Annotated in this window: 54 protein-coding genes (1 of these 54 running past the window's edge); 24 read left to right on the plus strand and 30 right to left on the minus strand. The window is 63.6% G+C overall.

The features are described from left to right. Window positions 1-28 precede the first annotated feature (28 nt). Window positions 29-1129 (minus strand): AbrB family transcriptional regulator, encoded by a 1101-nt coding sequence (locus DOM36_RS00775; RefSeq protein WP_232823685.1) that lies wholly within the window; start codon window positions 1127-1129, stop codon window positions 29-31. Between the two features lie 168 nt (window positions 1130-1297). Between DOM36_RS00775 and DOM36_RS00780 the strand changes: the two genes are divergently transcribed. After that, window positions 1298-2512 carry a PQQ-dependent sugar dehydrogenase gene (locus DOM36_RS00780; RefSeq protein ID WP_110640621.1) on the plus strand — a complete coding sequence of 405 codons (1215 nt, stop codon included), beginning with the start codon at window positions 1298-1300 and terminating at the stop codon, window positions 2510-2512. Between the two features lie 9 nt (window positions 2513-2521). Here the strand turns inward: DOM36_RS00780 and DOM36_RS00785 are convergent, their stop codons facing one another. From DOM36_RS00785 to ilvD, 4 genes are all read right to left on the minus strand, one after another. Then, window positions 2522-3016, minus strand: a complete 495-nt coding sequence (locus DOM36_RS00785; RefSeq protein WP_341864688.1) for a metallophosphoesterase family protein — start codon at window positions 3014-3016, stop codon at window positions 2522-2524. Between the two features lie 91 nt (window positions 3017-3107). Further along, on the minus strand, window positions 3108-3548 hold the full coding sequence (locus DOM36_RS00790; RefSeq protein ID WP_110640623.1) for a hypothetical protein: 441 nt from the start codon (window positions 3546-3548) through the stop codon (window positions 3108-3110). A gap of 82 nt (window positions 3549-3630) precedes the next feature. Further along, the gene (locus DOM36_RS00795; protein ID WP_110640625.1) at window positions 3631-4812 is read right to left on the minus strand and encodes a methionine synthase; all 1182 of its coding nucleotides are present in this window, start codon (window positions 4810-4812) and stop codon (window positions 3631-3633) included. A 253-nt stretch (window positions 4813-5065) separates the two neighbouring features. Then, a complete protein-coding gene (gene ilvD / locus DOM36_RS00800; protein ID WP_110640627.1) occupies window positions 5066-6790 on the minus strand; it encodes a dihydroxy-acid dehydratase in 1725 nt (574 codons plus the stop codon). Window positions 6791-7172: 382 nt separating this feature from the next. On the opposite strand from ilvD, the gene DOM36_RS00805 reads away from it, so the two are divergent. From DOM36_RS00805 to DOM36_RS00835, 7 genes are all read left to right on the plus strand, one after another. Then, a complete protein-coding gene (locus DOM36_RS00805; protein WP_075568363.1) occupies window positions 7173-8072 on the plus strand; it encodes a LysR family transcriptional regulator in 900 nt (299 codons plus the stop codon). Between the two features lie 173 nt (window positions 8073-8245). Continuing rightward, window positions 8246-9040 carry a putative hydro-lyase gene (locus DOM36_RS00810; RefSeq protein ID WP_110640629.1) on the plus strand — a complete coding sequence of 265 codons (795 nt, stop codon included), beginning with the start codon at window positions 8246-8248 and terminating at the stop codon, window positions 9038-9040. 74 nt (window positions 9041-9114) lie between these two features. Beyond that, window positions 9115-10161 (plus strand): TRAP transporter substrate-binding protein, encoded by a 1047-nt coding sequence (locus DOM36_RS00815; protein WP_110640631.1) that lies wholly within the window; start codon window positions 9115-9117, stop codon window positions 10159-10161. A gap of 75 nt (window positions 10162-10236) precedes the next feature. Then, a complete protein-coding gene (locus DOM36_RS00820; RefSeq protein WP_075568366.1) occupies window positions 10237-10845 on the plus strand; it encodes a TRAP transporter small permease in 609 nt (202 codons plus the stop codon). Further along, window positions 10845-12125, plus strand: a complete 1281-nt coding sequence (locus DOM36_RS00825; protein WP_110640633.1) for a TRAP transporter large permease — start codon at window positions 10845-10847, stop codon at window positions 12123-12125. Before DOM36_RS00820 ends, DOM36_RS00825 begins: the two co-directional genes overlap by 1 nt. A gap of 31 nt (window positions 12126-12156) precedes the next feature. Beyond that, window positions 12157-12840, plus strand: coding sequence for a DUF2848 domain-containing protein (locus DOM36_RS00830; RefSeq protein ID WP_110640635.1), 684 nt, complete (start codon window positions 12157-12159; stop codon window positions 12838-12840). After that, window positions 12837-14201, plus strand: coding sequence for an amidase (locus DOM36_RS00835; RefSeq protein ID WP_110640637.1), 1365 nt, complete (start codon window positions 12837-12839; stop codon window positions 14199-14201). Before DOM36_RS00830 ends, DOM36_RS00835 begins: the two co-directional genes overlap by 4 nt. A gap of 27 nt (window positions 14202-14228) precedes the next feature. On the opposite strand, the gene DOM36_RS00840 is transcribed toward DOM36_RS00835, so the two are convergent. The 5 genes from DOM36_RS00840 to DOM36_RS00860 all read right to left on the minus strand — a co-directional run bounded on the left by DOM36_RS00840 (window position 14229) and on the right by DOM36_RS00860 (window position 19694). Continuing rightward, on the minus strand, window positions 14229-15578 hold the full coding sequence (locus tag DOM36_RS00840) for an MFS transporter (RefSeq protein ID WP_110640640.1): 1350 nt from the start codon (window positions 15576-15578) through the stop codon (window positions 14229-14231). 322 nt (window positions 15579-15900) lie between these two features. Further along, on the minus strand, window positions 15901-16440 hold the full coding sequence (locus DOM36_RS00845) for a TetR/AcrR family transcriptional regulator (RefSeq protein ID WP_110640642.1): 540 nt from the start codon (window positions 16438-16440) through the stop codon (window positions 15901-15903). 233 nt (window positions 16441-16673) lie between these two features. Next, a complete protein-coding gene (galE, locus tag DOM36_RS00850) occupies window positions 16674-17657 on the minus strand; it encodes a UDP-glucose 4-epimerase GalE (RefSeq protein WP_110640644.1) in 984 nt (327 codons plus the stop codon). Window positions 17658-17709: 52 nt separating this feature from the next. Beyond that, the gene (locus DOM36_RS00855; RefSeq protein WP_198651153.1) at window positions 17710-19146 is read right to left on the minus strand and encodes a sigma-54 dependent transcriptional regulator; all 1437 of its coding nucleotides are present in this window, start codon (window positions 19144-19146) and stop codon (window positions 17710-17712) included. Beyond that, the gene (locus DOM36_RS00860) at window positions 19143-19694 is read right to left on the minus strand and encodes a heme NO-binding domain-containing protein (RefSeq protein ID WP_110640648.1); all 552 of its coding nucleotides are present in this window, start codon (window positions 19692-19694) and stop codon (window positions 19143-19145) included. Before DOM36_RS00860 ends, DOM36_RS00855 begins: the two co-directional genes overlap by 4 nt. Before the next feature lie 261 nt (window positions 19695-19955). Here DOM36_RS00860 and DOM36_RS00865 point away from each other — a divergent pair, with 261 nt between their 5' ends. Genes DOM36_RS00865 through DOM36_RS00875 form a run of 3 tightly spaced genes read left to right on the plus strand, consistent with a single transcriptional unit; the run spans window position 19956 to window position 23904 of the window. After that, a complete protein-coding gene (locus DOM36_RS00865; protein WP_110640650.1) occupies window positions 19956-21167 on the plus strand; it encodes a polysaccharide biosynthesis/export family protein in 1212 nt (403 codons plus the stop codon). Next, complete coding sequence (locus DOM36_RS00870; RefSeq protein WP_110640652.1) at window positions 21164-22576, plus strand: hypothetical protein; 1413 nt, start codon at window positions 21164-21166, stop codon at window positions 22574-22576. Before DOM36_RS00865 ends, DOM36_RS00870 begins: the two co-directional genes overlap by 4 nt. After that, window positions 22531-23904 carry an O-antigen ligase domain-containing protein gene (locus DOM36_RS00875; protein ID WP_198651154.1) on the plus strand — a complete coding sequence of 458 codons (1374 nt, stop codon included), beginning with the start codon at window positions 22531-22533 and terminating at the stop codon, window positions 23902-23904. The genes DOM36_RS00870 and DOM36_RS00875 overlap by 46 nt, the downstream gene beginning before the upstream one ends. On the opposite strand, the gene DOM36_RS00880 is transcribed toward DOM36_RS00875, so the two are convergent. From DOM36_RS00880 to DOM36_RS00895, 4 genes are all read right to left on the minus strand, one after another. Continuing rightward, window positions 23887-24876, minus strand: a complete 990-nt coding sequence (locus DOM36_RS00880) for a glycosyltransferase family 4 protein (protein ID WP_110640654.1) — start codon at window positions 24874-24876, stop codon at window positions 23887-23889. The genes DOM36_RS00875 and DOM36_RS00880 overlap by 18 nt on opposite strands. Next, complete coding sequence (locus DOM36_RS00885; protein WP_198651155.1) at window positions 24873-25865, minus strand: glycosyltransferase; 993 nt, start codon at window positions 25863-25865, stop codon at window positions 24873-24875. The genes DOM36_RS00880 and DOM36_RS00885 overlap by 4 nt, the downstream gene beginning before the upstream one ends. Window positions 25866-26233: 368 nt before the next feature. Next, window positions 26234-27163 (minus strand): glycosyltransferase family A protein, encoded by a 930-nt coding sequence (locus DOM36_RS00890; protein ID WP_110640656.1) that lies wholly within the window; start codon window positions 27161-27163, stop codon window positions 26234-26236. Beyond that, a complete protein-coding gene (locus DOM36_RS00895; protein WP_110640658.1) occupies window positions 27160-28443 on the minus strand; it encodes an oligosaccharide flippase family protein in 1284 nt (427 codons plus the stop codon). Before DOM36_RS00895 ends, DOM36_RS00890 begins: the two co-directional genes overlap by 4 nt. A gap of 316 nt (window positions 28444-28759) precedes the next feature. Between DOM36_RS00895 and DOM36_RS00900 the strand changes: the two genes are divergently transcribed. Continuing rightward, window positions 28760-30175, plus strand: coding sequence for a WecB/TagA/CpsF family glycosyltransferase (locus tag DOM36_RS00900; RefSeq protein ID WP_110640660.1), 1416 nt, complete (start codon window positions 28760-28762; stop codon window positions 30173-30175). A 24-nt stretch (window positions 30176-30199) separates the two neighbouring features. Here DOM36_RS00900 and DOM36_RS00905 read toward each other — a convergent pair whose 3' ends face one another. Then, on the minus strand, window positions 30200-32341 hold the full coding sequence (locus DOM36_RS00905) for a PAS domain-containing hybrid sensor histidine kinase/response regulator (protein ID WP_110640662.1): 2142 nt from the start codon (window positions 32339-32341) through the stop codon (window positions 30200-30202). A gap of 296 nt (window positions 32342-32637) precedes the next feature. On the opposite strand from DOM36_RS00905, the gene DOM36_RS00910 reads away from it, so the two are divergent. From DOM36_RS00910 to DOM36_RS00930, 5 genes are all read left to right on the plus strand, one after another. Next, on the plus strand, window positions 32638-33834 hold the full coding sequence (locus tag DOM36_RS00910; protein WP_110640664.1) for an MFS transporter: 1197 nt from the start codon (window positions 32638-32640) through the stop codon (window positions 33832-33834). A gap of 175 nt (window positions 33835-34009) precedes the next feature. Then, window positions 34010-34168: a YhfG family protein gene (locus tag DOM36_RS00915; RefSeq protein WP_110640666.1), complete on the plus strand. Its 159-nt coding sequence runs from the start codon at window positions 34010-34012 to the stop codon at window positions 34166-34168. A 3-nt stretch (window positions 34169-34171) separates the two neighbouring features. Then, complete coding sequence (locus tag DOM36_RS00920; RefSeq protein WP_110640668.1) at window positions 34172-34783, plus strand: putative adenosine monophosphate-protein transferase Fic; 612 nt, start codon at window positions 34172-34174, stop codon at window positions 34781-34783. A gap of 120 nt (window positions 34784-34903) precedes the next feature. Then, the gene (locus DOM36_RS00925) at window positions 34904-35359 is read left to right on the plus strand and encodes a nodulation efficiency, NfeD-like protein (protein ID WP_075568373.1); all 456 of its coding nucleotides are present in this window, start codon (window positions 34904-34906) and stop codon (window positions 35357-35359) included. A 5-nt stretch (window positions 35360-35364) separates the two neighbouring features. After that, a complete protein-coding gene (locus DOM36_RS00930; protein ID WP_110640670.1) occupies window positions 35365-36414 on the plus strand; it encodes an SPFH domain-containing protein in 1050 nt (349 codons plus the stop codon). 9 nt (window positions 36415-36423) lie between these two features. On the opposite strand, the gene astB is transcribed toward DOM36_RS00930, so the two are convergent. From astB to DOM36_RS00955, 5 genes are all read right to left on the minus strand, one after another. Further along, window positions 36424-37791, minus strand: a complete 1368-nt coding sequence (astB, locus tag DOM36_RS00935; RefSeq protein WP_110640672.1) for an N-succinylarginine dihydrolase — start codon at window positions 37789-37791, stop codon at window positions 36424-36426. A gap of 25 nt (window positions 37792-37816) precedes the next feature. Next, window positions 37817-39286, minus strand: a complete 1470-nt coding sequence (gene astD, locus DOM36_RS00940) for a succinylglutamate-semialdehyde dehydrogenase (RefSeq protein ID WP_110640674.1) — start codon at window positions 39284-39286, stop codon at window positions 37817-37819. A gap of 104 nt (window positions 39287-39390) precedes the next feature. Continuing rightward, complete coding sequence (gene astA, locus DOM36_RS00945; RefSeq protein WP_110640676.1) at window positions 39391-40410, minus strand: arginine N-succinyltransferase; 1020 nt, start codon at window positions 40408-40410, stop codon at window positions 39391-39393. Next, complete coding sequence (locus DOM36_RS00950) at window positions 40410-41534, minus strand: arginine N-succinyltransferase (RefSeq protein ID WP_083941389.1); 1125 nt, start codon at window positions 41532-41534, stop codon at window positions 40410-40412. The genes astA and DOM36_RS00950 overlap by 1 nt, the downstream gene beginning before the upstream one ends. Further along, a complete protein-coding gene (locus tag DOM36_RS00955) occupies window positions 41531-42745 on the minus strand; it encodes an aspartate aminotransferase family protein (RefSeq protein WP_075568378.1) in 1215 nt (404 codons plus the stop codon). Before DOM36_RS00955 ends, DOM36_RS00950 begins: the two co-directional genes overlap by 4 nt. Before the next feature lie 242 nt (window positions 42746-42987). On the opposite strand from DOM36_RS00955, the gene DOM36_RS00960 reads away from it, so the two are divergent. Beyond that, the gene (locus tag DOM36_RS00960; RefSeq protein ID WP_110640678.1) at window positions 42988-43782 is read left to right on the plus strand and encodes an SDR family NAD(P)-dependent oxidoreductase; all 795 of its coding nucleotides are present in this window, start codon (window positions 42988-42990) and stop codon (window positions 43780-43782) included. Window positions 43783-44022: 240 nt separating this feature from the next. On the opposite strand, the gene fabF is transcribed toward DOM36_RS00960, so the two are convergent. From fabF to DOM36_RS00980, 4 genes are all read right to left on the minus strand, one after another. Continuing rightward, on the minus strand, window positions 44023-45285 hold the full coding sequence (gene fabF, locus DOM36_RS00965) for a beta-ketoacyl-ACP synthase II (protein WP_075568380.1): 1263 nt from the start codon (window positions 45283-45285) through the stop codon (window positions 44023-44025). Window positions 45286-45297: 12 nt separating this feature from the next. Beyond that, complete coding sequence (locus DOM36_RS00970) at window positions 45298-45876, minus strand: helix-turn-helix domain-containing protein (protein ID WP_083941392.1); 579 nt, start codon at window positions 45874-45876, stop codon at window positions 45298-45300. A gap of 67 nt (window positions 45877-45943) precedes the next feature. Continuing rightward, window positions 45944-46441: a GNAT family N-acetyltransferase gene (locus DOM36_RS00975; protein WP_110640680.1), complete on the minus strand. Its 498-nt coding sequence runs from the start codon at window positions 46439-46441 to the stop codon at window positions 45944-45946. A gap of 37 nt (window positions 46442-46478) precedes the next feature. Then, complete coding sequence (locus DOM36_RS00980; protein ID WP_075568383.1) at window positions 46479-47039, minus strand: hypothetical protein; 561 nt, start codon at window positions 47037-47039, stop codon at window positions 46479-46481. Window positions 47040-47152: 113 nt separating this feature from the next. Here DOM36_RS00980 and tsaA point away from each other — a divergent pair, with 113 nt between their 5' ends. Both tsaA and DOM36_RS00990 read left to right on the plus strand, forming a co-directional pair. Continuing rightward, window positions 47153-47974 carry a tRNA (N6-threonylcarbamoyladenosine(37)-N6)-methyltransferase TrmO gene (tsaA, locus tag DOM36_RS00985; RefSeq protein ID WP_110640682.1) on the plus strand — a complete coding sequence of 274 codons (822 nt, stop codon included), beginning with the start codon at window positions 47153-47155 and terminating at the stop codon, window positions 47972-47974. Between the two features lie 86 nt (window positions 47975-48060). Further along, window positions 48061-48627, plus strand: a complete 567-nt coding sequence (locus DOM36_RS00990) for a peptidylprolyl isomerase (protein ID WP_110640684.1) — start codon at window positions 48061-48063, stop codon at window positions 48625-48627. 105 nt (window positions 48628-48732) lie between these two features. Here the strand turns inward: DOM36_RS00990 and purC are convergent, their stop codons facing one another. The 4 genes from purC to dapA all read right to left on the minus strand — a co-directional run bounded on the left by purC (window position 48733) and on the right by dapA (window position 52227). Next, window positions 48733-49446 carry a phosphoribosylaminoimidazolesuccinocarboxamide synthase gene (gene purC, locus DOM36_RS00995; protein ID WP_075568385.1) on the minus strand — a complete coding sequence of 238 codons (714 nt, stop codon included), beginning with the start codon at window positions 49444-49446 and terminating at the stop codon, window positions 48733-48735. Window positions 49447-49544: 98 nt separating this feature from the next. Beyond that, complete coding sequence (locus DOM36_RS01000; protein ID WP_075568386.1) at window positions 49545-50330, minus strand: MBL fold metallo-hydrolase; 786 nt, start codon at window positions 50328-50330, stop codon at window positions 49545-49547. Beyond that, window positions 50330-51283, minus strand: a complete 954-nt coding sequence (gene bamC, locus DOM36_RS01005) for an outer membrane protein assembly factor BamC (protein ID WP_110640686.1) — start codon at window positions 51281-51283, stop codon at window positions 50330-50332. Before bamC ends, DOM36_RS01000 begins: the two co-directional genes overlap by 1 nt. A gap of 59 nt (window positions 51284-51342) precedes the next feature. Beyond that, complete coding sequence (gene dapA, locus DOM36_RS01010; RefSeq protein ID WP_075568388.1) at window positions 51343-52227, minus strand: 4-hydroxy-tetrahydrodipicolinate synthase; 885 nt, start codon at window positions 52225-52227, stop codon at window positions 51343-51345. 410 nt (window positions 52228-52637) lie between these two features. Between dapA and DOM36_RS01015 the strand changes: the two genes are divergently transcribed. The 3 genes from DOM36_RS01015 (at window position 52638) to DOM36_RS01025 (ending at window position 54828) form a co-directional block, all read left to right on the plus strand. Continuing rightward, entirely contained in the window at window positions 52638-53108 is a 471-nt protein-coding gene (locus DOM36_RS01015; protein ID WP_075568389.1) for a peroxiredoxin, read from the plus strand. Window positions 53109-53409: 301 nt separating this feature from the next. Continuing rightward, a complete protein-coding gene (locus tag DOM36_RS01020; protein ID WP_110640687.1) occupies window positions 53410-54186 on the plus strand; it encodes an AraC family transcriptional regulator in 777 nt (258 codons plus the stop codon). A 30-nt stretch (window positions 54187-54216) separates the two neighbouring features. Beyond that, on the plus strand, window positions 54217-54828 hold the full coding sequence (locus tag DOM36_RS01025; RefSeq protein WP_110640689.1) for a LysE family translocator: 612 nt from the start codon (window positions 54217-54219) through the stop codon (window positions 54826-54828). Window positions 54829-54917: 89 nt separating this feature from the next. On the opposite strand, the gene DOM36_RS01030 is transcribed toward DOM36_RS01025, so the two are convergent. Then, window positions 54918-55991: an AI-2E family transporter gene (locus DOM36_RS01030; RefSeq protein ID WP_110640691.1), complete on the minus strand. Its 1074-nt coding sequence runs from the start codon at window positions 55989-55991 to the stop codon at window positions 54918-54920. Next, window positions 55988-56239 carry a sulfurtransferase TusA family protein gene (locus tag DOM36_RS01035; protein WP_075568391.1) on the minus strand — a complete coding sequence of 84 codons (252 nt, stop codon included), beginning with the start codon at window positions 56237-56239 and terminating at the stop codon, window positions 55988-55990. Before DOM36_RS01035 ends, DOM36_RS01030 begins: the two co-directional genes overlap by 4 nt. Window positions 56240-56487: 248 nt before the next feature. Here DOM36_RS01035 and DOM36_RS01040 point away from each other — a divergent pair, with 248 nt between their 5' ends. Further along, window positions 56488-56805, plus strand: the start of a protein-coding gene (locus tag DOM36_RS01040; RefSeq protein WP_075568392.1) for a M48 family metalloprotease. The gene runs 1146 nt beyond the window's last position; 318 of the gene's 1464 nt are visible here — the first part of the coding sequence; the start codon lies at window positions 56488-56490; the stop codon falls past the right edge of the window.

Consider the following 56805-nt stretch of genomic DNA (forward strand, 5'->3'; position numbering starts at 1 on the left):
GACAGAGCGTAGCACTGTCAGGGCAAATCTAGATCGTCGAAGGCCGTGCAAACCGCGCCACCAACCTCGCCATGGCCGGCCCTACCAGCACGACGGTGAACAGCCTCAACGTCTGCAAGGCCACCACCAGTCCAACGTCGGCATGAGTATCGATGGCGATGATCGTCATCGAATCGAGACCGCCGGGGCTGGTGCCCAGATAGGCCGTGATGAATTCGGTATGCATCAGCACGGTCATCAACCAGGCCGACAGGGCGCAAAGCGCAATCAGGATCAGCGAGGCGAGAATCATCTTGCCGAGGGCGCGGGCAATGTTATGGATGGTCTCGCGGTCGAAGCGTAGTCCTACATAGGTGCCGATGATCCCGTAGGCCAGCTCCAGCAGCGGCTGTGGCAGCACAATGGTGATCGCCCCGAAAAGATGAAGCACGCTGCCAACCACCACCGGCCCCAGCAGTGCGCCGGCGGGGAGGCGCCGATCGAACACCCACACCCCGATGACGACGACGAGCAGCGTGACGGCGAAGTTTCCCAGATCTCCCAGGCTGGCTGGCAGATTGGCGGCATGGCCCGCGCCACTGCTATCGGTCACGCCGAGATAGTGACTGACCAGCGCCCCTATCAGCACCACGCAGACCACGCGCACGTACTGCATCGCCGCCACGATCCGCGGATCGGCATCGCTCTCCTCGGCCATCGCCACCATCGCCGCGGCGGCGCCCGGGGTCGTGCCCCAGGCAGCGGTGGAGCCCGGCAGCCCACCGTAGCGCACCAGACCGATTCCCACGATCAGACTCAGCAACAGCGTGATGGCGGTCGCGATCAGCATCACCGGCCATGAGTCGAGGATCTTGAACAGCACCGACAGGGTCAAGGTCTGGGCGATCAGTACGCCGATCACGCCCTGGCTGAGCTTGAAGCCGATCCGCGGCAGTTTCAGGCCACCGATCATCACCCCGTAAGCGATCGAGACCGCCATGGGGCCGATGAATCCGCCAGCCGGCATATGCACCGCATCCAGCAGTCGATTGGCAATGACGCAGCACAGGACGAGCAGCAGCCAGCGCATCCAGGTGGGAGGGGGAGCGCGGAACAGGGGTGAGCGTGGCGCGGGCGAGTCGGCGGACAAGATCAAACTCCAGTAAAAGGCTAACTATATCAATTCTCATGGACCATAGGCAGCGTTTGTCGACAATCTTCATGTCCGGCCTGACACGGTGACGAGACTCGCCGCCGGAAGAAGGCTGCTACAGTCAACAGTGAACCGTAATGCCAGCCTCACGCCGTGGAGACCGACATGATTCGAAATCTCGTGACCTCGTCCAGTACCGCTCTACTGCTATCGCTGAGCGGCGAGACGCTAGCCCAGGAACCCGTGCAGAGCGGCCCGCCCAACGCGCCGGGGCAGACGCCGGCATTCGAAGGCCAGACCCGCGCCCCCGCGATCGAGGACCGGATCGCGCTGACCCCGACGACGATAGCGCAAGGATTGGCACATCCCTGGGGGTTGGCATTTGTCGACAACGGCATGGCGTTGGTGACCGAGCGTCCCGGCCGCCTGCGTACCGTCGATCTGGAAAGCGGCACGCTCTCCGCCCCGATCGAGGGTCTGCCGGAGATCGACGCCCGCGGCCAGGGCGGCCTGCTGGACGTGGCGCTCGATCCTGACTTCGCCGGCAACCGTCGGATCTACTTCAGCTACGCGGAGCCCAGGGGAGACGGCGAGAACGGTACGGCGGTCGCTCGCGGCGTGCTCAGCCAGGATGACAGCCGACTGACGAACGTCGAGGTGATCTTCCGCCAGACACCGGCATGGGATTCCACCAAGCATTTCGGTTCCACGCTGACGTGGGACGCCGAGGGCCGGCTCTACGTGACGCTCGGAGAGCGCTCACTGCCCGAGCCGCGTCAGCTGGCGCAGGATCTGAACGCGCATCTGGGCAAGGTGGTACGGATCAACGCGGACGGCTCGATTCCCGAGGACAACCCGTTTGCCGACGGCAACGCGGGCCTGGCCGAGATCTGGTCCTACGGCCACCGCAACGTCCAGGGTGCAGCACTGGAACCGACCAGTGGCCGGCTATGGACGATCGAGCACGGCCCGAAAGGAGGCGACGAGCTCAATCGTCCCGAGGCCGGCAACAACTATGGCTGGCCGGTAATCACCTACGGCGAGGACTACAGCGGCGCACCGATCGGCGACGGGCTGACCGCAAAGGAAGGGATGGAGCAGCCGGTCTACTACTGGGATCCGGTCATCGCGCCGGGTGACATGGCCTTCTACGAGGGGGAGCGCTTCCCCGGCTGGCAGGGCGATCTGATCATCGCCTCGCTTTCCCCCGGCGGCCTGGTGCGGCTCACGCTCGATGGCGAACGGGTGAGTGGCGAGCAGCGTCTGCTGCCGTCGCTTGGCCGAGTTCGCGACGTGACGGAAGGCCCGGACGGCGCACTGTGGGTGCTGACGGATGCCAGCAACGGCGCGCTGATCCGGATCGTGCCCGAAGACGAGTGATTTCCGAACTCACAGCGGCAGATGGATGATCGCGCTGCGGATGCCGTCGGCATCGATCCACAGCTTGCCGAGCGTGATCGGCAAGCGGAAACGGCGCCTGCCCGCCGCCCCGGGGTTGAACCACAGCTGGCGGCCGGCGGCCTCGTCTCGCCACGCGTTGCGCGGCTTGTGCGAATGGCCGTGCAGCACGGCCTCGAATGCCATCTGCGCGTCGATGTCCGCAATGTCGTGAACCAGCTGGAGATCGTGCCCATTGACCACCAGACGCCGGTGCGACGGCAGCGTCGCACACTCGCCTTCGCGATCGATATTGCCACGGACCGCGAAGACGGGCGCGAGCCCGGAGAGACGCTCGAGAATCGCCGGATCACCGACGTCGCCCAGGTGAATCAACGGATGACAGTCCGCCAGCAGTGCCAGCGCTTCGTCACGCAGCAGCCCGTGAGTATCCGAAATGACGCCGACCGGAGACGTCGTCTCGACGATGTCTGCGGGGATGCTCACCAATGACCTCCTGATGAAAAGCCGTGGCCGGTCGAGGAGTGCAAACGCAGACGGCCCCGGGGGGCCGCCTGCAACGTTGCACGAGTCCGTTTCACGATTTGACGCTGGTCGACTCGCCCATACCCTTGTAGGTCATGTTGCCGTCGGCATCGATCTCGCAGGTCAGGTTGTACTTGGCGTTACCCTCGCCAAGCAGATCGACCAGCAGCTCGAAGGTATCCCCCTTCTCGAGCTCCTCGGCTTCGTACTCCTTGGCGTTGTTCTCGTAGATGGAATTGCCTCGGAATGTCTCGCTACCCTCGTCTTCCTGCAGCGCGAGATCGAGACACTCCCTGGCGAGTTTGGGGGCTCCCTCCGCTTGCGTCTCTGTTTCGTGCGCGCCTTGCTGCTCACCGACCTGAGCCCCTGACGACTTGTCCTTGTCGCCCTGCCCATCCAGCTCCTGTGCCACCGCGCTACCGGCGATCAACATGGCGCCCAGCGCCAGCCCCAGCCCCAGCCCCAGCCCGGCATTCATCCATTTGGTCGACATTGCACCTCTCCCTGTTGTGCCGTTTGCCCCTGCAGTATAGGAGTGCCCCCGATCACTGCACGGAAATCGTCGCGGTTCTCTTTCAGCCCCACAGCCGGCGGGTGGCGATGGCCGCGCCCTCGCTCAGCGCCTTGAGCTTGGCCCAGGCCACGTCCTGGGCGACGAACTCGTAGCTGGCGAACGTGCCGAAGCCGCAGTCCGTGCCTGCCACCACCCGCTCGCGATCACCGATGGCCTCGACCGAGGCGCAGATCCGGTTGGCGACCACTTCGGGATGCTCGAGATAGTTGGTGGTGACGTCGATCACGCCCGGCATCAGCAGCATGTGGTCCGGCAACGGATGCGTCTTGAACGAGACGGTCTCGTGCTCATGACGCGGATTGCCCAGCGGAATGCTCAACGCCCCGACCTTGGCGCGGTAGAGAATCGGCAGCAGCTCGGCCACCGGCACGTCGTCCTGGTGCGGGCCCTGCCAATTGCCCCAGCAGACATGCAGACGCACCTTGTCGGCCGGAACGTTCTCCAGCGCCAGGTTGATCGCCTCGACGTGCAACTCGACCCGTTCGAGAAACGTACCAAAATCGTCATCGCCGAACATGATGACCCGCTCCATGGCCAGATCCGGCGCGTCGAGCTGCAGCACATGGCCGGCAGCGACGATGGCCTCGTACTCCTGCTTCATCTCGCGCGCGACGGCCAGCACGTAGTCGCGGTCGGTGGGATAGTCGGGATTGTTCTCCGCGCGCAGCATGGTCGTGGTGACGACGCCCGGTGACGCGGCGGTCAGGAAGGTTTCCAGCGGTCGGGCACGATGGGCGAGCGCGGCATCGAACGACGCGAGTTCCGCCTTCACGCCGGCCAGTGTCGGATCGTACTGAACGGCGCGCTGGGCCAGCGGCGTGTTCCAGACCTTGGCCAGATCCTCCGAAACCCCGATCTGGCGCGCCATGTGCTCGGCGTAGCCGGGAAAACGTTGGATATCCAGCGTCGGCTTGCGCCGTCCTTCACCACCGAAGCCGGTCATGCGCTCGGTGACATAGGTCGAAAAGCCGACGCGCGGCGCCTCGCCATTATTGATGCTGTCGAGCCCCGCCTCGAGCTGCGCGCCGATCACGCCATCCAGGCAACGTGCGACCTCGCCATCGAACGTCGCGGCGTCGACCGACTTGCCCTGCTCGCGCATGACCAGCAGCTTCGACAGCTCGAGAGTTCTGGGCAGGCTGCCGGTGTGTGTCGTGATGATTCGGTCGCGACTGGTTTTCATGATCATTCCCTGATGGGGTTGTGCGGCTCGAACAGCATGAAGATCGGCATGCGCCGAGCCGTCGAAAGCGTAGGTCGCCAAGGATACCCAAGCGCCGGCGATGATAGGCCCGCGAGCACATGAAACTTATGCAGCTCGATCATGAATTCAATTCACGATCAGATCGAACGAACGCCTGACAGCAAAACGCCCCGATGCAAAGCACCGGGGCGTCGGTTTCACTGACACGGCCAGCGAACCGCTGGCCGACGTCTCAGTCTTCCAGCGCTTCGGGCAGGTCGGTGACCGCGCCCCTGGAAGCCGAACTGACCGTCTTGGCATACTTGGCCAGGGTGCCGCGGGTGTAGCGCGGTGCCGGGCGCTTCCAGGCCGCTCGGCGACGATCCATCTCGGCATCGTCGATGTGTACGGTCATGACGTCGTTCTCGGCATCGATGGTGATCTCGTCGCCGTCTTCAACCAGGCCGATGGGGCCGCCGACGAAGGCTTCCGGGGTGATGTGACCGACCACGAAACCGTGGCTGCCACCGGAGAAGCGGCCATCGGTGATCAGCGCCACCTTGTCACCCAGGCCACGCCCCATGATCGCCGAGGTCGGCGTCAGCATCTCGCGCATGCCGGGGCCACCCTTCGGCCCTTCGTAGCGAATCACCACGACGTCGCCGGCGACCACCGTCAGATCGTTGATCCGCGCCTGCGCTTCCTCTTCGGAGTCGAATACCCGGGCACGACCGGTAAAGCGCGTGCCTTCCTTGCCGGTGATCTTGGCCACCGCCCCTTCCGGCGCCAGATTGCCGTAGAGGATGCGCAGATGGCTGGTCGCTTTGACCGGCTCGTCCAGCGACTTGATGATCTGCTGGTCGAGCGGATACGGCTTCACGCCGGACAGATTCTCGGCCAGCGTCTTGCCGGTGACGGTGATGCAATCGCCGTGCAGCAGGCCCGCGTCGAGCAGGATTTTCATCATCGGCTGGATACCACCGATCGCCACCAGCTCGCTCATCATGTATTGGCCGCTCGGGCGCACATCGGCCAGTACCGGCACGCGCTTGCCGATCTCGGTGAAATCATCGAGCGAGAGCTCGACGCCAACGGTATTGGCGATCGCCAGCAGGTGCAGCACGGCGTTGGTGGAGCCACCGAGGGCGATGACCACGGTGATGGCGTTCTCGAACGCCTCGCGAGTCATGATATCGGAGGGCTTGAGATCCAGCTCGAGCAGCTTGAGCACGGCTTCGCCGGCGGCGCGGCTGTCGTCGTTCTTGGTCTGGGAGACGGCTTCCTGGGCAGAGGAATTGGGCAGGCTCATGCCCATCGCCTCGATCGCCGACGCCATGGTGTTTGCGGTGTACATGCCGCCACAGGAACCCGGCCCGGGAATCGCGGTCTCCTCGATCTGCTTGACCTCGATCCGCGACATGTTGCCTTGGGAGTAGGCACCCATCGCTTCGAATACCGAGACGATATCGGTATGGCCCGCGCCCGGCTGAATGGTACCGCCGTAGACGAAGAGGCTGGGGCGGTTCAGACGCGCCAGGCCGATCATGCAGCCGGGCATGTTCTTGTCGCAGCCGCCGATGGCGACCACGCCGTCGAAGCCCTCGCAGCCGGAAACGGCTTCGATGGAGTCGGCGATGATCTCGCGCGAGGCCATCGAGTACTTCATGCCCTCGGTGCCGTTGGCGATACCGTCGGAGATGGTGATGGTGTTGAAGATCACGCCCTTGCCACCAGCGGCATCGGCACCGTCACTGGCGGCTTCGGCCAGCACGTTGATGTGGCTGTTGCACGGCGTCACGCGGCTCCAGGTCGAGGCGATACCGACCTGGGGCTTCTTGAAATCCTCGTCGGTGAAGCCCACCGCCCGCAGCATGGCGCGACTGGCAGCCTTGCCGGGGCCATCCACGACATTGGCGGAGTGGCGACGTCGGTGATCGGTGTTGGCGGGAAAATTGTCGTCCGGGGAATCCTGGCTCATCAAGCGCTCCTGTTTTCGTCTGTTCGCCTCGCGGGCAATCCGGCTACCACGTCGGGCAGAAGTTGAACGACCCATGCCGGCTGAAGTGATGCAGAAAAAGATGACGGTCGGCGTGCATCGAGGTGTCACGGTCAGATGACAATGCACGGACGCGATGGCTCTTGTGAAGCGGCTCTCGTGAAGCCAGTCGGACGCGTCCGATACAGAAAGGGTGACCCATTGTAGCGGCCCGAAGCGCGCGCGGACATCCGACGATGGCGGAAATCGCGCATCTCCCCGGCCAGATCATCCATGCAATACTGGCGGGCAACCGGTTTCTTTTTACCTTTACCTTTACCTTTACCTTTACCTTTACCTTTACCGCGACCCGAGCGACCCCGTCATGTTCGACTTCAAGGAAATCGAGGCCTTCGTCTGGATCGTGCGACTGGGATCGTTTCGTCTTGCCGCACAGCACCTGCACCTGACCCAGCCTTCCATCTCGGATCGTATTGCCCGGCTCGAGGACTTCGTCGGCGGGCCGTTGCTGGATCGCGCCCAGCGCCCGATCCAGCCCACGCCGAAGGGTCGACAGTTCTACCGCCACGCTCAGCACATGCTGGAGACGCGCCAGGAAGCGATGGCGATGCTCGAGGCCAACAACCCTTTCCAGGGGGTGCTGCGCCTCGGCGTGGTCGAGACCGTCGCTCACAGCTGGTTGCCGGCGTTCATTGCCGAGCTCGCCGACCGCTTTCCCGACATGACGCTTCAGCTCGAGGTGGATGGCACGCCGGGGCTCGCCAACCGGCTGCTCAATCGCCAGATCGACATGGCTTTCACGCTGGGGGCGGTCGACGCCCAGGACATACTCAGTCGTCCGCTATGCCACTACCCGACCGGCTTGATCGTCAATCCGTGCCTAGGGTTCGATCCCGACACCTTTTCACTGGCAGCGTTGGAACGCAGCGGCACGCCGCTGATCACCTTTGCCAGCGACAGCCGCCCCTATCGGGAGCTGCAGTCTCTGCTGCATCAACAGCGCCTGGAGCGGATCAAACTGCACTGTTCCGGCTCAGTCTGGACCATCGTGCGCCTGGCGCTGGATGGTATCGGCGTCGGTGCCATTCCGCCCCGCATCGTCGAACAGGAGATCGCCCGCGGCGAGCTCGTCACGCTGCCCTGTGATCTGCCACGGCTGGACTTCGCGGCCTCCTGGCCGCAGCACATCGACAAGGCACTGGCCGATGGCGTCATCGACCTGGCGATCGAACTCGGCCAGCGGGACCAGCGCGAGCACGCCTGACACTGACAGGGCGTTGCCGATGGACCCGGCCATTGAAAGGTTTTGCCGATGAAAAGGCATCATAAAAATCGATTGGATTGATGCGCCATGAACTCATAGCGTTGGATTGCATAAGGTGGCGTCCGGCTCTGTCGGCCAAAGCTGCCACGACAATGACAATCAGGATCGACAAGATGCTCTCTCTCGACGCTATCGTCTCTCCAGCCGATGCACGCGCCGCTATCCGCCGCGGCGACTGGCCCAACACGACCACCGGTATCGCCAAGGGCTATGCCCAGGCCAATCTGGTCATCATCCCCGAGGCCTACGCCAGCGACTTCCTGCGTTTCTGCATGGCCAATCGAGCTGCCTGTCCGGTACTCGATGTCAGTGAACCGGGCAGCTTTCATCCGCAGGCACTGGGAGACGCGATCGACCTGCGCACCGACGTACCCCGCTACCGCGTCTATGAACATGGCGAACTGGTCGACGAGCCAGCCGATCTGGTCTCTCGCTGGCGCGACGATCTGGTGACCTTCTCGATCGGCTGCTCGTTCTCGTTCGAGGAGCCGCTGCTCGCCGAGGGCGTGCCGGTTCGCCACATGGCCGCGCGCACCATCGTACCGATGTACCGAACCCGTATTCCGCTGATACCCGCCGGCCCGTTCCACGGCAGCTACGTCGTCTCGATGCGCGCCATGCCGCCGGCCGATGCCATCCGCGCGGTGCAGATCACCACCGACATGCCCAGCGTTCATGGCGCCCCACTGCATCTGGCGCGACCGGAGCTGATCGGCATCGACGATATCCACCGGCCGGACTTTGGCGATGCGCCAGTGATGGAAGCCGGCGATATTCCGGTGTTCTGGGCCTGCGGGGTGACGCCGCAGGTCGCGCTGATGAATGCGAAGCTACCCTTCGCCATGGCCCATGCCCCGGGTCACATGCTGATCACCGACATTCCCAACTATCGCCTCAAGTATCGGTAGCGGCGATATCGCGGCGGTCACGCTGCCCGCCGCTGCCGAAGGCTCGTAAAACAACCTCAACAAGCGAGACTCCCATGAAGAAGACACTGCTTGGCCTCACGCTCTCCGCCCTGACTGTCGGCCTTGCCCAGAGCGCCGCCGCCGATACCAGCCTCAATGTCGTCGGTACCTGGAGCGCGGTCTCCCTGCACAAGAACTTCGAGAAGCCGTTCTGGACCGAGACCCTGCCCAAGGCCAGCGACGGTCAGATCCAGGTCCAGATGACGACCTTCGATCAGATGGGCATCGAAGGCAGCGATGTCTTCACCTATCTGAAAAACGGCCTGTTCAATGTCGGTATGACGTTCTCGGACTATGTCGGCGGCGAGGCGCCGGCGCTGGAAGGGCTCGATCTGCCGATGATGACCACCGATCCCGTCAAGGCACGCGAGGTCAGCGAGGCATTCATGCCGATCGCCGAAAAGACGATGCAGTCTCACTACAATGCGCACGTGCTGGCGATCGCGCCCAACACGCCGCAGGTGGTGTTCTGCAATACGCCGATCACTGGCCTCGGCGATCTGCAGGGCAAGAAGGTTCGCGCCAGTGGCCGCACCACGGCGGAGTTCCTCTCCGCTATCGGTGCCCAGAGCACGGTCATGGCCTTCAACGAGGTCCCCGGCGCGCTGGAGCGCGGCGTGATCGACTGTGCCGTCACCGGCTCGCTCTCCGGCTACAACTCCGGCTGGCAGGATGTCGCCGATTATCTGCTGCCGCTGCCCATCGGCGGATGGGACACAGTCATCACCGCGGTCAGCAACGATACCTGGGGCTCACTCGACGATGAGACCAAGCAGATCATCGAAGACCAGATCGAACCTGGTTTCGTCGATCCGGTCTGGAACAATCTGGCCAAGGACGAACAGCAGGGCATTGCCTGTCTGACCGGTAACGGCGATTGCGAACATGGCGATCCGGGCGACATGAATCTGGTCGAGGTGACCGATGCCGACCGCGAGCGTGCCCATCAGGCCCTGGTCGACGCCGTACTGCCGAGCTGGGCATCGCGCATCGACGACGAGACGATCTCACTTTGGAACGAGAACGTCGCACCGCTGGTCGCGCTTCCCATCGTCAAGTGACCAGCACCACCTAAATCCCGCTCATTCCGGCCGGCGCCAGCGCGCGTCGGCCGGGCCGCGATGCAGGTATCCAACATGCTCTCTCTCGTTTCGCTGGTCGACGTGCTCGTGCACGCTGTGCGTCAAATCTCCCGCTGGGCTGCTCGCCTCATCGGCCTGCTACTGCTTGCCGTGGTGACGTTGGTCATTATCGAGGTCGTCAGCCGCAAACTGCTGGGTCACTCCTTCGAAGGCGTGCAAGAGTATGCCGGTTATGTCCTTGCCATTCTCTCGGCCTGGGGCCTTTCGCATACGCTGGTCGAACGTGCCCATATCCGCATCGACGTCGGCTACTCGAAGCTGCCGATCGCCGCCCGCGCCGCGCTCGACCTGCTCTCGATCCTCGCCGTCAATCTGGTCGGCTGGATGATCGTCATCCACGCCTGGCCAGTGTTCTCGGGGTCGCTTTCCAACCACACCACCGCCAATACGCCGCTGTCGACGCCGCTGTGGATACCGCAGCTGGTCTGGGTGTTGGGCTACACCTGGTTTGCTCTTTCGGCGGCGGTGCTCGCGATTCGCGCCCTGCTGGCCGCGACGCAGGGCGACAGTGCCACGATCCATACGCTGATCGGCATGGGTCATGACGCCGATCAGCAGGAAGCTGGCGACCTCGAAACCGCGACAGCAAGGGGAAAATCCTGATGCTGCTCTATCTCTCGATCGGAATTCTGGCGCTACTGCTGACCGGCATCCCTGTCGCCATTGTGTTATTCCTGCTCGCCTTCGGCGTCGATCAGTTTTTTTCGTTCTTTCCGCTGATGCGGGCGCTAGGGCAGAATCTCTGGTCGGCAGCGGATTCGTTCTTGCTGATCGCGATACCGCTGTTCGTGCTGATGGGCGAAATCATCGTGCGTGCGGGTATCGCCGAGCGCGCCTATCGCGCCATGGATCACTGGCTTTCCTGGCTGCCCGGCGGTCTGCTGCATGCCAACGTGATGACCTCGATGCTGTTCTCGGCCACCTCTGGATCGTCGGTGGCCACCGCCGCGACGATCTCCACTGTGGCGCTGCCGCAGGGCGACAAGCTCGGCTATCACCCGCGGCTTTTCTGCGGCAGCATTGCCGCCGGCGGAACGCTGGGCATCCTGATTCCACCGTCGATCAATCTGATCGTCTACGGCTTTCTGACCGAAACCTCGATCCCCAAGCTGTTCGTTGCCGGGCTGCTGCCGGGGCTGCTGCTGACCGGCCTGTTCATGCTGACGGCCATCCTGTTCTGCGCGATCAAGCCGTCGCTCGGGGGGCCACGCAGTCACTCGAGCTGGCCGGAGCGCCTGCGCCACCTGAAGTTCCTGCTGCCGCTGCTGATCCTGTTCGTCGCCATCGTCGGCTCGATCTACACCGGCTGGGCGACGCCCACCGAAGCCGCCGCCATCGGCGTGGTGGTAGCGCTGATCCTCGCCGCGTTCAATCGGCGACTGGACTGGCGCATGTTGACCGAAGCCCTCGACAACACCGTGCGCACCACCTCGATGATTCTGTTCATCATGCTGGCGGCCTCGTTTCTCAACTTCGCGCTCGCATCCGCCGGCCTTTCCAACCAGCTGACCCAATTGCTGACCCAGCTCGATCTTTCGCCGATGGGATTGCTGCTCTGCGTGCTGGCGCTATTGGTGATTCTCGGTTTCTTCATCGAGACTTTGTCGATGATGGTGATCACGCTGCCGATCATCGCGCCGCTGCTGTTCGCCGCGGGCTTCGACAAGGTGTGGTTCGGGATCGTCATGATCCTGTTCGTCGAGATGGCGCTGATTACGCCACCGGTCGGCCTCAACCTCTACATCGTGCAGGCATCGCGTCGCGGCAAGCCATTTTCCGACGTGATCATCGGTACCTTACCGTTCATTGCCGCCATGCTGGTGATGGCCGTACTGCTGATCGCTTTTCCGAGCATCGCGCTATGGCTCCCGAACTCGCTGTAATTCTTATCCATCGAATGCGGAAACCTATCTCATGCTGACTTTCGAAACGCCCCAAGGCTCCCTTAGCGTCACCCCGCAACGCCTGGCCATCGCCGGCTGGGCCGGCCGCGATCAGGCCGGTGTCCAGCATCACATCGACGAGCTGGCCGCCATCGGCGTCAAGCCGCCGTCGAGCGTGCCGCTGTTCTACCGCGCCAGCGCCCAACTGCTGACCCAGGCGGAAAACGTCGAGATGCTCGGCGGCGAGGGCTCCGGCGAAGCCGAAGTCTGTCTCGTCAGCGATGGCGACGGCCGGCTGTGGGTGACGCTCGCCTCCGATCACACTGACCGCAAGCTGGAAGCCGTGGGCGTGGCAGAGTCCAAGCAGCTCTGTGCCAAGCCGGTCGCCACGCAGGCGTGGGCGCTGGAGGAGATTCGCGAGCACTGGGACTCGCTGGAGCTTTCGAGCGAGATCGAGGAGAACGGTCACACCGTCACCTACCAGCAAGGCACGCTCGCCGAGCTGCTGGATGTCGAGACGTTGCTAGCCAAACTGCCCGCCGCCCTCAAGCAGGGGGAATTCCTCGCGCCCAATACGCTGCTGCTGTGCGGAACGGTGCCGGCGATCGGCGGCATCCGCCCCAGCGCCTGCTTCTCGATGACGCTCAACGATCCGGTCCTCAACCGTCGTCTGAGCCACGCCTACACCGTGATCGAACTCGAGGTAGCCCAATGAGTCAGCTCGATGCCGCCAAGGCGTTCTGGAATTTCCCTCCTCGGCAACGCCGGCTGGCCGACTGGCAGGCGGCGGTCGATGGCAACGCCTTCACCCCCGCCCAGGCGCTCGAGGCGCTGATCGAGCGGGCCCAGTCACAGGCCGACGTCACCGCCACGGCCTTCATCCAATTCGATGCCGACAAGCTGCGTGACCGGCTGATGCGAGTCCACCTGGCCGAATCGCTGGCCGGTCTGCCGATCAGCATCAAGGATCTGTTCGATGTCCATGGCGAGGTGACCAAAGCCGCCTCCCGGGTGCTGGGTAACGGCAAGCCTGCCACCGACGATGCGCCCGCGGTCAAACGTCTGCGCCGCGCCGGTGCGCTGCTGACCGGACGCACCAACATGAGCGAGTTCGCGTTCTCGGGGCTCGGTCTCAATCGACACTACGGCACGCCGCCCAATCCGTTCGATGCCGAGCGCATCACCGGCGGTTCGACCTCCGGCGGCGCCGCGTCGGTCGCCTTCGGCCTCGCCGCGGCGACGCTGGGCAGCGACACCGGCGGTTCGCTGCGGATTCCCGCCGCGTTCTGCGGGCTGACCGGCTTCAAGCCCAGTCAGCAAACCGTGCCCGGCGAAGGCGCCTACCCGCTCGCCCCGAGTCTCGACTGCGTCGGCCCGATCGCGCCCAGCGTCGACTGCTGCGCGCGATTGTGGTCGGTACTGGCCGAACGGCCGATGCCGCCGCTGGATGCTAGGCCGCGCCCGCTGCGGCTGGCGATCGCCGAAGGCGGATTACTGAGCGAACTCGACGACGCGGTTCGCGACGGTTTCGAGGCGGCCGTCGCTACCCTCGAAGCCAGGGGGTGTTGCATCGAGCGCCTGCCGTTCGCGGCCGTCGACGGCGCGCTGGCGATCAATCAGCAAGGTGGACTGGTCGTGCCGGAAGCGGCGGCGCTGCACCGTGAGCAGCTCGCGCATGCGGAGGCCGAATACGATCCGCTGATCGCCGAACGTCTGAATGGCGGCCGTGATATCAGTGCCGCCGACTATCTTCAGCGCCTCTGGCCGAGAGCGAACTGGCAACGACGTTTCGAGCACGAAATGGCCGGCTTCGATGCAGTGCTGCTGCCCACGGTGGCGACGCTTCCGCCACGGCGGGCCGAGCTCGAGAACGATGCCGCCGCGTTCCAGCGGGCGAATCGGCTGGCGCTGCGCAACACCAGCGTCTTCAACTATCTCGACGCGGCTTCGATCTCGCTGCCTTACTTCGCGGCCGGCGCCGAACTGCCGATCGGCCTGATGCTGTCGCGGCCTCAGGGCGACGATGCCGCGCTGTTGCAGCACGCGAGAGTCGTGGAAGCGATGCTGGGAGACTGATCCGCTCAGAGCCGCCCCTCGACAGCTTCAAGGTCTGTCGGTACCGGAGCCGAGCCCGCCGCTGAACCTCCGACCGATCTTTTCGATCAATCCCAGCGGCGGCATGGCCGGCATATAGAAGCGAGGGATCGAAGGCTGCTGGGCTCGTGGCTCATCTCGCCGGGCGAAATCGCCTCGATCCGTTGCCGCGTCGCTCCGCGGTTCGTCCGCCCGGTATCCAACCAGCATCGTCGCCACGGCAATCAGCGCAAAGACGACAAAGCAGAAGGCGTATCCCCGGCTGCCGATCAGATAGCCGGCCAGCGGCGAGCCGACGATCTGGCCCACGGCGATCATCAGAAACGGCAGGCCAAGACCAATGGCGGGCCGGTCCGCGTAGAGCCGGATCCCCCAGACCAGATAGACCCCGGTAAGCATGATGTAAGCGCCACCGAAAAGCGCCGCCGAAACGAGCATCGCCGGCAGGCTGGCAGGCATCAGTGCCAACAGGCAGAGCGAGAGCGCCATTGCGCCGAGCGACCCGCGATTAACGACGTCGAGGCCGAAACGTTTGACGAGATCCCCCGCCAGCCCCCCGACCAGACCTGCAACGCCGATCAGAATCCAGACGATATTGGCCACCGTCTGATCGAAATTCCCCTGCGTGACGACCGCTTCGCTCGAGAACGTCCAGTAGGCGGCACTGGCGATTCCCGTGCCCGCTGCGGCCAACATCACTCGCCATGCCGGTGCTCGCCATAGCCGGCCTCGGTTCTGACGACCCTCTTGCTGGGAAGAAGCCTTGCCTGCCTTGGGCGCGACGTTGACACGCTTCTCGGTGGCCGGGGGTCGCGGTACGCTGAGGAGCAATAGCACGGCGTTCACCAATGCGGTGATCGCGAACGCGGCGTAGGCGACTCGCCATTGGCCGGTGGCGAGAAATGCCACCGGGCCGGAGACCGCGACGCCGAGACTGGTCCCGGCGTTGATGATGGTGTTGGCCCGGCTCTGGCGGGCTTCCGGGATCGCGCGCGCGACGGCCTGGGCCATGGGTGGCGAGGCCAACCCGGTACTCGTTCCCGCCAGCAGAATGGCACCGGCCAGCAACAGCGGGCTCTCGCTAATCGAAACGACCGCCATGCCGGCCGCCGCGATCAGGGCGGCGGCGACGGCCATCAGCCGGGCGCCGAAACGCTCCACCAGCACGGCACTGGCCACGATGGCGAGACAATAGCCAACGTAGGCACCGCTGCCGATCGCCCCGGCCATGGCCGAACTCAGCCCGACGTCCTCGCGCATGCTGGGCAGAAACAGCCCGTAGGCAAAGCGCGCCAAACCGTAGCTCACGCCAATCAGCGCTGTGCCGGCAACGATGAGTCGAAGTTCCTGGCGGTTCATATCGGAATCCTCCTTGCTGAAGTGGTGGACGCTACCGAAACGTCCAGACGACAGTCGTGATGTAAAATGATCGTTTTCCTTGCAGTCGTAGCGAATCCGCCGGCCTTGAACCGGAGAATCGCGCCGTGGTGTTGTCAGACCATCAAGGGATGGTTAGCCAGACTGCCAGGGCTTTCCCGAGCGGAATCCGCGAAGGAAGCGCTGAATCAATCGGCGAGCGGGATGAAGCGCAAGACGCACGGAGCACAGAAGGCGAGACATAACATGGGGTTAGGCAAGCCTTCGAGCACCGCGCAACGCAGCGATTCGCCCGCGTAGGCATTTATGCAGTGCTTCCCTCAGCGCGCGCGCCTGCGATCAACCGCCGTGCTGCCCGGCGAGCACCATCGACGGCCGCACCGCCACGATAGGTCGCGGCGTGGGTCGCGCCTTCGAACAGCAGCAGAATCGCCTCGGCCAGCTCGTCGTCGCGGTGTCCGATCTCCGCCACGACGATGTCGTCGATGCGTTGCCGCAGGCGCTCCTTGTGCCGGGCCATCGCCTCGGCGATCTCCGGCACGCCACCCCCGGTTTCTCCCCAGGCCCGCAGGAACAGGCATCCTCTTGCGCCCTCCTCGGCGAACCAGGTTTCCAGCGCGCCGAACAGCGCATCGACGCTGACGGCGTCGATTCGCCGATGGAAGCGACGGTCGCGCTCGTTCAGGACCGCGGCCATCAGGCCGTTCTTGCTACCGACGTGCTTGTAGAGCGTGCGGCTGGAGATGCCGGCGGCCTGGGTCAGCCGGTCCATCCCGGTGGCGGTAAAGCCGTGGCGATCGAAGAGCTGCTCGGCGGCCGAAATGAGTCGTGTGCGAATGTCCATGCACTGAGTGTAAAACGATCACTTTACACGTACAAGCATCGATGCGCCGATCAACGATGATAAGATGCCGGCCCGCTCATGACTCGGTGATCGCTGTCGGTGGCGTGCTGCGCACGCACCAGCCGGAGCACGCTGGCGGGCACTACCCCAGACGCACGACGGCGGGGCTNNAGCCCCGCCGTCGTGTCGCGCTTGCCTAGGGTGCCAGGATCGACGGCCGATTCCCGCCGTCGCTATCTTGTTGCCGCGTCGGTTTCGAAGCGCCAGGCGTGAGCCACCATCTCGTCCAACGAGTAGTGCGGACACCACCCCAGCGCGCGCTCGACCTTTGCCACATCAGCGACGAGATATGCCGGGTCACCGGCACGGCGGTCAGCGGCCTTGACGTCGACCTCACACCCGGTCACGCGCCGGACCGATTCAATGACCTGCAGGACGCTGTAGCCGACACCGCTCCCCAGATTGAAGACATCGCCCTGCTCTCCCCGTAACAGCGCCTCCAGTCCCAGACGATGCGCGCGACACAGATCGTCGACGTGGATGAAGTCCCTGACGCAGGAGCCATCCGGCGTCAAGTAATCGCGGCCGAATAGTGTAAAGTTCGCCCGATGACCGGAAGCGGCCTGAAGTAGCAACGGAATGAGGTGCGTCTCGGGATCGTGACGTTCGCCCAACCGCCCCTCGGGATCGGCACCTGCCGCATTGAAATAGCGAAAGATCATGGAGCGAAAAGCGTAGCTGTGAGCGTAGTCACGCAGGACCTGCTCGACGAAGCGCTTCGTCCATCCATACGGATTGATCGGCGAGGTATCGCTCGACTCCCCGATGGCGCCCTCTTGAGCATCACCGTAGACCGCAGCCGTCGACGAGAAAACGAACTTATCCAAGCCCTGAGAACGCATCTCCGCGAGCAGCGATAGGGTCTTGGCCACATTGTTCTGATAATAGGCTTCGGGCTGCATCATGGACGCGCCGACTTCACTCAAGGCCGCGAAATGCATGACGGCATCGAAGCCACGGGTTCGAAAGAGGCGCCCTAGCACCTCTCTATTTCCCAGGTCACCGACGACCAGCTCAGCGTTGACGACGGCATCGGAATGTCCCGTGGAGAGATTATCCAGAACCGTCACTTGATATCCCGATCGATGCAGATGCTCGACCATATGTGAGCCGATATAACCGGCGCCACCGACGATCAGAATCTTACCCTTGGACATTTACACCTCGTGCCTAGACCCGGACTTCCCTCGTCGACTTTTCGTCCAAAATCTAGGAGGAAGTCCCGGTCAACGACCATTTTTCCAGCTTGCGGTAGATCGTGGAGGGGCTGACGGCGAGATCACGTGCAGCGCCGGGCACACTGCCACCATTGTTGGCGATGGCCTTTTCGATGGCCATTTTTTCGATCTGCTCGAGCGTCAGCCCCTGGAAAGAGAGTCCCGTCAGGGCATCATCAGCGTCTGGCGAAAGATCTATCTGACTGGACTCTCTTTCAGCCAGCTTCGCACAGGTTGTCGGCACTGTGGCGCCAGCCCCCAGATGCGACAGAGAGAGCTTGTTGCCGGCGCTCATCACCACGGCCCTGCGAATCTCGTTTTGCAGCTCTCGGACATTACCCGGCCAGTTGTACTGATGCAGCGTTTGCTGCGTCTCATCATCGAGGTCCTCGAACGCCTTGCCCTCCTCAGCGGAGAAACGCGCCATGAACGCCTGAGCCAGCAACACCACATCGCCACCGCGCTGGCGTAGTGGTGGCAGATCGATGGGCAGCACGGAGAGCCGATAGAAGAGATCCTCGCGGAAACGCCCCTCGCTCATCTCTGTCAAAGGATCGCGGTTCGTGGCACAGACCACGCGTACATCCACCGGCACGGCACGATTGCTCCCCACCGGCTGCACCATGCCGGTCTGCAGAAAGCGCAGTAACTTGACCTGTAGTTTCAGCTCCATCTCGCAGATTTCATCCAGAAACAGCGTACCGCCACTAGCCTCCCTGGCAGCCCCCGTGCGGTTCTCCAGCGCGCCGGTAAAGGCACCTTTGACATGTCCGAAGAGTTCGGACTCGAGCAGGTTTTCCGGTATGGCGCCGCAGTTGATCGCGACGAAACGCCCCGATCGCCGTTGACTGAGTTCATGAATGGCCTCGGCCGCCACTTCCTTGCCCGTTCCGCTTTCGCCAGTAATAAACACCGTGGCTTTGGAGTTGGCGACGTTCTCGATAGCGCGATACACGACCTGCATGACATCGGAGCCGCCAATGAACCCCTGGAACTGTTCACGTCGCTGCAGGCTTCGCGCCACCTGCACTTCCTGCTCGAGACGTAGTCGCTCGCCAGCGCGCTTCACGGTGGTCGTCAAACGCTCGACCGAGACCGGCTTGACCAGGAAGTCGTATGCGCCCAGGCGCATGGCCTGAATGGCCCGGTTGATGGAACCATCCGCGGTGATGACGATAACGCTGGCGCTCTGGGTCAGCTCCGGCGCATCAGCCAGAAAGTCCAGACCGTCGACGTCCGGCAATTTCAGGTCGAGCAGAATGACATCGAATGGCTGTTGCTCTCGTTGACCAGCCTCGATGTAATATCGGGCTTTCTCTCCATTATCGGCGACTTCGACCTGGCACCCGGCGGCCTCCAATTGACTGGCATAGGTAAGCGCCAGAGACACGATGTCTTCGACGATCAAAACCCGAGTGCTTTCCATCATAGGGGATAGATACCTTTTCTGGGCCGGATGATGAAACACGCGTCAGTCGCGGTACTGTCTGACTTCCAATAAACGTCGCTCTCTTCACTATAGAATGAGATGCACTGCGCGACTAGACCATAAGCGATATGGGCAAAGCCGCGATGTGAACGATAAGTCACGGTATATCCCTCTATATCACTGTCTGTTTCCACCTGCGGTGGCGAGGCATCAGGGTAAATGACCTTGACCTCCTCGTGGATATGCCCCTGCACGTGTTCGAGAAGCTCGCGGGCGCTGCTGTAACGCTCCAGCAGAAGCGGAAATCGCTTCTCGAAACGCAAGAAGAGAAAACGGCCAAAATCTTCGCACATAGCTACGGCATCGTATCCGACCAGCCCGGCTGCCGCCGCGACGAGATCCGAGGCGTAGTGACTGGGGTAATTACCGACCGCTGTGAACGCGGCCTCGTTGGGCAGTGATGCCGTCTCTACCACCCTCTCGGTGACGGCTTCTCCCAGCTGTTCATCGAGAAAATTCATCAGCTCGACAAAGATCAATCCTTTCATAATGACCCTTTTTGCACCCTAAGTAGATTTGGAATCGGAGTTAATGACAGGCTATTGCAATATCGATGCCAATATTTAGGCGCAGAAATAGCGGTAAGAAAGCCCTCTTTTTAGCAACTTGAAAGAAGAGGCTTCGCAAACGGCACCAATGAGTTTGCAACTTGCGAAAAGACAAGCGGAGTACCGCCTAACATCTAATAACACACCGATTCCTTTACGCTCCGACTTCTCTACAATGATTGATCATATAGAGAGGTATGCATGCAGAAAGACCTTTACCGCACACGCATCACGGCGTGGATCATTACCGCTGCACTGGCGCTGGGAGGCTGCTCCTCCGCCCCTACGCCCGAAAACCGGGATGGCGCCTTGTGGATGCCGCAACAGTGGGACATCGAGTCCTACCAGCGCCAATGTACGCCTGACATGACGCCTCCTCCTTCCGAGGGCAAAACGTATGTGCCGATGGCGCAAATGCGCGCCGAACCCGCCAGTCTCGCGCCCGGCGACCGCCTCAGCGTCGATGTGCTGGGTGACCCGGGTGACCTCTCCAAGATGTATGTCATCGATGAACTCGGCCGCCTGGCACTGCCAAGCCTCCCGGTGATCGACACGACGGGACGTTCCATCGCCGAGGTCGAGGCACGCTTGAGCGACATGCTCGTAGAGGAGCAGTTGGTCCGGCCGCTACCGCGTGTCGCCGCCGTCTCGTTGGTGGAGCGCGCCGGAATCTCGATTTCGGTTAGGGGGGCGGTTTTCAACGAGGGCACCGTTCGCATCGGGGAACGCCCGGCCGAGAGTCGAATCGGCCAGCGCGACGGCCCGACGGCAGGGGATGCCAACCTGGGACGCAACCTGTCATCGGCGATCATGGCTGCCGCCGGCGCGCGACCGGATGCCAACCTGGGTGACGTCCGAATCATTCGTGGCGACCAATGGACGAGCGTCGATCTCTCCGGACTGATCCAGGGCACGGGCTCCACCAACATGCGACTGGCGCCCGGAGATCGCGTCGAGGTGCCCAGCACACACTGCTTCGACGCAGCTCTCGTGCGCCCGACGCCGGTCACGCCACCCGGGATACGCGTGTTCATGTCCAACCTGTCGCGGCCCGCCCCCAGCAATGCCACCTCGGCGATCGGCAAGGAGTCGACCAGCCTGCCCTATGGCACTCGTCTGCTGCAGGGCTTGGTCGCCGCGAACTGCGTCGGTGGCTCGGCGATGAATGCGCATCGCCAGGCCATTCTGATCTCCACCAATCCGTTCGATGACACCACCGTGGTCATCGACCGCGATATCGAGAACATGCTGGAGCGCCAGGACCGGGATCGTATCAACCCCTATCTGATGCCCGGCGACGCGCTCGCCTGTTATGACAGCCGCTGGATGAACGTCAGGGACGCCGTGTCGATGGTAGGCGAAGCTCTGGGACCGGCAGCCACCGTCATTCTCATTCATGATGCCGCACCATGACTGATAAAAATTCACCTTCACCGCGCCGGTTGCTGCGTCTCTGGTGGTTCGTTCGAGATGGGCTGCCGCCGGCAGGCCGCTATCGTCGCTATATCGTCGCCATCGCTCCCTTCATGCTGATGATATGGGGATTGCTGGCTGCCTATCTGATACTGGCACCGATCAGCTACAAGAGTTCGATGACCCTGATTCTGCCCGGCTCGGGTGTCGGCGGCTCGATCAACCTGGAGTCCATCGGCCAGGCGTCATCGCAGACGAGCTCCGCCTTTGCCACCCCCTCGCTGAGCCCAACGGAGAATTACAAGCGTCTGCTGAGTTCGGATCTCGTGCTCGAGCGTGGCGCTCAGCGCCTCGACGATGGCGGCGACAGGCTCCCCAACCCGAGTGTGAAACTGGTCGATCAGACCAACCTGATCATGGTCGCCATGACAGGTCCGACGCCCGAGCTGGCACAGACACGTCTCGAAGCACTGCGCCAGAGCTTCCTGGCCAGCCTGGAGCGCCTGCGACAGGACGAAGCGGAGAAGCGCGAGACCGCCGACCTCGGCAGGCTTCAGGAGCTGGAGCAGAAATTGCAGCAAGCCCAGCGGCGGGTGCTCGAGTTCCAGGGGGAGGCGAGGCTGGCAACGCTCGAGCAGTTCAATCAGCGCCTGGGGGTCGTCGATGACCTGGAGGCGCAGAAACGCAGCGCGCGGCTCGAGCTGGAGCGCTACCGGGCCACGGCCGAGCGCCTGAGCCGGTTGTTGCAGGTATCCCTAGCAGAGGCGCGTAGCGCGCTGCTGCTGAAGGCCGATCCGATCTTTCAGTCGCTGCTGTCGCGCTACGCCATCGCACTGACCGACTGGAATCAGGATCGCGCCACGCTGGGCGATCGCCATCTGCGCTTGACCGAACTCAGGGCCCAGAAAGATACCCTGCTGCAGGCGATGCTGGCGCGCGGTGAGACTCTCACGGCGTTGCCGACCCAAACCCTGCAGCGCTTCGTCGACCTCTCGGTGAGCGAAGGCCGCGCCCGACTGTTCGATGAGCTATTGAGCGCAGAAGGCCGGGTGGCCGGCATCAACGCCGAGCTGGCGGAGATTCAGCAGCAGATTCGACGCGAGAACCAGGATCATGGCGATCTGGTGACCATGGCCGCCGGCCTGTCAGATCTGCTCAGGGAGCAGCGGATCTCCGAGGCAGTCTTCTCCTCGGCCCTGGCCCGGCTGGACACCAACAAGTCGGATCCCTTCGCCTCCTACCCGCTCGTCCAGACCTTCGAATCGCCCTCGCTGCCAAACGCCCCGTCGTCACCCTCGACGGTGCTCGCGGTGGCTGGCGGCGTGGTCGCCAGCATCTTCGTCATCATGGGCTTCCTGCTGCTATGGCTACGCCAGCCGATCATCAAACTACTGCTGCCGAAAGGCTGATCTCGGTCGCCATTCAGAGCACCTGGCTGCTCTGGCTGCTCGGCGGCTTGTACATCGCCGGGCCAGCCATGGCCTGGATTCTGACGGCGATGGCGGCGATCACGCTGTACCTGGCGCCGGCAGACTCCGCGTCGTGGCGCCCGCCGCCGCCCCATCCGGTGATCTTCATCTGGCTGCTGGGGATGCTGGCGATGCTGGCGATCCTGATCGTCGGGCATCTGCTCAATGAACTGGGCACCGGCAAGACTATTAAGTCCTCAATCGGCTGGGCCAAGGGCTGGGCACTGCTGGCGCTGTTCCCGCTGGCCGGCGCCTTGCTGCCCGTGCGCCCCGAGGTGATCTACCGGGCCGTCTGCCGTCTGGGGCTACAGACACTGATCTTGATCCCGCTCTTCCTGGTCGCGCCGTTCGCGGGCTTGCCAGGCTTGCTGTATGTCTCGCCACTCAAGATCGTCGGCGGCTCGGGGCCAGAGTACTTTGCGGTGATCCTGTATACGCTGGAGCCGGGAACCGGCGTGCCGCGCTGGCAATTCTTCGCGCCCTGGTCGCCGGCGGCCGGGATGATCGCGGTGGTGCACATCCTCTGCGCGCTGGAGGAGAAGCAGTTGGGCTGGAAAGTCATCGGGGTGTCGGCGGGCCTGCTGATCGCGCTACTCTGCCAATCGCGACTGGCGCTGGTGGCGCTGGCGATCGTCTGGCCGGTGTCGTTCGGTGTCAGTCGCCTGCGCCAACCATGGGCCTGGTTCACCGCGGCCCCCGCCATCTTGCTGCTGGGACTGCTGTCGCCCCAGATACAGGGCTTGATGGACCAGGCCATACAGCGCTTCACCAGCGCTCGTGCCGACTCCAGTCGGGTACGCGCTGCCCTGGGCCGCATCGCCATCGAACGCTGGCAAAACGAGGCGCCCTGGTTCGGCCATGGCATCGTGGAAAACGGCCCCCACCTGGTCGAATACATGCCGATCGGGAGCCACCATAGCTGGTATGGTCTGCTGTTCGTCAAAGGCTTACTGGGGGCGATCGCCCTGGCCATTCCACTGGCGGCGAGCTTCTGGATGGCGGGCCGGCTGGCACTCTACCAACCGATCGGTCGCGTCGCCCTGGCCATGCTGCTGCTGCTCACCCTCTACAGCTTCGGCGAAAATCTGGAGATCCTGAGCTATCTCTACTGGCCGGCCCTAGTCATCGTCGGTATCGCGGCGAGGCAGGCTGCCCTGCGCCGCCAGGAAGGCACCGGTGCGGCGACGACTGGGGGGCAGGAGCCGCCAGAGAGACGATGGCAAGGCGATGTGCCCACGCCAGAGGGAGACTCAGTCGAGCGGCAGTAACTCACGCCAGCGCAGGAGCCGATCGTCGACGAGGCCCTGCGTGGAGGCCCGCGCAGACAAGCCCATGGCCACCAGCTCCCGCGGCGTCAGGTTGTGAAGACAGGTGCGCAGCCCCTGTTCGCTATCGAAATCCACTGCCCATCCGGCCCTGGCCGCCTGTTCGGGCAAGCCATCCACACCCGCGACCAGGATCGGCCTAGCCGCCTGTCGGGCCTCGGCCGCCACCAGGCCGAAGGCTTCCCAGCGCGATGGCACGGCGATGATGTCACACGCGCCCAGAAAAGCGGCACGGTCGTCGACCTGACCGACGAAATGAATGTGCGGCGCCTCCCCCGCCAAGGATCGCAGCGCCTGCTCCTCAGCGCCGCTTCCTCCCAACCTTAGCTGATAGCGTGCGGGGTCCAGTGTCAGGAAACGGGCGATCAGCCGCTCGAAGCCTTTCTGCCGATCAAAGCGACCATAGGCTCCCACCACCAGCGGGCGCTGCCCCTGCCAGTCCGAGGGGGGCATCTCCTTCAGCGCGGGGACATCACTCCAGGGGGACACCACCTGCACATGCTGTGGCGCGATCCCAACAGCTTCGGTCAACCATTGCGACTGCCCCTGCGACACCGAGACGATGCGGTCGAACAAGCGAGCGGCGATGTTCAACATCATCCGAAAACGGCAGAAGTGTGGTACGTGATGTGCCGCCCAGGAGCGCGTGTAACTGTGTTCGATATGGATCAGCCGAGCGTGACGATTGCGCAGCCGCAGCGACACCAGGAAGGGCAGCGCCCGCCAGCGCGGCGGAAAGTGAGTCATGATCACATCCGCATCCAGCCTCGACGCCAGCGAATGATCCGGCTTCACCGTCACCACTCGGCAGCGCAGACGACCGACCCAGGCAGGATGCTCGAAGATGGCCAGGGCCTGCATGACGCCGCCGGGTGACACATCGTCCAGCAGATGGACGATCTCGAGCGTTTTCATGCCGTCACCTCGGTACCCAGACGGCGACTCAACAGCATGGTGAAGCGTTCGCGTGACAGCCAGCGTGCCGCCATCGCGCCAAGGCTGGTCTCGAGCGTCTTGACGGGCTCCTGCAGCGCGATCCAGGGGCTGGCCGCCAGCGCCTGACGCATCAGCGCCACGGCGAAGGAGCCATCTCCCAGCTGCACCGCCCGTCTGGCCAGATAGCGAAGTTGATAAGCCCGGGCCCGCGCGCCGTGACGAGCCAGCAGTGCAGGCGCGTAATCTTGTGCCTTGGAGATCGCCCGCTCCCAGCTTTCGTACTGGCGGATCACATTGGAGGAGAGCCCGCCGATGACGATGCGATAGTCGGTGAGCAGGCCTTCGATGCCCTCGAAACGGCAGCCGGACCCCGCGATCATGCGCAACCACAGTTCGATGTCCTCTGACTGGCGGAAGCTCTCGTCGAACCAGCACAGGCGTCCGCGCTCCTGCGGGTGTACAAAGGCGACGTGATCCAGGGCACGGCGCCGAATCACTGGCGCTGACCCATTGCCCACCGGGTTACGCGTGAGGACGTGGCGGGCCTCGACACCGGTCAGCCGGGGCTGCTGGCTGACGCCGAGCGGACGCCCCTCGGCGTCGATCAGGCGAGAGCCGGAATAACTGACGTCGACCGACTCGTCGGCATTGAGGTGGATGAAGTGCAGCGCGAGCTTGGTCGGGTCCCAGCGATCATCGGAGTCCAGCAGCGCGATATAGCGGCCGCGTGCCACCGCGATGCCACTGTTACGGGCCCCCGCGAGCCCCCGATTGCGCTGGGTCACGATGCGAATGCGCTCATCCGAAAATGCGCGGCATACCTGCATGCTGTGATCGAGGGAGCCATCATCGATGATGATGAGCTCGAAATCCTGGAACGTCTGATCGAGCACTGACTGGATCGCCTCGCCGACGAAAGCTTCCACATTGTAGACGGGCATGATGACGGAGAAGATGGGCAGGGTCATGACGGTTACTCCAAGCGTAGTGAAGAGAGGGGCTTTCTCTTTGAGTATCAAAAACCATGCCAACTTTAATTTTCATTAAAAATCAATAACTTGAAAAAATACCGCCGTCATCATATCGATGATCTGCGCTAATGACTGCAGATTGCAACGCACGCCTTTTGCGGTTTCGCAATTTGCCCGTGATCGATACCAGCGAAGAAGAAGGGCCAGCGATATACCAGCCAGCCTGAGCGATGCCGTCATACCCTGCATGCGGGATAGGCCAGCGCGCGCAGAGATGTCGCGGCGGTGCGGAGCGGCCAGTCGACGAGACTGGCTTGAGGAGACTATCGTGACAAGGCCTTCGCGAAGAGACTGTCTTGGAGAAACTAGGCGAAGAGACGCATGCGCAGGGTGCGATGCAGCAGCGGGCTGACCATCGCCCCCGCCAGGGTCATCATGCCCCGGCGTCGATCGCGGAAGAACGCCCGTGGCGAACTCGCCACCCCGACCAGCGCAAAGCGCGGTGCCTGCCATGGCGAACTGCCCGCGCGAAGCGCCCGGCGCGCCAGGTAGCGGCAATACAGCGCCCGCGCGGAGGAGGCATCGAAATCCGCCGCGTAGTCCTGAGTCAGCGTCTGCCAGCCGTCATACATGGCGCGCAGATTGGCCGACAGCCCGCCGGCCGACAGTCGATATCCGACCAGCAGCACATCCATGCCACGAATACGCCGCCCCTGGTTGACGGCACGCGCCAGCCACTCCTGATCCTCGGCGTACTGCATGCCTTGACGAAATCCGCCACTGGCCTGCCAGCATTCGCGACTGACGACCAGATTGGAGCTGGTGCAGACCGGGTTCTCCCCCAGCACATCCTCGAGCGTCAGCGCGTCCGGCGGAACCGTGGAGATTGTCTGCGCGCGTGCCAGGTCGTCCCCCTCGCCGAGCAGAAAGGCGATCTTGGCGAAACTCATGTCGAGCAGCGGATCCTGGCCATGATGATGCCAATGTCGCTCCAGCTTGGTGGGATGCCACACGTCATCGGCGTCGAGAAACGCGATCCACTCCCCTTCGGCACGGTCCGCCCCAGCGTTGCGCGCTGCGGCGACACCACCATTGGCCATGGAGACCACGCGAATACGCGCATCGCGTGCCTCCAGGGCGTGTAGACGCGCCAGTGAGTCATCGGTGGAACCATCGTCGATGAGCCATAGCTCGAAGTGAGGTTCCGTCTGTCGCAGCACGCTCGCAACAGTCTCCTCGATACTGCCCGCGGCGTTGTATACCGGAATCACGACGGAAAACCTCGGTCGAGTCATGCACAAGCCCTCTTGAACGGCATCCGTGAGACGATGCCAGCATCTTGTGTCAGGCACCAGATCGAGCCAGGAATCAGGATCAGCGCGAGCCCCGCCACGTAGGCACCCGCGGCCACCAGCAACCCCCAGCCGGCAAAGGCCGCCAGGCCACCCAGGGCCGCCGCCGTCGCCATGCTGCTCATCATGGCTTCGACTCCCGGCTGGTCGAGCGCTCGCAACCAGGCGCTGGCCACAGCGGCGAAGATCATCGGCATCGCCCCGAGACCCAGAATCGAGACCAGCGGGGCCGACGGCGTCCACTGGGCACCGAAGATGAACGGTACGTACCAGGGCGCCAGGCAGACCTGCAGCAGCAACACCGGCATGAACACCACCAGCGCCAGCATCAGCCCGTTGCGACACCGGCGTCGGCGATCGGCCAAGCCATCCGCGCGGCAGATGTAGGGGAACAGTATCTGACCCAGCGCCATCACGAATGAGGTGGTGATACCAAGGCCTGCGTTGAACGCAAAATAGTAGATACCCAGCGCTTTAACACCAAAGACGGCCCCCACGATCAGCTTATCGAGTTGCGTGCGTGCGACATTGACCATTTCGGTGATCAGGACACCGACGGCGAAGCCCATGAAGGTACGCCAGGGCACATGGCCCGCCTCGTGCTGCGGCACCCACCGTTTGGCCCGACGCACCAGTACCAGCCACACCGGCGCAGTGACCAGCTTGGGCAGCACGATGGCCCAGGCACTCGGCCACAGCAGCACGAAGAGCAGGGTCAGCAGATGATCGCTGACGTTCTGCACGGTCGCGATCCGCGCGATCGCCCCGAAGCGCTCCTCGCGCATGAGCAGAAACACCTGCACCAACCCCGCCGGCATGAACAGATAGACACCGGAGAGCAGGGCCAGCATCAGCGGAATCTCTTGCATGCCGAAGAGATGCAGCCCAGCGGCCAAGACGAGTTGAATCGCAGCCACGCCGAGGCACCAGCACCAGAACAGCCTGAGGGCCGTGTTGCAGGTCGCCGCCAGCGCATCCACGTCGGCAGCGATGATTCGCTGGCCGATCCCGGCGTTGGCCAAGGCTCTGACCACTTCGAACAGGCTCAGGGCCAGCGCCGCCACGCCCATGATGGTGGGGGACACCTGCCGGGCGATCACCACGATCGCCAGGATACGCACGACACGATTGATCATCTCGGCACTACCGAAGGCGACCAGGCCACGTATCAGTGGGCTGACGTCCTGACGGGCATTGCGAAAGCGAAAAGCGAATGGATTCATGTCCGGCACCGGTCAATAGTATTTGCCCATATCATTCAATAATCGGGCCAACTCCAAAAACCTATTAAATTGCAACTAGTTAGCTAGATATCCCTGCCACCACATGGTGTTTTCCAGCGACTTCGTCGCAAATTGACATGCCATTTGCATTCGACGACGCAAGCTGCAAACCGAGCGCCTGGCAAGCCCTGTTCCAACGCCATTTCCCCCGCCAAAATAAACGCAACAAATTGTTTATTAACAAAAAATAAAAGTTGGCACGATTTATGACACATCTTCTCCAGACAGCTCATTCGATCGCCACTGGAGAGTCACCATGAACACTGCCCATCTCGACACCCACACCTCGACTGCCTTCGTCTCACCGGCACCGGAACAGGCCCTGGCCACGGTCCCCCTGTTCGGCCTTCCGCTGGTGTCGGCCACGCTTAAGGCGGCCGTTGACGCCATCGCCGAACGCGCCGTTCAGCGCACGCCGACGACGATCAACTTCATCAACGCACACTGTGTCAATGTGACCCGCCGCGATGCGCAATATCGCCAGAGCCTGGCGCAAGCCGACCTGCTGCTGCCGGATGGCTCGGGCATTCGCATCGCCTCCAAGCTGGCCGGCTCGCCGCTGGGCGACAATCTCAACGGCACCGACCTGTTCCCGGCCCTGTGCGACCGCGCCGCCACCCGAAAACTCTCGATCTACCTGCTGGGCGGCAGCCCGGGCACCGCAGCCAAAGCCGCCGACGCCATGCAGCAGCGCTATCCGACCCTGGACATCGCAGGCACCCAACACGGTTTCTTCGCCGCCGAGGAGACGGAGCTGCTGATCTCGCGCATCAACCGGGCAAAACCGGATCTGCTGTTCGTGGGCTTCGGCGTGCCGATCCAGGAGAACTGGATCGCCGAGAACCGTCATCGCCTGCGGGTGCCCGTCGTGTTGGGTGTCGGCGGCCTGTTCGACTACTACGCCGACAATGTCAGCCGTGCCCCGGCCTGGGTGCGACGCTGCGGCTGCGAGTGGATGTGGCGCCTGGCCCAGGAACCCCGGCGCCTGGCCCAGCGCTATCTCATCGGCAACGTGACCTTCCTGGCACATGCCACGCTGGCGGGGCTGCAGACACGCCTGGCCAGTACCCGCTATCACGCGGCGCTCAAGCGCCTGGTAGATGTGACGATCGCCGGTTCCGCGCTGCTGGTCCTCGCCCCGCTGTTCGCGCTCATCTCGCTGGCCATCCGCACCGAGGACCGGGGCCCGGCACTGTTTCGCCAACGCCGTATCGGTGCCAACGGCAAACCCTTCATGATGCTGAAGTTCCGCTCCATGGTGCGAGATGCCGAAGCCCGTCGCGCCGAGCTGCTCGCCAGCAGTGAACGGGATGGCGTCTGTTTCAAGATGAAGCGGGACCCGCGTATCACCCGAGTGGGGGCCTGGCTGCGCAAGACGTCACTCGACGAGCTGCCCCAGCTGATCAACGTGCTGCGCGGTGACATGTCGATCGTCGGACCGCGCCCTGCCCTGCCGGACGAAGTCATCACCTATCGCGATGCCAGCTGGCAGCGTCTGGGTGGCAAACCCGGCATCACCTGCACCTGGCAGGTCTCGGGCCGCGCCGACATCCCCTTCGAACAGCAGGTCGTGATGGACATCGATTACCTGAACGGCCGTAGCATCATCCGCGACTTCGCGCTGATGCTGCGTACGGTCCCCGCCGTCCTTAGCCGTCGCGGCGCCTACTGAAGAGCTGGCCGGAGTCGCAAGGGCTCACTCCAAATCCAGATCGGCAAACAGGTCGCGGACGTGCTCGATCACGCCCGCGACCTGTTTGCGCAGGGCCGGCAGGCGTGCCGCGGCCTGGTCTACCGGCAGTGCCCGGTAGGCCTCGACTGCCGCCATCAGCGAGAAAGCGCCGAAGTTGCCCGACACCCCCTTGAGACTGTGCGCGGCGCGCTCGATATCCTCGGCACTGTTGCGCGCGTGGCCTGCCTCCAACTCCTGGATCAGCCTGTCGAAATCATCGATGGCCACCTTCAGCAGCAACTCCCGACGCGACGCGGCCAGCGGTTTGAAGAGCGTGCGGAAATAGTCCGGCTCGATGGGTGTCGACGGCGAAAGGTCCGGAGCCAGTGTCGTCTCGTCGCTCAGTGCATCGTCATCGCCGGATACGTCGAGAGTGCCATCGTCGAGAGCACCTGCATCGAGTACCCGCCGCAGCACCGCCGAGAGCCGCTGATGATCGACCGGTTTGGTCATCGCTTCGGTGAAACCCTGTGCACTCAAGGCCGCCAACTCTTCCCGGCCGGCATGCGCCGTCACCGCGACAATGGGCAGGCGCTGACATCTCGGATCCGCCGCTGCCCGAATGCACGCCACCGCCTCCTCCCCGGACATGCGCGGCATACGCAGATCCATCAGCACGACAGCGTATGCCTCGCCCTCGCCCAGCACCTTCTCCACGGCTTCATCGCCATCACAGGCGACATCGCTGGCGTAGCCCATGACCTGCAGCAGTTGGGTCAACACGACACGATTGGTCTCAATGTCGTCGACGACGAGCACGCGAGGCGTGTCGCCGTCGGGCCAAGGGTGTGGCGTCTCTTCCGGTGCAGACAGCTCAGGCTGCACCCCTGGCGACGCTTCGGCGGCCGCCAGCGAGAGCATGATGCCTACCCGCGCCCTCGCGTTCAGCGGCCGTATCTGCGCGCCGATCGTAGCCGCCAAGCGCTTCAGCCGTGCACGCTGACGCGGATCTGCCACCAGGCGGGCCTGTTCCTCACCGCGGCAGGAGAGCAGGATGTCGATCCCCTCCGGTTGCCGCTCGACACGGATCCGGATCGGCACGCCCCGTTCCGCCAACCGCTCGATACAGACATTGAGGATCTGTCGCAAGCGCACCGGATCGGTGACCAGCGTGCCCCCCAGTGACGGGTCGATGTCCAGATCGAGCGACGGCGTCGGCTCCTGGCGCCCGCCCCCCTGCCAGAAGCGGATGACCGCTTCGAGTTGCCGACGGATGTCCACCGCCTGCGGCCAGTACTCCAGGGCGCCTTCATCGGTCTGCGCCATGTCGATGACATCTTCGATATAGCGATGCAACTGGTTGGCGGCATCCTGCGCAATCCCGAGCCGTTCGTGCTGATCGACACGCAAGGTATCCAGAGAGAGCAGGTGAAGCATGCCCATGATGCCGTTCAACGGCGTGCGGATGTCATGACTGACGGCGGCGAGGAAATCGGCCTTGACCCGCAGCGCCGCTTCGGCGGCATGGCGGCTCGCGCGCAGCGCCTCGCTGAGCCGGGTCAACTGCTTCACCCGCCGCTCGGCGACCAGCGCCAGGGCCCGCGCCCTGCGCTCGGAGGCGCGCTGCTCGGTGATGTCCTGTATGGCACCGATGAACGAGACGAAACGGTTCTGCTCGTCAACCTCCTTGCGAATGATCCAGCGAATCCAGCGGATCTCGCCGTCACGCAGAATCCGGCAGTCGTACTCGTGGTCTATCCCCGCTTCCGCGGATTGATAGAACGCCGTTTCCGCACTCTGTATCTTTTCGCGATCTAACGGATGGATGGACTCCCATAGCGCCTGCGCGCTGGCCTTGGCCTCGGTATTGATCCCCAGGAGACTGTTGAAGGCGGGCGACGTCGCCATCCGGCTGCCGCGATAGCGGTGAAAGGTCGCCATTCTTGCCGTACGCTGCGCGCGGATCAGATGCTGAGTCTCGCGCTCCAGCCTGGCGAGCAGCTCGGACTCGCGCTCCATCAGCTGTTCGTTGGCCTGCAGCAGCTCCCGGCTGCGTCGCTCGAGAATCGCCTCCGCCTCTTCTCGCGCATTTTCGGAACGCTTCAGCCGGCGCGTCAGACGCTCGACCTGCTCCTTGGCGGATACTTCATCTGGGGATGTCGCCAACGTGGGCTCCTCGTATCGTTCGCACCTTGACTCTCAGCGTAGCGCAGGCAAGCGGATCGTTAAGCAATGTCTAAATCGTACCGTGCTTGCCCAGGCATTGTGACCCTGGCCAGCGTTCCTCCTGGCCGCGCTTTCTCCTCGTTGGCTCGGTGGCGTGCGCCAACCCGGCCCCGCATCGGGATGCGATCGACACCGGCCGAATTCGAGGCGACATCGCGGTGCCAATCGTCCGTTGCAGCGCCAGGTCATCGGTCATCGATGTTAAGCTAGCGCCTCGATTTTCCCGGACTTTTGCCATGTCGACATCACTCAACCGCGCCCCGCTACCCGCCTGGCTATGGCTCGTCGCTTTCGGTCTGGCAGCGATCAATCTGCGTGCGCCGATCGTCGTCATCGGGCCAGTGCTCGATCCGATCATGTCGACGCTCTCCATCGGCGCGGGGACGGCGAGCCTCTTCACCACCGGGATGATTCTCTGCTTCGGGCTGCTCTCGCCGCTGGCGCCGGGCTTCGCCGATCGCGTCGGCCTCGACCGGGCCATCGCCTGCGCGATCACGCTGATCGCCATCGGCGGCGTGCTGCGCGGTATCGAGAGCCTGACGGTCATGCTGCTCGGCACCCTGTGCGCGGGGATGGGCATCGCCTTAGGCAACGTGTTCATGCCGAGCCTGGTCAAACGTGATCGCGGTGATCGACTCGGCCGCACCATGGGGCTCTATACGGTGATGATGGGCGTCGGCGCCACGATCAGCGCCGGCAGCGCCATTCCGCTGATGAATCTGTCGGGAAGCTGGTCCACGCCAATCTGGCTATGGGCCGCCTTCGGCATCGGCTCCGCCATCGTGTGGTGGCGCGTGGCGATCTCGCTGGCCCCCGCCGAGCGGGCATCGAGCCGACGACCGCCGATGTCGCGGCTGTTCCGAAGCCCGGTAGCGTGGACATTGACGCTGTTCATGGGTGCTCAGTCGCTGAGCTTCTATACGCTGCAGACATGGGTACCGGCGGTGGCGATTCAGGCCGGCGTACCCGTGGCGACCGCCGGGATCATGCTGTCGCTGATCAACCTCACCAGCATCCCGGGCAGCTACGTCGTCGCCAGACTGGCCTCGCGGCTGACCCATCACAGCCTGCTGGTGCTCGGGCTCTGTTCGCTGGTGGCGCTGGCGCTGTTCGGCCTGCTGCTGGCCCCGACCGCCTCGCCGCTGCTGTGGGCGCTGCTGCTGGGGGCCGGTCAGGGCGGCTGTTTTGCCTTCGCGCTGACCATGATCGTGCTGCGCACCCGGCAGCCACAGCACGCCGCGATGCTCTCGGGCATGTCCCAGAGCATCGGCTACCTGATGGGCGCCAGCGGGCCGCTGCTGTTCGGCACGTTGCACGGCCTGAGCGGCGACTGGCAGCTGTCGCTGATCTTTCTGATCGTGCTGCTCGCCGCCCAGAGCGTCGCCGGGGTGCTGATCGGACGGCCGAAGATGGTCAAGCTGGGCGATGACTGACTTGCCCCGCCGAGCACGCCGTGGTCGTCACATCATTTCTTGCCGTAACGATCTCTAATGCGCTTCTGGTTTCATGGGCCGGCAGAAAAGACAACGAAGCCAACTAGCATCAGCTCATCGACTCCATCGCGGGCCACGATGCGTTAGAATAGAAAAAACGCTTGCAGGAGTCGTCATGCCAAACGTATCTCTCAAGGCTAAGCGGGCCTATTTCGCCAAGGTGAAACAGGCCAACTATGCGGCCAGTCTGCGTCTCGAAGGGATGGACTCGACTATTCCATCCCGCCCCCTGAGCAGTAAGGCGGCTGTTCTGGAAAAATATCGTCAGAATTGATCCGTGGATGAGTACGGCGCCGGTCAGGATCCCTATTGCTATGAGGGGACCACCATACTCAGGAACTTACTGGGCATTGGGGATGACCCGACACTGGAAGCCGCGGAGCGCGAACTGACGGTTCTCGCAGCAGAGACTATTCAGTTCGCCCCACCACCTTACGACCTCGGTTATTTAAAGCGCCTTCATCATCAGCTATTTGCCGATCTTTACCCCTGGGCCGGTGAGCTCCGAACCATCGACATCGTCAAAGGCGAGACTCGCTTCTGCAACGTACAGCGCATCGAACCCGAGGCTGGCAAGCTCTTCACTCGCCTGGCCCAGGAACAGGAATTCACCAACCTTTCTCGCGGCCCACTGGTCAGCGCCATCGCTGGGTTCTATGGCGATTTGAACGTCATTCACGCCTTCAGAGAAGGTAACGGTCGAGCTCAGCGCCTCCTTTTCGAGCATCTTGTCATCAATGTCGGCTACGAAATTTCATGGGATGGAATCCAGCGTGAGGAGTGGCTGCACGCCAATATCGCTCCCTACCATTGCGACTACGAGGCCATGACTGTCATCTTCGATAAATGCATCGGTCGGCCACTGGATGAATTGCCTCCCGATCCATGAGGTTTTTTGCCAGTCTGCGTTTTGACCGCTTTGCAGTGAAGCTGACGAGCCCCGGGCGCCGGCTGGCATCGAGCGCCGACCTCGAGAAATTTTCTCCCGACTCGATCACCGAGGACCGATATGGACTGGAACGTGGCTTATGTCTGGCTGGCCGTCGCGCTGCTGCTGGGGCTGGCGGAGCTGGCCTCCGGCGCGCTGGTATTGCTGGCGCTGGCGATCGCCGCCGCCACCGCAGCGCTGCTGGCCTGGCTGGGCGCTTCATTGACCTGGCAACTGATCGGCCTGGGGCTCGTCGCCGGGGTGCTGCTGCCGGTGGTCATCCGGGTGATCCGCCCCCGATTCTCACCACCGGGCGTCGACTACGGCACCACTGGCACCGGCGTCGAGAAGGGCAACGAGTACCGCACGCTCAAGCGCGATTTCGATGGCGCCAGCGGCCTCAAGATCAATGGCGATTTCTATCGACTGAGAGTTGCCGATACCGACACGACCGAGCTGCCACTGGGCAGCCCGGTCATCTTTCAGCATTTCGACGGCACCGAGGCCATCGTCACGCTGAAGCGCCCAACGGAGTGACCAACATGGATTTTCTTGCCAGCCCGGGTCTGATCATCAGCCTGATCATCGTCGCCATCGGCGTGCTGCTCATCGTCAAGGGGCTGGTGATCGTTCGCCAGTCTGAGGTGATGGTCGTGGAGCGCCTGGGGTCGTTCAATCGGCTGCTCGAGAGCGGGATCAACTTCATCATTCCGTTCATTGAGCAGCCTCGCGCCATCAGCATGATCCGCTATCGCAAGCAGGGCGAAGAGTACTATCCCATCGCCACCGACGAGATCCGCATCGACCGCCGAGAGACGGTCATGGATTTTCCCGGCCAGCCGGTTGTGACCACCGACAACGTGACGGTCACGATCAATGGCGCGCTCTACTATCAGATCATCGACCCCAAGCGGGCCGTCTACGAAGTCGCCAACATGAGCCAGGCCGTCGAGGTGCTGGCCAAGACCACGCTGCGTTCGGTGGTGGGCAAGATGGAGCTGGACAAGCTGTTCGAGTCGCGTGCCGAGGTCAACAACGCGATCCAGTCCGCCATGGAGGAGCCTGCATCCAAGTGGGGCGTCAAGATCTCCCGTGTCGAGGTGCAGGACATCGCCATGCCCGAGGAGGTCGAAAGTGCCATGCGCCTGCAGATGGCCGCCGAGCGTAAACGACGCGCGACGGTAACCGAAGCCGAGGGCGAGAAATCCGCCGCCATCGCCATGGCGCAGGGCCAGCGCGAGTCGTCGATTCTCAACGCCGAAGGCGACAAGCAGTCCGCGATCCTGCGTGCTCAGGGCGAGCAGGAATCGATCAAGCTGGTGCTCAATGCCATCGGCGAGAACGAAGAGAACAAGCGAACCGTGGTGGGCTATCTGCTCGGCCAGAGCTACATCAAGGCGCTGCCGACCATGGCCAAGGATGGCGAGCGCGTGTTCGTCCCCTACGAGTCTTCCGCCCTGCTCGGCAGCATGGGCATGTTCCGGGAACTGGCCGGCTCGCCGGAAGACACCGTCAGTCAGCACCTCAAGACGCGTCACGACTCCTCGAACCTGCGCAGTGGCATGGTCGGCGGGGCTGCGGGCCAAGGCTGACCGGCCGGTTTACGCCCCCATCTGAAACGGATAGACGTTGCCGATGCCCAGCAGCCGGGTCAGTTCGTCGAGCGCCGTGAGCGTCTCGTCGGCTAGCCGGGGATCGGCCAGGTCGTCCGGGGTCAGGCTGTCGCGATAGTGGCGCTCGACCCAGCCCACCAGATCGGCATAGAGCGCGTCATTGAGCAGCACCCGGCCGCTCAGCGCCTGGCGTTCCGCCGCCGAGAGCACCACGCGCAGACGCAGGCAGGCCGGGCCGCCGCCGTTGCGCATGCTCTGCTTGACGTCCTTGACCGTGACGTCGCCGATCGGGTTGTAGCCCGCCAGCAGCAGATCCTGAACCGTGCGCCAGACCGTCTCGTTCTCCTGGCACTCCCCCGGCACCACCAGCGTCATGCTGCCATCCGGATTCGACAACAGCTGCGAGTTGAACAGATAGGTCGAGACCGCGTCCTCGAGGCTGATCGCCTCGCTCGGCACCCGCACCGGGATCAGTGGCGAGGCCATCCGGGCGCGCAGCGCCTCCAGCGTCTTCTCCTCGTCGAGAAACGCCATCTCGTGGTAGAGCAGCACCGGCCCGTTGCCCACCGCGATCACGTCGTTGTGGAACACGCCGGCATCGATGGCATCCGGATGCTGCTGGGCGAACACGAGCTGGGAATCCTCGAGCCCATGCTGGCGCGCGATCGCCTGACTCGCCTCCAGTGTCTGGCGAGCCGGGTAGCGCCTGGGGCCACGCTCGCCGCCGAAGGCCTGACGCCCGTAGACGAACAGGTGCACGCCGGGCTCCCGATGATCGCCGCACAGGCGGGTATGGTTGGCCGCGCCCTCGTCGGAGAACGCCGGCGTCGCCGGTAGTACGCCATGATGGGCGAAATGACGCTCGTCACGGAAAATCGACGCCAGCACGCGGCCTGTGGTCTCCGGTTCGAGATAGCGGTGAAAGCTGGACTGCAGATTGGCCGGCGTGAAGTGCACGCGCCCGTCCGAGGCATCGAGGCTCGGGGTGATGGTGGCGGCATTGGCCGTCCACATCGACGAGGCCGAACACACCGCTCGCAGAATCTGAGGCGCCTCTTCCGCGGCACGGGCCAGCACCCGGGAGTTGTCGCCATGAAAACCCAACGCCCGCAACGCGCCCAGATCCGGGCGCTGCTGTGGCGGCAGCACGCCCTGGGCGTAGCCGGCATCCATCAGCGACTTCATCTTGGCCAGCCCCTGCAGCGCAGCCTCGCGCGGATTGGAGGCAAGCCCGCCATGGCGCATCGAGGCCACGTTGCCGTGCGCCAACCCGGCATAGTTATGGGTCGGCCCGACCAGGCCGTCGAAGTTGACCTCGCGAATGTCCGGCGCGTCAGCGTTGATCGTGTCGCTCATGATGTGACTCCACTGAGGGAATGGCTCATAGCTGGATGCCGGGCGGCAGCTCCGCCGGCATCGTCAGCGTATCGGCCTCCATCGAGGCGACCGGATAGGCACAGTAGTCCGCCGCGTAGTAGGCGCTGGGGCGATGATTGCCGCTGTCGCCGATGCCGCCGAACGGTGCATCGCCGGAAGCGCCGGTGGTCTGACGGTTCCAGTTGACGATGCCGGCGCGAATTCGCAGCAGGAAGTCGTCCCAGTCGACCTGATCTCCGCCGATCAGGCCGGCAGAAAGCCCGTAGCGGGTATCGTTGGCCAGTTCGATCGCCTCGTCCCAGCTCTGGTAACGATGAACCTTGAGCAGCGGCCCGAAGTGCTCCTCGTCCGGCACCTCGCAGCCGGTGACGTCGACCAGCCCCGGCGAGAGCAGACTGGTCCCCGCCTGCAACGACTGCATCCGCACCAGCACCCGCCCGCCTCGCGCCTCGAGGTCGCGCTGCGCTTCGAGCAAACCCTCGGCCGCCTGCGGGCTGACCAGCCCGGCATAGAACGGTGCCGGCTCGCTGAACGGCTCGGCGACGCGCAGCCCGGTCAGCGTGCGCGTCAGTTTCTCGATCAATTGATCGCCGGACTCACCCATCGGCACGATCAGGCGACGGGCACAGGTGCAGCGCTGACCGCCGGAGAGAAACGCCGACTGGATGACGGTCAGCACCGCCGCGTCGAGATCGCGCACGTCCTTGACCACCAGCGGATTGTTGCCGCCCAGCTCCAGCGCCAGGATCTTGCCCACCTGGCCGCCGAACTGGCGGTGCAAAAGCCCGCCGACCTTGGCGCTGCCGGTAAACAGCAGGCCATCGATATCGGCGTTGCCCGCCAGCGCCTGCCCCACTTCCGCCGCGCCCTGGACCAGGTCGATCACGCCGGCAGGCAGGCCCGCCCGCTCCCAGCACTGCAGTGTCAGATCGGCGGTCATCGGGGTCTGCTCGCTGGGCTTGAACACCACGCAATTGCCCGCCAGCAGCGCCGGCACGATATGCCCGTTGGGCAGATGCCCCGGGAAGTTGTAGGGGCCGAAAACCGCCAGAACACCGTGCGGGCGATGGCGCAGCACGGCGCGCGTGCCGCCCGCGTCCCGGGCGCGCTCGCCGGTGCGTTCGTGATAGGCGGTGAGCGAGATTGCCACCTTGCCGATCATTGCGCCCACTTCGGTGCGCGCTTCCCAGATCGGCTTGCCGGTCTCAAAGGCGATGCTCTGGGCCAACGGCTCGCGATTGGCCTCGAGCTCGTCGCGGAAGCGTTCGACGATGGCCTGACGTTCGGCAAAGGGTCGTCGCGCCCAGCCAGGAAACGCACGCCGTGCAGCCGAGATCGCCTCGTCGACCTGCTCGGGCGAAGCCGCCGCCGCCTGCCATAACACGGCACCCGAGACCGGATCTCGCTTGTCAAAGCGCGCGGCGGCGCCGTCGGTCCAGCGCCCGTCGATCAGCAACTGTTGCTTGGCGTGCATACATCACTCCTGATGGTTCTGAAAAAGGGGGCGGCCCCGCGTCACCGGGGCCCTCGAACGGGCCGGTTTTTGTAAGGGCGGCTCCGAATGCGTCCTTGCACGGGTCAGGACTCGAGCACCCGCAGCGCATCGCCGCTGGTCACGCCCAGCCGCTCGGCTTCCACGGTGGTGAGCGCGATCACGCCATCATCGCTGGGGCCACGGCCGATCCAGCTGCAGCGGAAGTCGCTCATGCCAGTGGTCGCGGCCATCCAGCCGGGGCGTTCGGGCTGGGCGAGAGAGTCGCCACTGACTTCCACCGTGACGCAGGAGGAGTGGCGAATGGCGCGAACGTCGTCGATGTAGGCCTCGACCGTCGGGCCGCCATCGAAGATGTCGATATAGCCTTCCCAGCGCAGCCCTTCCTTCTTGAGCATCTCCAGCGCGGGGCGGGTGTGCTCGTGGACCTGGCCGATGCACTCCCTTGCCGCCTGCGGCAGAAACGGCGTGTAGATCGGATACTTCGGCATCAGCTCGCCGATGAAACTCTTCTGCCCCAGCCCGGTGAGCTGATCGGCCTGCTTGAACTCCATCGGGAAGAAATGACTGCCGAGACTTTCCCAGAACGGACTGACGCCGTCCGGGCTGAACACGCCGCGCATTTCCGCCAGCACCTTGGCCGGGAAACACTCGCGAAATTCCGCCATGAACAGCCAGCGCGCCTTGGAGAGCAACGTGCCGTTGCGATCGCGGCGATAGGCCGGGCGCAGGAACAGCGAAGCGACTTCGGCGTCGCCGGTATGATCGGAGCTCAAAAACAGCGTATCGATGGTGCGATGCAGATCGAGCTGAACCGAGGAGTGAGCCAACTTGCCGACACGGTAGTGATAGAACGGCGTCTCGCGACCGACCTCGGCCTCGATCGCGCAGCACCCTGCCAGTTCACCGCTCTGTTCGTCCTCGAGCACGAAGAAGTAGAGTCGTTCCTGTTCGGGAACGCGGCCTTCGAAAGCCGCCACCGCGTTGGCGATCTTGGCCGCCAGAAATTCGCGGCTATTCGGCAACGAGGTGAAACCGACACCGGTCTCCTGGGCCAAGGCCTGCAGTTCGTCGATATCGTGATGCCCAATGGGTCGCAGGCGCATTACAGTTCTCCCTCGTCCAGCGCGTCTTCGACATTGGGTAGCGCCAGCGGCGCGACCAGTACGGCACGCCCCTCCTCGACGCCGAGCAGTGCCGCCTGCTCTTCCGACAGCAGCAGCTGGCCGGTCGGCGTGAGCGCGTAGCGCGCGACGGTGCAGCGAAAGTCCGCCAGCTGCTGATTGGCCACCATGGCGGGCTCCGCATCCGGCAGGGAGGCCGCCGGGCGAATGCGTACCGGATGCCAGCCGCAGTGGGTCAGCGTGTGCAGACGCTGCCGTTCCGCTCTGACCACTGGACCGGCGTCGAAGATATCGACATGCCGCGAACGCACGAAGCCTTCGGCCAGCATCTCCTGCAGTGCCGGTTCATGGGCGGGATGTTCGCGCCCGATCGCCGCCCGGGCCTGCGGGGTCAGCAGCGGCAGATAGAGTGGGAACTGCGGCATCACCTCGGCAATGAAGCTTTTGGAGCGCACGCCTGCCAGCAGATTGATTTCGTGGTAGCCCTGCTCGAAGAAATGGCGACCGACACTGTCCCAGAACGGCGAACCGCCCGCTTCGTCGAGATAGCCCGGAAAGGCGACGCCCAGCGTTTCCGCAAAGCGCTCGGGATACTGGGCGATGAACATCAACCGAGCACGGCGCAGCAGCGTCGCCGCACTGGTGCCGCGATAGCGCGAATCCAGCGACAGCGCGCACAGCAGCGAGACTTCCGACATCTCGTGAGAGAGCGACAGCGTCTGCACCTCGTGGCGCAGATTGAGCTGCTGCGAGGCGTGGATCAGGGTTTCCTGACGATAGGTGTAGTAGGCGTCCTGCGCGCCGGCCTGAGCCCGGATGCTGGCGGTGCCGACGATCTCGCCCAGATCCCGGTCCTCGAGGACGAAGGTGTAGAGTTCGTCGCCGGGGAAGTCGACGTTATGCGCCAGCGAGCGGTTGGAACGGGCGATTCGCTCTTCCAGCCGATCGCGATGCGCGGGCAGGTTCGTCAGTCTGGGCGTGGAACCGCCGGCGAGGCGCTCGATCGCTGCCAGATCGCCCGACTGTGCCGGACGAACCAGGAGATGACCGACGCTTCTCACCGCGGGATCCGCCACGGCAGCTGAGACGTTATCGGCGTCGATCATGATGGGTCGACGAGCTGCCCGATGGCCAGTTCCAGCCGTGCCATGCCCTCCTGGATATCCGCTTCCGGGATCACCAGGGAGGGCGCCATGCGCAGCACGTTGGGACCGGCCACCAGAATCATCAGCCCCTGCTCCAGCGCCAGCGGCAGGATGTCCCGCGCGCGGCCCTCGAAGTCGTCGCTCATCTCGGCACCGATCAGCAGGCCCATGCCGCGAATCTCCTTGAACACGCCGTACTTGCGATTGATGACTTCGAGATGCTCGCGGAACAGCGCATGGCGCCGCTCGACGCCCGCCAGCACTTCCGGCGTGTCGATGGTGGTCAGCGCGGCCAGCCCCACCGCGCAGGCCAGCGCGTTACCGCCATAGGTGGAGCCGTGCGTGCCCACCGCCAGCGACGGCGCCACGCGATCGGTGGTCAGCATCGCGCCGACCGGGAAGCCGCCACCCAGCGCCTTGGCGGTGGTCAGGATGTCCGGCGTTACGCCGTAGTGCATGTAGGCGTAGAGCTTGCCGCTGCGGCCGACACCGGATTGCACCTCGTCGACCACCAGCAGCGCCTGATGCCGATCGCACAGTTCGCGCAGGCCCTGCATGAACTCCGGCGTTGCCGGCGTCACGCCGCCTTCGCCCTGGATCGGCTCGACCACGATGGCGCAGGTGTCGTCATCGATCAGCGTGCGCACGCTGTCGAGGTCGTTGAACTCGGCGTGAACGATGCCGCCCGGAATCGGGCCGAAGCCTTCGGAATACTTGGGCTGACCGCCGACGCTGACGGTGAACAGCGTACGGCCATGGAACGCCTGTCTGAACGAGATGATCTTGTGCTTCTTCTCGCCGAAGTTGTCGAACGCCCAACGCCGCGCCAGCTTGAACGCCGCTTCGTTGGCTTCGCCACCGGAAGAGCAGAAGTAAGCCTTGTCGGCGAAGGTCCGCTCGACCATCTGCTTGGCCAGTGCCAGCGCCGGCTCGTTGGTGTAGACGTTGGAGAGATGCCACAGCTTGTTGGCCTGCGCCGTCAGCGCGCCGACCAGCGCCGGATGACAGTGCCCCAGCGCATTGACCGCGATGCCGCCGGCGAAATCGATGTACTCCTTGTCCGCCTGATCCCACAGCCGGCTACCCTCGCCACGCACCGGAATCGCCTGCTGCGGCGAATAGTTGGGGGTCATGTAGCGGTCGAAATCGTCACGTGTCGGGCTCGCGGCCATGTCTTTCTCCCTGAAGGTTAGGGTGGTGTCGGATGAGTATAAGGAGGCGATGACGCCCGGGCTTTCAGCGATGGGACGGCGAATTGCGAAAAGCGCCCCATGCTGAAACGGGCAGCGGGGTTGTGGCTGAACTAAGCTGCCCTAATTGAATCAGTGTACCTCTGCGACTTTCGTCGAGGCCACGATGCATTCTCGATTCACGCCAGTGTGACTACATTGGCCCAAGGAGAGGGAGATACCCGATGAAAATCGATCTGACCGGCAAGACCGCCATCGTCACCGGCTCCACCGCCGGCATCGGACTGGCCATCGCCCAGGGGCTGGCCAATGCCGGCGCAGCAGTCACCGTGACCGGGCGCACCCAGGCGCGCGTGGATGAGGCCATCGCCACGCTCGAGCAGAAGATTCCGGGGGCAAGCGTGGATGGCGTCGCGGCGGACCTGGGTACGGCCGAAGGGTGCCGGACGCTGATCGCTCGGAAACCCGACTGCGATATCCTGATCAACAACGTCGGCATCTTCGGACCCAAGGATTTCTTCGAGATCCCCGACGAGGAGTGGCAGCAGTTCTTCGACGTCAACGTGATGAGCGCCGTGCGCCTGTCGCGTCACTACGCCCAGGGGATGAAAGCGCGCGACTGGGGCCGGATCCAGTTCCTCTCCAGCGAATCGGCGCTCAACATCCCGGCGGAAATGGTCCATTACGGCATGACCAAAAGCGCCGTGCAGTCGATCTCGCGCGGGCTGGCCAAGGTTCTGGCGGGCACCCAGGTCACGGTCAACGCCGTGCTTCCCGGGCCGACCAAATCCGAAGGCGTGGGCAAGATGATTGCCGACATCGCCAGACAGCAGGGCATCAGCGAAGTCGAGGCGGAAGCCAACTTCGTCAAGGAGAACCGGCCGTCTTCGATCATTCAGCGCGTGGCCGAGGTCGAGGAAGTCGCCAACCTCAGCGTCTACCTGGCCTCGCCCCAGGCCAGCGCCACCACCGGCGCGGCAATGCGAGTGGAAGGCGGCATCGTCGATACCATGGCCTGAAATCGCTTTGGTAAACTGGCTACGCTCGGTCAAACGTTGTTGAAAATCGGCTCGGGTTACTCATTTACCCCGGCAAATTCCGTGCCCTCGCCAATTTTCGCCTAGCCTGACCATCGCTCGCCAAGTTTCCCATTATCGATTTGGCTGCCAAAGAAACGCGCCGCTAGCCTTAAGGCCAGCGGCGCTTTTTATGTCCGGGTAGGCTCAGGCGGTGCCGAGCGCAGCCCGTTTCAGTCGGTTTCAAGCATCGTAACGCTTGAAGATCACGCTGGCGTTGACGCCGCCGAAACCGAAAGCGTTGCAGATGGCGTGTTCCATCGGCATCTTGCGCGATTCGCCGTGGACCACGTCCAGATCCGCCGCCAGCGGGTCAGGATCGGTGTAGTTGCGGGTCAGCGGCGCAACCTGGTCGCGCAACGCCAGCAGCGTGAAGATCGCCTCGACCCCGCCGGCGGCGCCCAGCAGGTGGCCGGTGGTCGCCTTGGTCGCGCTGATCGCTGGCGAGTGGTCGCCGAACAGCCGATGGATGGCGGCCAGTTCGCCGCGATCGCCGACCGGCGTCGAGGTGGCATGGGCGTTGAGATGCTGGATCTCGGACGCTTCCAGGCCGGCCTGGCGCAGTGCGATCTGCATCGCCCGTGCCGCGCCGGAGCCATCCTCCGGGCCTGCGGTCATGTGATAGGCGTCTGACGTCGTGCCGTAGCCGACCAGCTCAGCGATCGGCGTCGCACCCCGCGCCAGGGCATGTTCGAGCGTCTCGATCACGATCAACCCGGCGCCCTCTCCCATCACGAAGCCATCACGGCCCTGATCGAACGGCCGCGAGGCCTGTTCCGGCGTGTCGTTGAAATGGCTGGAAAGCGCCTTGGCGGCGGCGAAGCCACCCAGGCTGACGCGATCAATACAGGCTTCGCTGCCGCCGCAGAGCGCCACATCGGCCTCACCGGCGTGAATCATGCGCGCGGCGTCGCCGATCGCCTGCAGACCGGCGGCACACGCCGTCACCGGCGCGCCGAGCGGTCCCTTGAAGCCATGACGAATCGACACCTGACCACAGGCGAGATTGGCCAGAAACGAAGGGATGGTGAACGGCGACAGCCGGCGCGGCCCGCGGCTATCGACCGTACGCACCGCGTCGGCAATGGCGGGAAAGCCACCGATTCCCGAGCCGATCAGGGTCGCCGTGCGCTCCTTTTCGGCTTCCGTCTGCGGGAACCAGTCGGCCTGGGCCAGCGCTTCTTCCGCCGCCGCTACCGCCATCTGGATGAAGCGGTCCATCTTGCGCCGCTCCTTGGGATCCATGGTCGCGTCCGGATCGAAGCCAGCGCTGTCGTCCTCGATGGTCGGTACCGGCCCGCCGACACCCACGGCCAGCCCCTCGACGGTCTCCGCCGGCAATCGGCGTAGGCCGGAGGCGCCCGACAGCAACCGCTGCCATACAGGATCGATGCCGCATCCCAGCGGCGAGAGGAGTCCCATACCTGTCACTACGATACGTCGCATGACGATGTCCTTTCAGTCATTGATCGAGTCACTCGCAGCATCGGCTGTCTGGCCGGCGGCCGTTGCCATTGTCGGCTGCGAGTCGGAAATACCGCCACGGTCGAAGGCAGCATGCATGCGTTCGACACGGGCATGAACCGCCGGAGTGGCATCGGGTCCCGGCGCCAGACGCACGTCACCGGGCGCCAGGGGGCGCTGATGATGGCGGTCGTACAGGATCGGATCGACGGGTTCGCGGGTCTGTCGATCGATCAGATAGAAGCCGTTGGCTTCGATCGGCAAATGGTGCTCTCCCCAGCGATAGAGCATCAGGATGACCGGGGCGAGGTCCTGCCCCTTGGCTGTCAGATGATACTCGTGACGCGGGGGATGCTGCTGATAGCAGCGCTTTTCGAGAAGCTCGTCGGAAACCATGCGCTCCAGGCGTCGCGTCAGCATGCTGGAGGCGATACCCAGGCCGCGCTGGAATTCGTCGAATCGCCGCGCGCCGTGCATCGCATCACGCAGAATCAATAGCGTCCAGCTGTCGCCCACGCATTCGAGCGCGCGAGCTACCGGGCAGAACAGGGAAATATCATGGGTCACTTTCATTATGGAAGTGACTCTACCGAATTCACCGTTCCAAGGAAAGTCCAGGCGCCTGACATCAATAACCGGATCACTGGACGTCGGTATCTTCCATGGTCAAACGCATCCGCATCCTCGCCAGCCGCTCGCCATGGCGTTCGACACGCTCCTGTTGGAGTGTTTCCCAGCCGCGCCCGGCCAGCGATGGCGCCAGCACCAGACTCGCTTCGATCGACACGACCTTGTAGCCGGCGTCGCTCAGCGCCTCGACGGAGAGCGCCAGCAGACGCGAGCCCAGTCCCTGTCGGGCCACCGACGGCCAGACGTAGAGCGTCTCGATACGCCCGGCCGACAAGTCGCGTTCACAGAAGCCGACGCAATGACCGTCACATTCGGCGACCAGCGTGGGATAGAGTGCCTGACGGGCCACCCAGGCCTCCGCCGTTCGCGGCAGCACTGCCGCCCAGGCCTCACGCTGCGCCAGCGTGTAGTGGCCGGCGGCGCCTTCCATGATCGCATGATGGAAGACTTCGGCCTGGTCCGGCGCATCCTTGGGTAGCGCCTGCCGGAAACGGGTTCGCTCGAGCATGGCGGTCTCTCCTTCATCAGCGCGAGGCAGATCGCTGTCACGCTGCAACGTTGTCGACCAACCTTTCGAAGCGCGGGAATCGCAGTGCGATGTCGCTCGCCGTCGCGATGAGGTTGGGCGACCGGGTGTTACTTAGCGCCAGCAATAGAAAGTCGGGTTCGGGCCCGATATCGAGCCAGTGCGGCAGTCCCGCCGGGACCGAGATCAGGTCGCCTCGATCGCAGCCGACGACGTAGACCCGATAGTTGAGATGGAAATAGAAGATCGCCTGTCCCCTGAGAAAGAGGTGCCAGGTCTCCTCGTCGTTGGACGATTCCGTGCAAAGGAGTTCACGCCGTAACTCGAGACCGGGATACTGCGGGCTCATTCCGCGCAGATCGCAATATTGGCGCCCGCTCAGACGCTGGATGTCGATCGCGGTCTCGTTGTTCAACACCATGAGCTGCTGTGTATCGATACCCACCGGCAACTCCGTCAGTTCGCGTCGATCGAAGTAGATCTCGATCGAGCTCATCTCCAGCGCGATGCGGTAGGCATCATGGGTACTCAGTAGCGGTTGATCACCATCCGCCTCGTGGTAAACGTGCAAAAAACTCATCCAACACCTCTCCTTGGTATCATGCGAGTCTTCAAAATCCCGCGCGCGCGGAGGCCCGAGCGCCACTGCAGTATGGCACCGTTGCGAAATTTCACCTCGAGAAGCGCGATTCCATGATTCCAGAGCCTCGATCTCACGTCCCTCCACACGACAGCGCTTTCACGCTGGAGACCATTGGTCACGTCGCCAGCGATTATCCCGACAAGTTCGGGATTCCGCGTCAGCCGGGGCTGGCACCGTCGGCGCGAGCGATTCTCTACCTCGCACCGGCGTTCGACGACCCTCTCGCCGTCGAGGGGCTGGAGGCGATGACGCACCTCTGGCTGACGTTCGTCTTCGATCGCAGCCCCGAAAGCTGGAAGCCTCGGGTTCGCCCGCCGCGCCTGGGGGGCAATCAGCGTATCGGCGTCTTCGCCAGCCGCAGTACCCACCGGCCCAATCGTCTGGGACTGTCACTGGTCGAACTGGTCGCCGTCGAGTGCACCGCCACACCCTCACTCGCTCGGGCACCGGTTGCCGGCTCGCGGCTGGCCGAGCGCCGGAGCCGAGTCAAACTGCATCTGCGCGGGCACGATCTCTGCGACGCGACCCCGATCCTCGACATCAAGCCGTATCTACCCTGGGCCGAGTCGCGCCCCGATGCCAGCGCCGGATACGCGCCCGTGCCGCCGCTTCAACACCGCGTCACTTTCAGCGCCACGGCCAGCGAAGCGCTTCGCTGTCATCCCGACGGCGAATCCCTGTCGCGTCTGATCGAAGAGGTGCTGGCGCAGGACCCGCGCCCCGCCTATCACGGCGGCGCGTCTTCATCGTCGAGCCTGAACGACACCGCGAGGTGCTATGGCGTGTTCCTGCGTGACGTCAACGTGCGCTTTCGCGTCAGGGACCGTGACGGTGAAGCCGAAATCCACGTGGAGACGATCGAGCCGCGTTAAACGCATCTGCACCGGGGTCGACACTGGTCAGCGGGCATCGATGCGGCTAGGCTGGCGTGCTTCGACGAATGACTGGAGTGCCCTCGATGCGAAAGTCGCTGTTTTCTCTCTGCCTGTCCGCCCTGGCGCTGTTTTCTCTTCCGGCGCTGGCCGATGCCGATCACCCCCACGTGCGTCTGGAGACGAGCCAGGGCGACATCGAAGTCGAACTCGACGCCAAGGCTGCACCCGACACGGTGGACAATTTCCTCAGCTACGTCGACGAAGGTTTCTACGCCGGCACCGTCTTTCATCGTGTCATGCAGGACTTCATGATTCAGGGTGGCGGCATGACGGCGGATCTCGAACCGAAGGCGACCCATGATCCGATCGCGCTGGAAAAAAGCGGACTCGACAACACCCGCGGCACCATTGCCATGGCGCGGACCGCCAATCCGGATTCGGCGACCAGCCAGTTCTTCATCAACCTGGTCGACAATACCGCGTTGAACTACCGCGATCTCTACAACCCGGGCTACACGGTATTCGGTCACGTGGTTTCGGGTATGGACGTCGTCGACAAGATCGCCGGAATGCCTACCGGACGACAGGGCCCGCATGCCGACGTGCCGAAGACACCGATCACCATAGAGGGCGCGGAGCGCATCGACTGAACGATGACGCGAGGCGTTGAAACGTCTCTGTCACCGCATCCGAACAGCAACAAGCCCCGGCGTTTTCACGTCGGGGCCTGGTCGTATCGGTCTCGCGATGATGGTTCAGTCGAAGGTCATGCCCAGACGGCGCCCCACCTCTTCATAGGCTTCGATCACGCCACCCAGGCCCTGGCGGAAGCGATCCTTGTCCAGCTTTTCCCGGGTCTCGGCATCCCATAGCCGGCAGCCATCCGGAGAGAACTCGTCGCCCAGCACGATCTCGCCTTCGAAGACACCGAACTCGAGCTTGTAATCGACCAACAGCATGCCGCCATCGAGAAACAGCTGTTTGAGCACGTCGTTGACCTGGAACGTCAGCGATTTCATGGTCGAAAGCTGCGCGGGCGTCGCCCAGCCGAACGTCTCGGCCAGCGACTCGTTGATCATCGGGTCGCCTTTCTCGTCGTTTTTCAGAAACAGCTCGAAGGTCGGTGGAGCGAGCTCGATGCCCTCCTCGACGCCGAGGCGACGGACCAGGCCACCAGCGGCCAGATTACGCACCACGCACTCGACCGGGATCATCTCCATTTTCTTGACCACGCACTCCGTATCGGACAGCAGCTGTTCGAAATGGGTGGGAATGCCGGCGGCCTGAAGCTTCTCCATGATGAAGGCGTTGAACTTGTTGTTGACCATGCCCTTGCGCTCGAGCGCTTCTTTCTTCTTGCCATCGAAGGCGCTGGTGTCATCGCGAAAGTGCAGGACAAGCCGCTGCGGGTCGTCGCTCAGATAGACCGACTTGGCCTTGCCGGCATAGAGAAGATCGCGTTTTTGCATGGAGCTGTCTCCGCGTCGCGGCCCCTTGGGGCAGCAGGTTCATGAACAAGATGAGAGTGAAGCGTGGTGTGTGGCCGCGACGCGGATTCATTCCGCCGTCATGCCACCTGCTGCCAGTCGATACCTCGATCCTGGGCCGAGACCAGCAGACGCGATTCATCGCCGTCGAGCAGCGGCACCAGCGTTTCCAGCACTCGCTCGGGGTGATTATTTTGCGCCGACAGGTGCGAGCAGACAATCCGCTGCAGTCGGTCAAGCCCCAACTGGCGCAGCAGATCCGCCGCCTGACCGTTGGCCAGATGCCCCCAGCGACCGGCGACACGGCGCTTCAGATGAGGCGGATAAGGCCCTTCGGCCAGCATCCGCGGATCATGATTGCACTCGAGGAACAGCGCATCGCAGCCATTGAAGACATCGACCACGTGAGACGTCGGGTGACCGAGATCGGTCAGCACGCCGAGACGACGATCGTTGGCACGAAAGCAGAACTGGATCGGCTCGCGAGCATCGTGGGGAACGGTGACCGGGTCGATCTCCAGCCCGCCGATGGCGAAACGCGCCTGCGGTACCAGCAACTGGTGACTGGGCACCTCGCCGAGCTTGCCGGAGAGCCAGCTGCCGGCGCTGAGATAGACCGGCAGCTGATGACGGCGAGCCAGCGCCCCCACGCCCGTGATGTGATCACTGTGCTCGTGGGTCACGAGCACCGCCGCCAGCTGACGCGGATGGACGCCAAGCCGCGCGAGGCGCCTTTCGGCCTCGCGCACACCAAAGCCGCAATCCACCAGGACCAGCGTTTCGCCGTCGCTGACCAGCGTCGCGTTGCCCTTGCTGCCGCTGCCCAGCGAGGCGAAGTGAAGGCCCGGAGTGGACGGCGACGACATCAGCGCAGCTTGGACGCGATGGCGTCGAGCAGCTCCCGGGCCGCGGCCGGCGATACTGGCTGACCTTCGGCGTCGGCCACCGTCACCACGGTATTGCCGGCGTTGGAGTCGAGCTGCAGGCGATAGTGGCTGGGCTGCGGATCGCTACCGAACCAGTTGAACCAGCCGCCATCGCCGGCGTCAAGCGGCAGGTAATCGATGAAGAACTGGCCAGCGCTGCGATTCTGATCGGTCACCGTCAGGCGAGCGGCATCGAATCCGTTCTGCAGCTGGTAATAGAGTTCGGACCAGGCACGTTCGCGATCCAGCGCCAGGTCGAGCTCCCAGCCGCCATCGCGGCTGCGCAATCGAACCCGCTCGCTCTGATCGAGCGGCTGCGCGGCCAGCGACACGCCGCTGTCGGCCGTGTGGTTGGCATCGAGATAGGCCTTGACCGAACTCAGGCAGGGTTTGCTGCCGCCGATATCGCAGCGCACTTCACTGGTACCGCTGCGCAGCCCCTGGCGCAGGCTCATGCTGCCCTGAGCGGTCTCGATACGACCACTGGCAGCATCGATGGCCGTCGGATTGACGCCGTGATCGACGGCGAACCCCTGCAGCCGTGGCCATACGCTTGCCGGCGCGGCGTCGACCAGCAGCCACTGCTCGCTGCCGGCCTGACGCATCTCCACGTACGGCTGCTCGTCGCTCTGCCCCGAAGCCAGAGGCTGCGGGCGGGGTGCCTCCTCGACGCTGTCGTCGGCCGAAAAATCGCTATCCGCTTGAGGTACCGGCATCGAATCCTGATATCGGACCTTATTGCGTGAAGCCGGCAGATCCAGCGGTTGGGTCATCTTGGCGTTCTGATATTCGTCGTTACGGTCGTAGTAGTAACCGTCCTGGAATAGCCCGCAGCCCGAGAGGGCCAGCGACGAGCACAACATCAGAGGCATCCATTTGAGGATGGGCTTCATGCATCCACCTTTGTTTGAAGCAATGGGCTGATTAGCGATTCGTTCCACGTCGACAGACATCACTTCCTGTCGATACCGGCGAGCTGCAGCGCTTCGCCGACGTTGCCGTGGTAGCGCTCGGACAGCCAGGTCAGCGGCAGCCGGATGCCGGTTTCGGCGTAACCCATGCGATTGAGTGCCCACTTGACCGGAATCGGATTGGATTCGATCCCCAGCGCCGTGTGCAGTGGCGCCAGGCGGGCGTTGATCTGGTGCGCCTTTTCACGCTGGCCGCTGGTCGCCGCGACACACAAATCGTGCATCGACTGCGGTGCCACGTTGGCAGTGACCGAGATATCGCCGTGGCCACCCATCAGCATGAAGTCGCAGGCGGTGGGGTCGTCACCGGAATAGAGCGCGAAATCACTGCCCTCGAGCCGGTCGATCAGCTCTTCGGCACGCTCCAGATTGCCGGTCGCATCTTTCAGACCGACGATTCGCTCGAGCTCCGCCAGACGGAAAACCGTCTCGTTGTAGATATCGGAGCAGGTACGACCGGGCACGTTGTACAGGATGATCGGCAGTTCGCTCGCTTCGGCGACCGCCTTGAAGTGCTGGTACAAGCCTTCCTGGGTCGGCTTGTTATAGTAGGGCGCCACCGACAGACAGCAGTCGGCGCCCACTTCGCTGGCATAGCGCGCCAGCTCCACCGCCTCGGCGGTGTTGTTGGCACCGGTCCCGGCAATCACCGGAATCCGACCGTTGACTTCCTCGACCACGGTGCGGATGACATCGAAATGCTCGGCAAACGACATCGTGGTCGGCTCGCCCGTGGTACCGGCGGCGACGATCGCGTCGGTGCCGTGGTCGAGATGAAAGTTCACCAGGCGACGCAGCGCCTCCCAATCGATCTCACCGCCGGCTTTCATCGGCGTCGCCATGGCAACGATACTGCCTGTGATCATTTTGCAGCTCTCTTCCTGTGGCCGGGATGGTCGGCCGCTCGCGGATTCCGGAACCCCGGCCGCATGCCGAGTTGGCATGGCGCCTGTCCAGGCACGATTTTGCAGATCCCAGATGGTACTCAGGCAGCCCCGGCGTGTACAGCCGACAAAGCCGGCTCCCGGCGATATCGGCGTCTCCAACGATGGTCACGTCGGTTCTCAACGATGGTCCTGTCGACGATGACCGGGGTCACATCGATGGCGGCTGACAAGTCTCGGCGTCCCGACGACGGAGGCGACTGAGGGGATCCGGACGACCGTCACGGCGAGGCCACGCCCGAGCATTGACCTTCAGAATCGGCTATCGTTCGATCACGACGGATTCCCGAGGAATCCCCACGACTCATCTTCTCCTCATTTCGGAGCGACTCATGACAATCCGCGTTGGACAACCCGTCGACGATTTCTCCGCCGAGGCCACCGGCGACACCGCCTTTCGGCTCAGCGACTATCGCGGCAAGCAGTTGGTGATCTACTTCTATCCCAAGGACAGCACGCCCGGCTGCACCACCGAGGGCGGCGACTTCGGCGCCAGAATCGGCGAGTTCGAAGCCGCCAACACGGTCGTTTTCGGCGTCTCCCGGGATGGCCTCAAGTCTCACGAGAACTTCAAGGCCAAACAGGGCTTCCCTTTCGAACTGATCTCGGATCGCGACGAGGCCGTTTGCAAGCAGTTCGACGTGATCAAGTTGAAGAAGATGTACGGCAAGGAACATCTCGGCGTCGAGCGCAGCACCTTTCTGATCGACGCCGACGGCAAGCTCGCCCGGGAATGGCGTGGCGTCAAGGTTCCTGGCCATGTCGAGGAAGTGCTCGCAGCGGCACGCGAACTTAACGGCTGAAGTTAATTGGGCCGCACCGCATCAAGCCAGGCGCCATGTCAGCCGCGGGCCGCCAATAAGGCGGTCTGCGGCCGAACACAACCATGCCACGACCTCCCATTACCCTGCCCCTTCCGAGCCCCCTGCACCACCGAGAGTCAATTTCGTTCAAGACACCCAGGTGGATCTCTTTGATAGTTGCTCCAGTCACGGTCACCGATCCCCCGATCACTCACTACGGGCCGGGTGACAGCTCTCGATCGATCGTGAGACGACCAGATGAAGACAATGGAAGATACAGGTCAAGCGAGGAAAATCGGCCATGCTACACCGGGTTCAATCTGCGCACACCGCACTGCCTGGCGCTCATCTCATCGAGATCCAGTCGGATCGACGATTCCCCCGTCACTCGCACGATGAGTACGGCATCGGCGTGATGCTCGACGGCGGACACGTCTCGTGGAGTGGCCGCGGAAGCGTCGAGGCAGGCCCGCGTCACGTGATTACGGTCAATCCCAGCGAGCTTCACGACGGTATCCCGATAGGCGGTTCTGCGCGCCGCTGGCGCATGCTGTTCGTCGAACCAAGCTTGATCGCCCGCGCCTTCGGCACCGACCTGGCATCGCGTGAATTCCACCATCCGGCGCTGAGCGACCCCGCCTTGACCAGGCGCCTACTCCACGGCATGGCGGATATCCCCAACAGCGCTCCCGACGAGATCACGGAAATCATCGGCGATCTGTTCGGTGCGCTGCTAGACACGTCGCTTCCGATACCAACGGCCGCCCCTCCTTCATCCGCGGTTCAGCGAATGCTGGAACGACTTCATGACGACCCGCTCGACGCCCCAGCGCTCTCTGAGCTGGCCCGCATCGCCGAGCTGACGCCCTACACCGCGCTGCGTCGGTTCCGGCGTGAAGTCGGCACCACTCCCCATGCCTATCTCAAACAGCGCCGCGTGCGCCTGGCCTGCGCAGCAATCAGCCGAGGCACCTCCCTGACGGAAGCCGCCGACGTGGTCGGGTTTGCGGATCAGAGCCATATGACACGGGCTTTCGTGCGGCAATTGGGCGTGACGCCTGGTCAGTGGCGTGGTTGATTCATCGCCCTCTGAACATCGGAACTCACCATGACCCTCGAATTTCTGCTGACTGCCCTCATCGTTGTGGTGCTGCCAGGCACCGGCGTGCTCTACACACTGGCCACGGGATTGGGACGAGGCGCACGCGCTGCCATGCTCGCCGCGCTGGGCTGCACACTGGGCATCGCGCCCCAACTACTGCTGGCCACGCTGGGCCTGACGGCCATCCTGGAAATGAGCTCCACCCTTTTCCAGGCAATGCGCATCGCAGGAACGCTCTATCTGCTATTCATGGCGTGGCAGGTATGGCGGGCGCAGGGAGTGATGGCCGTCGATAGTCAGCACTCGCCTCGCGGTGGCCTGGCGCTGATCGGCACGGGCATCTGGCTCAACCTGCTCAACCCCAAACTTGGTCTATTCTTCCTCGCCTTCCTGCCCCAGTTCGTACCGATCGATAGCGCCGACGCACGTAGCGATTTTTTCCTTCTCGGTCTGGTATTCGTGGTCATGACATTGATCGTGTTCATTGGCTATGGACTGATGGCGGCTTGGGTCCGCGATCATGTCATCGGCAGGCCACGAGTGATGGCATTCATTCGCTATGGCTTTGCTGCCGCTTTCGTACTGCTGGCCCTGCGTCTCGGTTTCGAAAGACTCTGACCCCGCGCCAGCGCAGCGAAAGAGAGATTGCGCGGCTCAGCCGCCCGCGGACGTGACTTATCCCGTTCCTGCGCGGCTTCACCCACGCGTCACACCTCGACCTGGCCCGACTCGCCTCGCGGCCAGGCCTGGACCAGCGCCTTGATCAAGGTCGCCAGCGGAATGGCGAAGAACACGCCCCAGAACCCCCACAGGCCGCCGAAGAACAGCACCGCCAGGATGATCGAGACGGGGTGCAGGTTGACCGCTTCCGAAAACAGGATCGGCACCAGCACATTGCCGTCGAGCGCCTGCAGAATGGCATAGGCCACCAGCACGTAAAGAAACTGATCGCTGATGCCGAAGTGGAAAACGGCCACCGCCGCCACCGGCAGCGTGGCCACCGCCGCGCCGATATAGGGGACCAGCACCGACAGCCCAACCATCAGCCCCAGCAGTGCCGCGTAGGGCAAACCGAACGCCCAGAAGACGATGAAGGCAACGCTACCGACGATGATGATCTCGATGGTCTTGCCGCGAACGTAGTTGGCGATCTGATCGTCCATCTCCTGCCAGATACGTGTCATCAGGGTGCGTTTGCCCGGCAGCATCGACAGCATGAAGTCGACCAGCCGCTCGCGATCCTTGAGCATGAAGAAAACCAGGATCGGCACCAGCACCAGATAGATGATCACCGCCATCAGGTTGCCCAGCGACGCCAGCGAGAAAGTCAACGCCCGCTGGCCGATCTGGGAGGCCTGGTGGCCCGCGGTGGCGATCCAGCCCTGGATCTGGTCCGGCGTGACGATGGTGGGGTATTTCGCCTGCATCTCGCCCAGCCAACGCTGGCTGCTGGCGAACATGCTGGGCGCTTCCTGGACCAGCTCGACCAGCTGGTTCCAGACCAGCGGCATCACGATCAGCGCCAGCGCCAGCACCGCCCCCACGAACAGCAGAAAGACCAGCCCGACCGCCAGCAGCCGTGGCAGACCGCGGCGCTCAAGCCAAGCCACCACGCCCTGCAGCAAAAAGGCCACGACCAGGGCGGTGAAAAACGGTGCCAAAGCGCCACCGAGCCAGATGACGATGGCAAAGCCGCCCACCAGCAGTGCCAGCAGGACGATGGCCTCCTCGTCGGAAAGATAACGTTCGAACCAGTGACGCAGAATGCCCTTCAAACTCATGCTCGTGCGGCTCCATCGGCCTTGCGCAGCCAGTAGCGGTAGACGCCCTCCGACGCCTCACGTTCGACCAGCGTATGCTGGCTATGCTCGACGAAGCTTTCGAAATCCCGCCACGAGCCGGCATCGGTGGCAGTGACCTCGAGCAGTTGCCCGCCTTCCATGTCGGCCAGCGCCTGCTTGGCCTTGAGCAGCGGAAGCGGGCAGCTCAATCCGGACGTATCCAGTCGGCAATCGGGCGTTCGAGACATGGCGCATCCCAGGTTGATGAACGTGAATTGAAAGAGGAATCTAAAGTTCGTTAGCCTGCCACGGGGCCGATGACATCGCACCCTGGCTTTTCGAACAGCGCCCAGGCAACGTCTTCACCACACGGTGGTCGAAGTCATGATACCTCAGACCATGACCACCGAACGTGGCTCTGAAAGCCTCGTGTCTGCCAGTACACTATCGCCATTCCACTAGCGTCTTTGCCTTAATGGGGATCGAGATCGTCAGCATGACCAATCAACGACTGACATCATTCAAACGCCAGCTGCTGGCCGTCTCGCTGCTATCGGCCGGCCTGGCCGGTTCGATCCCGTTGGCTCAGGCTCAGCAAGGCTATCAGCTTCCGGATCTCGGCAGTACCAGTGCCGCCGTCACCACCAACGACGAGTATCGTCTGGGGCGGGCCTGGTTGCGCCAGTTTCGGGCGCAGACCGATCCCTGGCAGGACCCGATAACCCAGACCTACGTCCGCTCGATGCTGGCCAAGCTGGTGCCCTACAGCGGGGTCAACGAACGGCTCGTGGTGACGCTGATCGACAGCCGCCTG

The organism is Salinicola sp. CPA57 (assembly GCF_003206035.1).
GTDB classification, from domain to species: domain Bacteria; phylum Pseudomonadota; class Gammaproteobacteria; order Pseudomonadales; family Halomonadaceae; genus Salinicola; species Salinicola socius.

Coding starts and splice junctions, on each gene's coding strand:
- astA (WP_110640676.1), bottom strand. CDS start 40,410: ATGCGCCTGCGACCCATTGGGCATCACGATATCGACGAACTGCAGGCC.
- DOM36_RS00865 (WP_110640650.1), top strand. CDS start 19,956: ATGCAGAAAGACCTTTACCGCACACGCATCACGGCGTGGATCATTACC.
- DOM36_RS00975 (WP_110640680.1), bottom strand. CDS start 46,441: ATGCTCGAGCGAACCCGTTTCCGGCAGGCGCTACCCAAGGATGCGCCG.
- DOM36_RS00955 (WP_075568378.1), bottom strand. CDS start 42,745: ATGGCCGCGAGCCCGACACGTGACGATTTCGACCGCTACATGACCCCC.
- tsaA (WP_110640682.1), top strand. CDS start 47,153: ATGATTCCAGAGCCTCGATCTCACGTCCCTCCACACGACAGCGCTTTC.
- DOM36_RS00830 (WP_110640635.1), top strand. CDS start 12,157: ATGCTGACTTTCGAAACGCCCCAAGGCTCCCTTAGCGTCACCCCGCAA.
- purC (WP_075568385.1), bottom strand. CDS start 49,446: ATGCAAAAACGCGATCTTCTCTATGCCGGCAAGGCCAAGTCGGTCTAT.
- DOM36_RS00900 (WP_110640660.1), top strand. CDS start 28,760: ATGAACACTGCCCATCTCGACACCCACACCTCGACTGCCTTCGTCTCA.
- DOM36_RS00790 (WP_110640623.1), bottom strand. CDS start 3,548: ATGTCGACCAAATGGATGAATGCCGGGCTGGGGCTGGGGCTGGGGCTG.
- DOM36_RS00980 (WP_075568383.1), bottom strand. CDS start 47,039: ATGAGTTTTTTGCACGTTTACCACGAGGCGGATGGTGATCAACCGCTA.
- DOM36_RS01025 (WP_110640689.1), top strand. CDS start 54,217: ATGACCCTCGAATTTCTGCTGACTGCCCTCATCGTTGTGGTGCTGCCA.
- astD (WP_110640674.1), bottom strand. CDS start 39,286: ATGCACGCCAAGCAACAGTTGCTGATCGACGGGCGCTGGACCGACGGC.
- DOM36_RS00970 (WP_083941392.1), bottom strand. CDS start 45,876: ATGAAAGTGACCCATGATATTTCCCTGTTCTGCCCGGTAGCTCGCGCG.
- DOM36_RS00960 (WP_110640678.1), top strand. CDS start 42,988: ATGAAAATCGATCTGACCGGCAAGACCGCCATCGTCACCGGCTCCACC.
- bamC (WP_110640686.1), bottom strand. CDS start 51,283: ATGAAGCCCATCCTCAAATGGATGCCTCTGATGTTGTGCTCGTCGCTG.
- DOM36_RS00820 (WP_075568366.1), top strand. CDS start 10,237: ATGCTCTCTCTCGTTTCGCTGGTCGACGTGCTCGTGCACGCTGTGCGT.
- DOM36_RS00990 (WP_110640684.1), top strand. CDS start 48,061: ATGCGAAAGTCGCTGTTTTCTCTCTGCCTGTCCGCCCTGGCGCTGTTT.
- DOM36_RS00950 (WP_083941389.1), bottom strand. CDS start 41,534: ATGATCGACGCCGATAACGTCTCAGCTGCCGTGGCGGATCCCGCGGTG.
- DOM36_RS00925 (WP_075568373.1), top strand. CDS start 34,904: ATGGACTGGAACGTGGCTTATGTCTGGCTGGCCGTCGCGCTGCTGCTG.
- DOM36_RS00840 (WP_110640640.1), bottom strand. CDS start 15,578: ATGAACCGCCAGGAACTTCGACTCATCGTTGCCGGCACAGCGCTGATT.
- DOM36_RS00810 (WP_110640629.1), top strand. CDS start 8,246: ATGCTCTCTCTCGACGCTATCGTCTCTCCAGCCGATGCACGCGCCGCT.
- DOM36_RS00915 (WP_110640666.1), top strand. CDS start 34,010: ATGCCAAACGTATCTCTCAAGGCTAAGCGGGCCTATTTCGCCAAGGTG.
- DOM36_RS00880 (WP_110640654.1), bottom strand. CDS start 24,876: ATGAAAACGCTCGAGATCGTCCATCTGCTGGACGATGTGTCACCCGGC.
- DOM36_RS00845 (WP_110640642.1), bottom strand. CDS start 16,440: ATGGACATTCGCACACGACTCATTTCGGCCGCCGAGCAGCTCTTCGAT.
- DOM36_RS00815 (WP_110640631.1), top strand. CDS start 9,115: ATGAAGAAGACACTGCTTGGCCTCACGCTCTCCGCCCTGACTGTCGGC.
- galE (WP_110640644.1), bottom strand. CDS start 17,657: ATGTCCAAGGGTAAGATTCTGATCGTCGGTGGCGCCGGTTATATCGGC.
- DOM36_RS01035 (WP_075568391.1), bottom strand. CDS start 56,239: ATGTCTCGAACGCCCGATTGCCGACTGGATACGTCCGGATTGAGCTGC.
- DOM36_RS00930 (WP_110640670.1), top strand. CDS start 35,365: ATGGATTTTCTTGCCAGCCCGGGTCTGATCATCAGCCTGATCATCGTC.
- DOM36_RS00910 (WP_110640664.1), top strand. CDS start 32,638: ATGTCGACATCACTCAACCGCGCCCCGCTACCCGCCTGGCTATGGCTC.
- dapA (WP_075568388.1), bottom strand. CDS start 52,227: ATGATCACAGGCAGTATCGTTGCCATGGCGACGCCGATGAAAGCCGGC.
- DOM36_RS00870 (WP_110640652.1), top strand. CDS start 21,164: ATGACTGATAAAAATTCACCTTCACCGCGCCGGTTGCTGCGTCTCTGG.
- DOM36_RS00805 (WP_075568363.1), top strand. CDS start 7,173: ATGTTCGACTTCAAGGAAATCGAGGCCTTCGTCTGGATCGTGCGACTG.
- DOM36_RS00825 (WP_110640633.1), top strand. CDS start 10,845: ATGCTGCTCTATCTCTCGATCGGAATTCTGGCGCTACTGCTGACCGGC.
- DOM36_RS01000 (WP_075568386.1), bottom strand. CDS start 50,330: ATGTCGTCGCCGTCCACTCCGGGCCTTCACTTCGCCTCGCTGGGCAGC.
- ilvD (WP_110640627.1), bottom strand. CDS start 6,790: ATGAGCCAGGATTCCCCGGACGACAATTTTCCCGCCAACACCGATCAC.
- DOM36_RS00835 (WP_110640637.1), top strand. CDS start 12,837: ATGAGTCAGCTCGATGCCGCCAAGGCGTTCTGGAATTTCCCTCCTCGG.
- fabF (WP_075568380.1), bottom strand. CDS start 45,285: ATGCGACGTATCGTAGTGACAGGTATGGGACTCCTCTCGCCGCTGGGA.
- DOM36_RS00875 (WP_198651154.1), top strand. CDS start 22,531: ATGGCTACGCCAGCCGATCATCAAACTACTGCTGCCGAAAGGCTGATC.
- DOM36_RS00895 (WP_110640658.1), bottom strand. CDS start 28,443: ATGAATCCATTCGCTTTTCGCTTTCGCAATGCCCGTCAGGACGTCAGC.
- astB (WP_110640672.1), bottom strand. CDS start 37,791: ATGAGCGACACGATCAACGCTGACGCGCCGGACATTCGCGAGGTCAAC.
- DOM36_RS00885 (WP_198651155.1), bottom strand. CDS start 25,865: ATGACCCTGCCCATCTTCTCCGTCATCATGCCCGTCTACAATGTGGAA.
- DOM36_RS01020 (WP_110640687.1), top strand. CDS start 53,410: ATGCTACACCGGGTTCAATCTGCGCACACCGCACTGCCTGGCGCTCAT.
- DOM36_RS00795 (WP_110640625.1), bottom strand. CDS start 4,812: ATGAAAACCAGTCGCGACCGAATCATCACGACACACACCGGCAGCCTG.
- DOM36_RS00890 (WP_110640656.1), bottom strand. CDS start 27,163: ATGACTCGACCGAGGTTTTCCGTCGTGATTCCGGTATACAACGCCGCG.
- DOM36_RS01015 (WP_075568389.1), top strand. CDS start 52,638: ATGACAATCCGCGTTGGACAACCCGTCGACGATTTCTCCGCCGAGGCC.
- DOM36_RS00855 (WP_198651153.1), bottom strand. CDS start 19,146: ATGATGGAAAGCACTCGGGTTTTGATCGTCGAAGACATCGTGTCTCTG.
- DOM36_RS00780 (WP_110640621.1), top strand. CDS start 1,298: ATGATTCGAAATCTCGTGACCTCGTCCAGTACCGCTCTACTGCTATCG.
- DOM36_RS00860 (WP_110640648.1), bottom strand. CDS start 19,694: ATGAAAGGATTGATCTTTGTCGAGCTGATGAATTTTCTCGATGAACAG.
- DOM36_RS01030 (WP_110640691.1), bottom strand. CDS start 55,991: ATGAGTTTGAAGGGCATTCTGCGTCACTGGTTCGAACGTTATCTTTCC.